Annotated in this window: 54 protein-coding genes (1 of these 54 only partly in view); 30 read left to right on the top strand and 24 right to left on the bottom strand. The window is 65.9% G+C overall.

Features of this window, described 5'->3' with window-relative positions; genetic code table 11:
* Positions 1-50, top strand: partial view of a 2-dehydropantoate 2-reductase gene (panE, locus tag ACWKWX_RS28960; RefSeq protein ID WP_473003470.1) — the final stretch only. Its footprint begins 886 nt before the window's first position; the window shows 50 of its 936 coding nt (coding positions 887-936); its start codon lies beyond the left edge, outside the window; its stop codon occupies positions 48-50.
* Between the two features lie 37 nt (positions 51-87).
* Positions 88-666 (top strand): TetR/AcrR family transcriptional regulator, encoded by a 579-nt coding sequence (locus tag ACWKWX_RS28955; protein WP_483829547.1) that lies wholly within the window; start codon positions 88-90, stop codon positions 664-666.
* 66 nt (positions 667-732) lie between these two features.
* On the opposite strand, the gene ACWKWX_RS28950 is transcribed toward ACWKWX_RS28955, so the two are convergent.
* The gene (locus ACWKWX_RS28950; protein ID WP_483829546.1) at positions 733-1,500 is read right to left on the bottom strand and encodes an AraC family transcriptional regulator; all 768 of its coding nucleotides are present in this window, start codon (positions 1,498-1,500) and stop codon (positions 733-735) included.
* Between the two features lie 82 nt (positions 1,501-1,582).
* Here ACWKWX_RS28950 and ACWKWX_RS28945 point away from each other — a divergent pair, with 82 nt between their 5' ends.
* On the top strand, positions 1,583-2,476 hold the full coding sequence (locus tag ACWKWX_RS28945; RefSeq protein WP_483829545.1) for an ATP-binding protein: 894 nt from the start codon (positions 1,583-1,585) through the stop codon (positions 2,474-2,476).
* Here ACWKWX_RS28945 and ptrR read toward each other — a convergent pair.
* Positions 2,446-3,324 carry a putrescine utilization regulator PtrR gene (ptrR, locus tag ACWKWX_RS28940; protein WP_416425525.1) on the bottom strand — a complete coding sequence of 293 codons (879 nt, stop codon included), beginning with the start codon at positions 3,322-3,324 and terminating at the stop codon, positions 2,446-2,448. The genes ACWKWX_RS28945 and ptrR overlap by 31 nt on opposite strands.
* A 102-nt stretch (positions 3,325-3,426) precedes the next feature.
* Between ptrR and ACWKWX_RS28935 the strand changes: the two genes are divergently transcribed.
* Complete coding sequence (locus tag ACWKWX_RS28935) at positions 3,427-4,818, top strand: aldehyde dehydrogenase family protein (RefSeq protein ID WP_483829544.1); 1,392 nt, start codon at positions 3,427-3,429, stop codon at positions 4,816-4,818.
* A gap of 92 nt (positions 4,819-4,910) precedes the next feature.
* Positions 4,911-5,213 carry a hypothetical protein gene (locus tag ACWKWX_RS28930; protein WP_416425527.1) on the top strand — a complete coding sequence of 101 codons (303 nt, stop codon included), beginning with the start codon at positions 4,911-4,913 and terminating at the stop codon, positions 5,211-5,213.
* A 113-nt stretch (positions 5,214-5,326) separates the two neighbouring features.
* Here the strand turns inward: ACWKWX_RS28930 and ACWKWX_RS28925 are convergent, their stop codons facing one another.
* The 3 genes from ACWKWX_RS28925 to ACWKWX_RS28915 all read right to left on the bottom strand — a co-directional run bounded on the left by ACWKWX_RS28925 (position 5,327) and on the right by ACWKWX_RS28915 (position 8,333).
* Complete coding sequence (locus tag ACWKWX_RS28925; protein ID WP_483829543.1) at positions 5,327-5,869, bottom strand: GGDEF domain-containing protein; 543 nt, start codon at positions 5,867-5,869, stop codon at positions 5,327-5,329.
* Between the two features lie 154 nt (positions 5,870-6,023).
* Positions 6,024-7,142, bottom strand: coding sequence for an L-dopachrome tautomerase-related protein (locus ACWKWX_RS28920; protein WP_483829542.1), 1,119 nt, complete (start codon positions 7,140-7,142; stop codon positions 6,024-6,026).
* Between the two features lie 30 nt (positions 7,143-7,172).
* On the bottom strand, positions 7,173-8,333 hold the full coding sequence (locus tag ACWKWX_RS28915; RefSeq protein ID WP_483829541.1) for an SMP-30/gluconolactonase/LRE family protein: 1,161 nt from the start codon (positions 8,331-8,333) through the stop codon (positions 7,173-7,175).
* A 191-nt stretch (positions 8,334-8,524) separates the two neighbouring features.
* Between ACWKWX_RS28915 and ACWKWX_RS28910 the strand changes: the two genes are divergently transcribed.
* A complete protein-coding gene (locus ACWKWX_RS28910; RefSeq protein ID WP_416425531.1) occupies positions 8,525-9,049 on the top strand; it encodes a GlcG/HbpS family heme-binding protein in 525 nt (174 codons plus the stop codon).
* Between the two features lie 254 nt (positions 9,050-9,303).
* Here ACWKWX_RS28910 and ACWKWX_RS28905 read toward each other — a convergent pair whose 3' ends face one another.
* On the bottom strand, positions 9,304-9,510 hold the full coding sequence (locus tag ACWKWX_RS28905; RefSeq protein WP_416425532.1) for a hypothetical protein: 207 nt from the start codon (positions 9,508-9,510) through the stop codon (positions 9,304-9,306).
* Positions 9,511-9,737: 227 nt separating this feature from the next.
* Here ACWKWX_RS28905 and ACWKWX_RS28900 point away from each other — a divergent pair, with 227 nt between their 5' ends.
* Genes ACWKWX_RS28900 through ACWKWX_RS28890 form a run of 3 tightly spaced genes read left to right on the top strand, consistent with a single transcriptional unit; the run spans position 9,738 to position 13,373 of the window.
* Positions 9,738-10,745, top strand: a complete 1,008-nt coding sequence (locus tag ACWKWX_RS28900) for an iron ABC transporter substrate-binding protein (RefSeq protein ID WP_483829540.1) — start codon at positions 9,738-9,740, stop codon at positions 10,743-10,745.
* Between the two features lie 49 nt (positions 10,746-10,794).
* Positions 10,795-12,336: an ABC transporter permease gene (locus ACWKWX_RS28895; protein ID WP_483829539.1), complete on the top strand. Its 1,542-nt coding sequence runs from the start codon at positions 10,795-10,797 to the stop codon at positions 12,334-12,336.
* Complete coding sequence (locus ACWKWX_RS28890) at positions 12,333-13,373, top strand: ABC transporter ATP-binding protein (RefSeq protein ID WP_483829538.1); 1,041 nt, start codon at positions 12,333-12,335, stop codon at positions 13,371-13,373. The genes ACWKWX_RS28895 and ACWKWX_RS28890 overlap by 4 nt, the downstream gene beginning before the upstream one ends.
* 501 nt (positions 13,374-13,874) lie before the next feature.
* On the opposite strand, the gene ACWKWX_RS28885 is transcribed toward ACWKWX_RS28890, so the two are convergent.
* Positions 13,875-14,231, bottom strand: coding sequence for a hypothetical protein (locus tag ACWKWX_RS28885; protein WP_483829537.1), 357 nt, complete (start codon positions 14,229-14,231; stop codon positions 13,875-13,877).
* 178 nt (positions 14,232-14,409) lie between these two features.
* Between ACWKWX_RS28885 and ACWKWX_RS28880 the strand changes: the two genes are divergently transcribed.
* Complete coding sequence (locus ACWKWX_RS28880) at positions 14,410-16,224, top strand: monovalent cation:proton antiporter-2 (CPA2) family protein (protein WP_483829536.1); 1,815 nt, start codon at positions 14,410-14,412, stop codon at positions 16,222-16,224.
* Between the two features lie 110 nt (positions 16,225-16,334).
* Positions 16,335-16,901, top strand: a complete 567-nt coding sequence (locus ACWKWX_RS28875) for a DUF4337 domain-containing protein (protein WP_416425536.1) — start codon at positions 16,335-16,337, stop codon at positions 16,899-16,901.
* A 319-nt stretch (positions 16,902-17,220) separates the two neighbouring features.
* Here ACWKWX_RS28875 and ACWKWX_RS28870 read toward each other — a convergent pair whose 3' ends face one another.
* Entirely contained in the window at positions 17,221-18,360 is a 1,140-nt protein-coding gene (locus ACWKWX_RS28870; RefSeq protein WP_416425537.1) for an N-acetylmuramoyl-L-alanine amidase, read from the bottom strand.
* Between the two features lie 175 nt (positions 18,361-18,535).
* On the opposite strand from ACWKWX_RS28870, the gene ACWKWX_RS28865 reads away from it, so the two are divergent.
* The 3 genes from ACWKWX_RS28865 (at position 18,536) to ACWKWX_RS28855 (ending at position 21,941) form a co-directional block, all read left to right on the top strand.
* Positions 18,536-19,213 carry a response regulator transcription factor gene (locus tag ACWKWX_RS28865; protein ID WP_416425538.1) on the top strand — a complete coding sequence of 226 codons (678 nt, stop codon included), beginning with the start codon at positions 18,536-18,538 and terminating at the stop codon, positions 19,211-19,213.
* Positions 19,191-20,564: a sensor histidine kinase gene (locus tag ACWKWX_RS28860; protein ID WP_483829535.1), complete on the top strand. Its 1,374-nt coding sequence runs from the start codon at positions 19,191-19,193 to the stop codon at positions 20,562-20,564. The genes ACWKWX_RS28865 and ACWKWX_RS28860 overlap by 23 nt, the downstream gene beginning before the upstream one ends.
* Positions 20,565-20,765: 201 nt before the next feature.
* Positions 20,766-21,941, top strand: a complete 1,176-nt coding sequence (locus ACWKWX_RS28855; protein WP_483829534.1) for a D-alanyl-D-alanine carboxypeptidase family protein — start codon at positions 20,766-20,768, stop codon at positions 21,939-21,941.
* A 376-nt stretch (positions 21,942-22,317) separates the two neighbouring features.
* Here ACWKWX_RS28855 and ACWKWX_RS28850 read toward each other — a convergent pair whose 3' ends face one another.
* The 6 genes from ACWKWX_RS28850 to ACWKWX_RS28825 form a co-directional block, all read right to left on the bottom strand.
* Entirely contained in the window at positions 22,318-23,673 is a 1,356-nt protein-coding gene (locus tag ACWKWX_RS28850; protein WP_483829533.1) for an MATE family efflux transporter, read from the bottom strand.
* A 62-nt stretch (positions 23,674-23,735) separates the two neighbouring features.
* Positions 23,736-24,191: a DUF5625 family protein gene (locus ACWKWX_RS28845; RefSeq protein ID WP_473003494.1), complete on the bottom strand. Its 456-nt coding sequence runs from the start codon at positions 24,189-24,191 to the stop codon at positions 23,736-23,738.
* Positions 24,192-24,348: 157 nt separating this feature from the next.
* The gene (locus ACWKWX_RS28840) at positions 24,349-25,182 is read right to left on the bottom strand and encodes a sugar phosphate isomerase/epimerase family protein (protein ID WP_483829532.1); all 834 of its coding nucleotides are present in this window, start codon (positions 25,180-25,182) and stop codon (positions 24,349-24,351) included.
* 2 nt (positions 25,183-25,184) lie between these two features.
* Positions 25,185-26,417, bottom strand: coding sequence for an NAD(P)/FAD-dependent oxidoreductase (locus ACWKWX_RS28835; RefSeq protein ID WP_483829531.1), 1,233 nt, complete (start codon positions 26,415-26,417; stop codon positions 25,185-25,187).
* Positions 26,414-26,734, bottom strand: coding sequence for a MocE family 2Fe-2S type ferredoxin (locus tag ACWKWX_RS28830; protein ID WP_416425545.1), 321 nt, complete (start codon positions 26,732-26,734; stop codon positions 26,414-26,416). Before ACWKWX_RS28830 ends, ACWKWX_RS28835 begins: the two co-directional genes overlap by 4 nt.
* Positions 26,731-27,822, bottom strand: coding sequence for a fatty acid desaturase family protein (locus ACWKWX_RS28825; protein WP_483829530.1), 1,092 nt, complete (start codon positions 27,820-27,822; stop codon positions 26,731-26,733). The genes ACWKWX_RS28830 and ACWKWX_RS28825 overlap by 4 nt, the downstream gene beginning before the upstream one ends.
* Positions 27,823-27,991: 169 nt before the next feature.
* On the opposite strand from ACWKWX_RS28825, the gene ACWKWX_RS28820 reads away from it, so the two are divergent.
* Entirely contained in the window at positions 27,992-29,035 is a 1,044-nt protein-coding gene (locus ACWKWX_RS28820) for a LacI family DNA-binding transcriptional regulator (protein ID WP_416425547.1), read from the top strand.
* A gap of 90 nt (positions 29,036-29,125) precedes the next feature.
* Here the strand turns inward: ACWKWX_RS28820 and ACWKWX_RS28815 are convergent, their stop codons facing one another.
* From ACWKWX_RS28815 to ACWKWX_RS28805, 3 genes are all read right to left on the bottom strand, one after another.
* Positions 29,126-30,319 (bottom strand): amino acid aminotransferase, encoded by a 1,194-nt coding sequence (locus tag ACWKWX_RS28815; RefSeq protein ID WP_483829529.1) that lies wholly within the window; start codon positions 30,317-30,319, stop codon positions 29,126-29,128.
* Positions 30,320-30,346: 27 nt separating this feature from the next.
* Entirely contained in the window at positions 30,347-30,958 is a 612-nt protein-coding gene (locus ACWKWX_RS28810; RefSeq protein ID WP_416425549.1) for a YitT family protein, read from the bottom strand.
* Positions 30,959-31,155: 197 nt separating this feature from the next.
* Positions 31,156-31,614 (bottom strand): Lrp/AsnC family transcriptional regulator, encoded by a 459-nt coding sequence (locus ACWKWX_RS28805; protein ID WP_416425550.1) that lies wholly within the window; start codon positions 31,612-31,614, stop codon positions 31,156-31,158.
* Positions 31,615-31,745: 131 nt separating this feature from the next.
* On the opposite strand from ACWKWX_RS28805, the gene ACWKWX_RS28800 reads away from it, so the two are divergent.
* The 3 genes from ACWKWX_RS28800 (at position 31,746) to ACWKWX_RS28790 (ending at position 35,163) form a co-directional block, all read left to right on the top strand.
* A complete protein-coding gene (locus ACWKWX_RS28800; protein ID WP_483829528.1) occupies positions 31,746-33,119 on the top strand; it encodes an amino acid permease in 1,374 nt (457 codons plus the stop codon).
* A gap of 135 nt (positions 33,120-33,254) precedes the next feature.
* Positions 33,255-34,220, top strand: coding sequence for a 5'-nucleotidase (locus tag ACWKWX_RS28795; RefSeq protein WP_473003507.1), 966 nt, complete (start codon positions 33,255-33,257; stop codon positions 34,218-34,220).
* Between the two features lie 70 nt (positions 34,221-34,290).
* Positions 34,291-35,163, top strand: coding sequence for an undecaprenyl-diphosphate phosphatase (locus tag ACWKWX_RS28790; RefSeq protein WP_483829527.1), 873 nt, complete (start codon positions 34,291-34,293; stop codon positions 35,161-35,163).
* Between the two features lie 56 nt (positions 35,164-35,219).
* Here the strand turns inward: ACWKWX_RS28790 and ACWKWX_RS28785 are convergent, their stop codons facing one another.
* The 4 genes from ACWKWX_RS28785 to ACWKWX_RS28770 are packed head-to-tail and all read right to left on the bottom strand — an operon-like array spanning position 35,220 to position 39,417.
* Positions 35,220-36,332, bottom strand: coding sequence for an acetoin dehydrogenase dihydrolipoyllysine-residue acetyltransferase subunit (locus ACWKWX_RS28785; protein WP_483829526.1), 1,113 nt, complete (start codon positions 36,330-36,332; stop codon positions 35,220-35,222).
* The gene (locus ACWKWX_RS28780) at positions 36,332-37,348 is read right to left on the bottom strand and encodes an alpha-ketoacid dehydrogenase subunit beta (RefSeq protein WP_416425555.1); all 1,017 of its coding nucleotides are present in this window, start codon (positions 37,346-37,348) and stop codon (positions 36,332-36,334) included. Before ACWKWX_RS28780 ends, ACWKWX_RS28785 begins: the two co-directional genes overlap by 1 nt.
* Positions 37,349-37,368: 20 nt before the next feature.
* Entirely contained in the window at positions 37,369-38,346 is a 978-nt protein-coding gene (locus ACWKWX_RS28775; RefSeq protein WP_416425556.1) for a thiamine pyrophosphate-dependent dehydrogenase E1 component subunit alpha, read from the bottom strand.
* A gap of 3 nt (positions 38,347-38,349) precedes the next feature.
* Positions 38,350-39,417: an ATP-NAD kinase family protein gene (locus ACWKWX_RS28770; protein ID WP_483829525.1), complete on the bottom strand. Its 1,068-nt coding sequence runs from the start codon at positions 39,415-39,417 to the stop codon at positions 38,350-38,352.
* A 281-nt stretch (positions 39,418-39,698) separates the two neighbouring features.
* On the opposite strand from ACWKWX_RS28770, the gene ACWKWX_RS28765 reads away from it, so the two are divergent.
* The 7 genes from ACWKWX_RS28765 to ACWKWX_RS28735 all read left to right on the top strand — a co-directional run bounded on the left by ACWKWX_RS28765 (position 39,699) and on the right by ACWKWX_RS28735 (position 48,563).
* The gene (locus ACWKWX_RS28765; protein ID WP_483829524.1) at positions 39,699-41,573 is read left to right on the top strand and encodes a sigma-54-dependent Fis family transcriptional regulator; all 1,875 of its coding nucleotides are present in this window, start codon (positions 39,699-39,701) and stop codon (positions 41,571-41,573) included.
* A 367-nt stretch (positions 41,574-41,940) separates the two neighbouring features.
* Positions 41,941-42,348, top strand: coding sequence for an ExbD/TolR family protein (locus ACWKWX_RS28760; protein ID WP_416425559.1), 408 nt, complete (start codon positions 41,941-41,943; stop codon positions 42,346-42,348).
* A gap of 3 nt (positions 42,349-42,351) precedes the next feature.
* Positions 42,352-43,089, top strand: coding sequence for an energy transducer TonB family protein (locus ACWKWX_RS28755; RefSeq protein ID WP_483829523.1), 738 nt, complete (start codon positions 42,352-42,354; stop codon positions 43,087-43,089).
* A gap of 41 nt (positions 43,090-43,130) precedes the next feature.
* Complete coding sequence (locus tag ACWKWX_RS28750; protein WP_416425561.1) at positions 43,131-45,362, top strand: TonB-dependent receptor family protein; 2,232 nt, start codon at positions 43,131-43,133, stop codon at positions 45,360-45,362.
* Between the two features lie 51 nt (positions 45,363-45,413).
* Positions 45,414-46,061, top strand: coding sequence for a MotA/TolQ/ExbB proton channel family protein (locus tag ACWKWX_RS28745; protein WP_483829522.1), 648 nt, complete (start codon positions 45,414-45,416; stop codon positions 46,059-46,061).
* An 18-nt stretch (positions 46,062-46,079) separates the two neighbouring features.
* A complete protein-coding gene (locus tag ACWKWX_RS28740) occupies positions 46,080-47,780 on the top strand; it encodes a bifunctional metallophosphatase/5'-nucleotidase (RefSeq protein ID WP_416425563.1) in 1,701 nt (566 codons plus the stop codon).
* Between the two features lie 162 nt (positions 47,781-47,942).
* Complete coding sequence (locus tag ACWKWX_RS28735; RefSeq protein WP_416425564.1) at positions 47,943-48,563, top strand: TetR/AcrR family transcriptional regulator; 621 nt, start codon at positions 47,943-47,945, stop codon at positions 48,561-48,563.
* Positions 48,564-48,645: 82 nt separating this feature from the next.
* Here the strand turns inward: ACWKWX_RS28735 and ACWKWX_RS28730 are convergent, their stop codons facing one another.
* Positions 48,646-49,776 carry an SMP-30/gluconolactonase/LRE family protein gene (locus ACWKWX_RS28730; protein WP_483829521.1) on the bottom strand — a complete coding sequence of 377 codons (1,131 nt, stop codon included), beginning with the start codon at positions 49,774-49,776 and terminating at the stop codon, positions 48,646-48,648.
* A gap of 204 nt (positions 49,777-49,980) precedes the next feature.
* On the opposite strand from ACWKWX_RS28730, the gene ACWKWX_RS28725 reads away from it, so the two are divergent.
* The 5 genes from ACWKWX_RS28725 to ACWKWX_RS28705 all read left to right on the top strand — a co-directional run bounded on the left by ACWKWX_RS28725 (position 49,981) and on the right by ACWKWX_RS28705 (position 53,481).
* On the top strand, positions 49,981-51,507 hold the full coding sequence (locus ACWKWX_RS28725; RefSeq protein ID WP_483829554.1) for a nucleobase:cation symporter-2 family protein: 1,527 nt from the start codon (positions 49,981-49,983) through the stop codon (positions 51,505-51,507).
* A 159-nt stretch (positions 51,508-51,666) separates the two neighbouring features.
* A complete protein-coding gene (locus tag ACWKWX_RS28720; RefSeq protein ID WP_483829520.1) occupies positions 51,667-52,098 on the top strand; it encodes a hypothetical protein in 432 nt (143 codons plus the stop codon).
* Positions 52,099-52,155: 57 nt separating this feature from the next.
* Positions 52,156-52,338 (top strand): hypothetical protein, encoded by a 183-nt coding sequence (locus ACWKWX_RS28715; protein ID WP_483829519.1) that lies wholly within the window; start codon positions 52,156-52,158, stop codon positions 52,336-52,338.
* 584 nt (positions 52,339-52,922) lie between these two features.
* Positions 52,923-53,201: a DUF3077 domain-containing protein gene (locus tag ACWKWX_RS28710; protein ID WP_483829518.1), complete on the top strand. Its 279-nt coding sequence runs from the start codon at positions 52,923-52,925 to the stop codon at positions 53,199-53,201.
* A gap of 88 nt (positions 53,202-53,289) precedes the next feature.
* Positions 53,290-53,481 carry a hypothetical protein gene (locus ACWKWX_RS28705; RefSeq protein WP_483829517.1) on the top strand — a complete coding sequence of 64 codons (192 nt, stop codon included), beginning with the start codon at positions 53,290-53,292 and terminating at the stop codon, positions 53,479-53,481.
* Positions 53,482-53,882: 401 nt separating this feature from the next.
* Here the strand turns inward: ACWKWX_RS28705 and ACWKWX_RS28700 are convergent, their stop codons facing one another.
* Positions 53,883-54,542: a hypothetical protein gene (locus ACWKWX_RS28700; protein WP_483829516.1), complete on the bottom strand. Its 660-nt coding sequence runs from the start codon at positions 54,540-54,542 to the stop codon at positions 53,883-53,885.
* 141 nt (positions 54,543-54,683) lie between these two features.
* A complete protein-coding gene (locus ACWKWX_RS28695) occupies positions 54,684-55,082 on the bottom strand; it encodes a hypothetical protein (protein ID WP_483829515.1) in 399 nt (132 codons plus the stop codon).
* Between the last annotated feature and the right edge of the window lie 469 nt (positions 55,083-55,551).

Below are 55,551 nucleotides of genomic sequence, written 5' to 3'. Positions count from 1 at the left end.
CCTACACGCACCTGCTGGCCTACGCGGCGCGCCGCGCCCGCGAACAATGACCTGCCCCTTATCTGTTCAAGCAACGCCGAGATCATCATGCCCCGCGTATCCCGCCAACAAACCGAACGCAACCGTGAAATCATCCTGCAGGTGGCCACCCGCCTGTTCCGCGAGCGCGGCCTCAAGGGCCTGAGCGTGGCCGACGTGATGAGCGCCGCCGGCCTCACCCACGGTGGCTTCTATGGCCATTTCGAGTCCAAGGAAGCCCTCGCCGCCCAAGCCTGCCGCCAGGCCTTCGAACAGTCGGTGCAACGCTGGGCCGAGCGCACCGAACCGACCCGCGACCGCAAGGGCGCGCGCCGGGTGCTGATCGACCATTACCTGGCCGACAGCAACCGCGACGCCCCCGGCGACGGCTGCCCCACCGTCGGCTTTGCCGGCGATGTGTGCCGCGAGCCCGAGGGCAGCCCCCTGCGCCAGGCCTACACCGACGGCGTCGGCGCGCTGCTGGACGACTATGAAGCGGTGATGGGCCAGGAACAGCCCGAGCAACGTCGCCACACGGCGTTGATGGAGTTCACCCTGATGGTCGGCGCCATCACCCTGGCGCGGGCGACCGAGGGGCATCCGTTGTCGGACGAAATCCTCGAAGCGGCGCGCGATTACCTGGCTTGAATCGGGGCGCCTGGGACGCTGCCTGGCGGCCGCTGCTGCAACGGCATCCGGCATCACCCGCTACCGTCACCACTCACTGGGAGACAGGCCGAACTGCCGGCGGAACATGGCGCTGAAAGCGCTGGGGGTGTTGTAGCCGACCTCCAGCGCCACTTCCAGCACGCTGTGGCCCAGGGCCAGGCGCTGCAGGGCGGTCAGCAGCCGCGCCTGCTGGCGCCATTTGCCGAAGGTCATGCCGGTGTCGCGCACGAACCAGCGCTGCAAGGTCTTGGGGTTCACGCCGAGCTGCCCGGCCCAGTCGTTGAGTTCCAATTCCAGGCCCTGGCCCTGCAGAATCTGCTCGCTCACCGGCTGCAACGCCGGGTGCCGCAGGTGCGGCAGGTGCAGCGGCAACGGCTGCTGCTGGTTCAGCTCATCGAGCATCAGCGCCATGACCCGGCCATCGCGGCTATCCGCGGCCGGCGGGGTGCGGATGGCCACCGCCGCCAGGATCAGCTCGCGCAGCAGCGCCGGCACCCCCAGCACGCAGCAACTGCCCGGCAGGTGCGCGGGCACCTGCGCAGGCTCGATGTACAGGGTGCGCACCCGCACCGCACCAACCATGCGCGTCCAGTGCGCCACCCCCGGCGGTATCCACAACCCGCGGTCGCTGGGCACCAGCCAATGGCCCTCGGCGGTGCCCACCACCAGCACGCCTTGGGTGGCGTAGAGCAGCTGCGCGTTGTGGTGGCGATGGGTGGCCACCCAGTGGCCGTCGTCGAAGTCCAGGGCCACGGCAGCCACGCCGCGCGCGTCCGTCGGTTCGCCGTGGTCGACAATGTCCGTTTTACGCATGCAGGCGCCCTTTTATCGTTAGACGCACACTTTGCCCTATCCCTAAGCTTGTGCCCAGCCATCCCTGCACTGTGATACCACCATGTCCATGACCGTTGACAGCTCTGCCCTGCTCGCCCAACTCGAACGCATCGCCAACAGCCTGGAGCGCGCCTTTCCGCCCGACCAGGCGCTGGTGTTCGACAGCAACGCCATCGCCTTCCAATGGCACTACCGGCGCGTGCGCGGCGTGGAACAGCCGGTGCTGGCGGCGGTCAAGCAGCCCAGCCTGATCCGTTTCGACGCGCTGCAGAACATCGACCGACAAAAGCGCCTGATCGAACAGAACACCCGCCAGTTCGTTGAAGGCCGCCCGGCCAACAACGTGCTGCTGACCGGCGCCCGTGGCACCGGCAAGTCATCGCTGGTCAAGGCCTGCCTGGAGCGCTTCCACGGCCAGGGGCTGCGCCTGATCGAGGTGGACAAGGCGCACATCGGCGACCTGCCGCAGATCCTCGACTTCACCACCGGGCGCCCCGAGCGCTTCATCCTGTTCTGCGACGACCTGTCCTTCGAGGAAGGCGACATCGGCTACAAGAGCCTGAAGACCGTGCTCGACGGCTCGGTGGCTGGCCAGGCGGCCAACACGCTGATCTACGCCACCTCCAACCGCCGCCACCTGATGGCCGAGCGCGCCAGCGACAACCTCAACTGGAAACGCGGCGAAAACGGTGACCTGCACCCTGGCGAGGAGTCGGAAGAAAAGATCTCGCTGTCGGAGCGCTTCGGCCTGTGGATCTCGTTCTACCCCTTCTCCCAGGACGAGTTCCTTGGCGCGGTGAACGAATGGCTGGCGGCCTGCGGGGTGCCCGCGGACGCCTTTGCCCAGGCCCACGTCGAAGCCCTGCGCTGGGCCACCCAGCGCGGCTCGCGCTCAGGGCGCATCGCCGCGCAGTTTGCTCGCGACTACGCCGGGCGCGTGGCCGCCGAGGCCTGACTCTCCAGCATCTCCTGCATGCCCAGCAAATTGGGCGAACGCGTGCCGCGGCGCCAGGTCAGCCAGGTCTGGCGCCAGCTGTATTCACCGCCCAGGGGCCAGGCGCTGACGTTGCTGCTGCCCGGCATGCTTTCCAGCATGCTGCGCGGCACCATGGCCAGCCCGGCGCCGGCGCTGACGCAGGCGAGCATGCCGTGGTAACTCTCCATCTCGAAAATGCGCCCCGGCGTGGCGCCGTCGGCGATGAACCAGCTCTCCAGGTGCCGCCGGTACGAACAGTTGGCGCGGAAGGCGTACACCGTCTCGCCACTGACATCCAGGGCGCGGGTCACCGGCGCATGGCCCTTGGCGGTGACCAGCAGCATTTCTTCCTCGAACACCGAAATGCCGTCGAGCAGCGGGTGCAGCGGGCCGTCGACGAACGCGGCAGCGAAACGCCCGGCCAGCACGCCGTCGATCATGTCGCCTGAGGGCCCGGTGGACAGGTCCAGCTCCACCTTGGGGTAGCGCTGGTGGTAGGCCGCCAGCAAGGGCGGGATGCGCACCGCCGCCGTGCTTTCCAGCGAGCCCAGGGTAAACACGCCCTGGGGCTCGCCGCTGGACACGGCCAGCCTGGCCTCGTCCACCAGGTCGAGAATGCGCCGGGTGTAGTCAAGGAAGCTGTGGCCGTTGGCCGACAGCCGCAGGCGCAGTTTCTCGCGGATGAACAGGTCCACGCCCAACTCGCTTTCCAGCTGCTTGATGCGCGTGGTCAGGTTCGACGGCACCCGGTGCACCTTGGCGGCAGCGGCAGTGATGCTGCCTTCCTCGGCGACGGCCTTGAACAGTTCGAGCTGGGTCAGGTCCATGATGCTTTCTCGTTTCGTGAGCATTTCACTTATTATTATTCATTATTCATGAAGCGATCAAGGGCATAAGGTAACGCTCATCTACTGCCTTGGAGGTTTGCCATGAATGCCCCCGCCGTTATCGACTACGCCGTTTCCCTGAACCCGGCCACCGGTGAAGAACTGGCGCGCTACCCGTTCCAGACCGCTGCCCAGCTGGACCAGGCCCTGGCCCGCAGCGCCGACGCCTACCGCCAGTGGCGCCAGGTATCGGTGGCCGACCGCGCCGCCGTGCTGGTCAACGTCGCCACTGCCCTGCGCAACAACAGCGAGGCCCTGGCCCGCAGCATGACCCTGGAAATGGGCAAGCCGATTCTGCAGGCCCGCGCCGAAGTGGAAAAATGCGCCGGCCTGTGCGAGTGGTACGCCGGCCACGGCCCGGAACTGCTGGCGCCTGAGCCGACCCAGGTACCGGGCGACAAGGCCTTTATCGAATACCGCCCGATTGGCCCGATCCTGGCCGTGATGCCGTGGAACTTCCCCATCTGGCAGGTGCTGCGTGGCGCCGTGCCGATCCTGCTGGCGGGCAACACCTACGTGCTCAAGCACGCGCCGAACGTGATGGGCAGCGCGCTGCTGCTGGCCCAGGCCCTGCGCGAGGGCGGCGTGCCGGAAGGTGCGTTCGAAGTGCTGAACGTGGGCAACGACGGCGTCTCCAGCGCCATCAATGACCCGCGCATCGCCGCCGTGACTGTCACCGGCAGCGTGCGCGCCGGCGCCGCCATCGCCTCCCAGGCCGGTGCCGCACTGAAGAAATGCGTGCTGGAGCTGGGCGGCTCCGACCCGTTCATCGTGCTGGCCGACGCCGACCTCGACGAGGCCGTGAAGGCCGCCGCAATCGGCCGCTTCCAGAACGTGGGCCAGGTGTGCATCGCCGCCAAGCGCTTCATCATCGAAGACAGCGTGCTGCCGGTCTTTACCGAGAAACTGGTGGCCGCGGTCAAGGCCATGCAGGTCGGCGACCCGCTGGTGGAAGGCAACTACATCGGCCCCATGGCCCGCTACGACCTGCGCGACGAGCTGGACGGCCAGGTGCAACAGACCCTGGCCGAAGGCGCCACCCTGCTGCTGGGCGGCCACAAGGTGGAAGGCGTGGGTAACTACTACGCGCCGACCATCCTGGGCGACGTGACGCCGGACATGACCTCGTTCAAGCAGGAGCTGTTCGGCCCGGTGGCCTCGATCATTGCCTGCCGCGACGCCACCCATGCGGTTGAGTTGGCCAACGACAGCGAGTTCGGCCTGGCCGGCAGCGTCTGGACCGCCGACGTCGCGCTGGCCAAGCGCCTGGCCGCAGCGCTGGACACCGGCGGCGTGTTCATCAACGGCTACTGCGCCTCCGACCCCCGCGTGGCCATTGGCGGCGTGAAGAAAAGCGGTTTCGGCCGCGAGCTGTCGCACTTCGGCCTGCGCGAGTTCTGCAACGCCCAGACCGTGTGGGTCGACCGCCGGTAAGATGAAATATCGCCGTCGGTCGCAACATTGGATCGACGGCGCCCCGCCCCCTGCCTAAGCTGGTGAAACGTCCTTATCGAGGGAGCGCCACCATGTTCAGGAAAACCTTGCTTACCCTGGCGGTCGCCAGCCTGCTGTCCGCCACCTCGGCGGTGGCCCTGGCGGCGTCCGACATTTCCATCAACAACGGCACCGATGCCTCGCCGTCCAGCCCTGGCGCCGACCCGCGTACGCAAGGCGCCGACCCTGGCCGCAGCGGCGGCACCGACAACGGTGGCGGTGGCTACAGCGGCAAGCAGGACACCTCCGGCGGCGCTGGCACCAGTGATGACGATGACGACGATGATGATGGTGGCGACAGCGGCGGCGACAGCGCTTCGGCCCCGCCTAACTGATCGCGTCTTTTTGTGGGAGCTGGCTTGCCAGCGAGCTTTAGGGCCTCAACAGCTCGCTGGCAAGCCAGCTCCCACACGTCCACGTGGATCTGTAGAAACGGATTCCCCCATCTTCAGGCGCGCATCGCACCGCTGTAGGACTGGCCGAAATGCCGCGTTGCCACGCGATCGCCGCCCGCCCGGGCGGCTTCGTCGCACAACTGCGCCACCGCATTGAAGAACGCCGAATGCCCCGCCTCGCTGCGGGGTATCAGCGTGCCTGCGCCAATGCTGGCGGTCAGTGGGTGTTGGGCCTGGGCTGCGCGAATGGCCTGGTGGCAGCGCTCGGCCACCACCTGGGCGCCGTCTGCCGGGGTTTCCGGCAGCACCAGCATGAACGCATCGGCTGAGCAGCGCCCGGCGCTGTCGCGGGCCCGCCGGGCGATGGCGTCGAGCAATTGGCCTAAGTGGCCCAGGTGCATCTCGCCCTGCTCGCGGCCCTGCTGGCGGCAGAACGCCGGGAACTGGTCGACGGTCACCACGATCAACGACAAGGGTTGCCGCAACCGCAGGGCCTGGGCCCACTCGGTTGCCAGCAGCGTCGCCACCGCCCCCGTAGGGCCGTCCTGGGCAGCGTCGCTGGCGACGCCCATCAGCCGTTCTCTGTGCAAGCTCACCGTCGGCTCCTTGAGGGACGTGCATTGACGAAAACGCCGGGCGGCGATGTTCGCCCCCGACGTGGCGAATACCTTATCGCCTGCGCTTTCGCACTGTCCAGCATAGAGCCTGCCTGGCGGGTAGCCAGTGAGTAACAGGCCCGGTACGCAGTTTTTACATTGCCGTCTTGAACCGCAGGATGTTGTACGGCGCGGTGCGCAGGTCCTTGCCGCCGTGCAGCCCCGGCACCCGCTGCCACTGCCCCACGGTGACGTACAGGTAGCCGCCCTGCCAGTACAGGCCATCCGGCCAGATCAACCGCGGGTCGCGGCCCACCAGCGCAAATTGCCCGGCGTTGTCGCGGCTGATGATGGAGTAGCGCGAGGCGTCGCCGAAGTACAGCGTGCCCTTGGCGTCCACGGCGATGCCGCCGTTGGAGGCAACCTGGCCCTCGAAGTGAATGTCCTTGACCAGCGCGTCCTCAGGGCGGTTGAAGTCGCTGAGCGCGGCGGTGTCGATGCTGTAGTAGTTGGGGTTGGTGGGAATGGTCCAGTACAGCTTCTTGTGGTCCGGCGACAGCTCGATGCCGTTGACCCCGCCCTGGGGCATGGTCGGGTGGTCGAGGCTGTAGGCGTGGGGCTGGCCTTCGACGTAGGTCATGTAGCCGGGCGCCGGCGAGGTCTGCGGCAGGTTGTGGAACAGCTCGCGCATCTTGCCCGTGGCGATGTCCACCACGATCAGCGAACAATCCGAGGGGCTGGAAAAACCATTGTTGGAGATGTACACCGTGCCCTGGGCGCCGTGGTCGGGGTCGATGCGCAGGTCGTTGAGCTGCACGCTGTCGCGCAGGAACGGCTTGTGGAAGACGATGGTCTTGAGCACCTTGCGGCTGGTGATGTCGATGCCCACAAGCTTCGCCGAGCCGTCGGGGATGCCGTCGATGCCCGGGCGCTTGCCCTCGTCCAGCACCCACAGGGTATTGCCGGCCAGCGTCAGCCCCAGGGGCGACACCAGCCAGTCGGTGAGCGGCTTGCCGGTGTCGGTGGTGGTGGCAAGGTCGGGGAACGGCACCTGCTTGCCCTTCACCAGTTCCACCACCGAGGGGAATGTGTGGTTGCTGCCGGCCCGGGGCAGCGTCAGGAAGGTGCGGCCGCCGGGGGTGACGACAATGCCGCTGGCCTCGGTGTTCCGCAGGGCGGCCACCAACTCGCCCTGTGGCGCCGGGGCGGGCTGGGCGTTAGCGACAGAGGCGACTGCCAGCAGCGCCAGGGTCATGGGTTTTATCGCGTTCATTGCGGGGGGTGCCTCCATGTCAGTGAGCAATCATTGCGGCTGCGCGTCGTACACCGGCGTGCCGTCGATGGGCGTGCGAATCAGCAGGTAGGGCGGCTTGCGGGTGTCGCTGTGCTGGCCCAGGCGGTCCCACTGGCCCAAGGTCACGTAGACCTGGTTGCCGGCCACGAAGATGCCGTCCGGCCACACCAGCCGCGGGTCGCGCAGCACCACGTCGAAGTGACCGTCGGGCCAGCGGCGCAGGATCTGCCGGTGTTCGGAGTCGGTCAGGTAAATACGGTTCTGGGCGTCGGTGGCGATGCCGTCGGTCATGACCTTCTCGCCCTCGTCACGAATCTGCGCGGCGAGCTGCTTGTCGCTGTAGTCGAAATTGGCCAGGGCGCCGGTGGGAATGCTCCACAGGTGGCGGCTGGTCAGCGGCGAGTAATACAGGCGGGTGCTGTCGGCGCTGAGGGTGATGCTGTCGACGCCGCCGTGGGGGAAGGCGCTGGCCTTGCCCTGGTAGCGCATGGGCACGCCGTCCAGCTGGGTGACGAAGTCCTGTTGCGGCAGCACCGACGGGTCTTTGCTGAGCACCCGGCGCTGATGCCCGGTGGCCAGGTCGACGACGACAATGGCCGGGGCTTCGCCAAACGACGAGTCGGCCACATAGGCGGTGCCTTGGGCGCCATGGGTGAGATCGATGCGCAGGTCGTTCATGTGGCTGTCCTGGCGCAGGGCGTCCTTGAGCACTACCGAGGCGAACACCTTGTTGGTCTGCGGGTCGATGCCCACCACCTTGGCGGCGCCGGGCTTGATGCCGTCGATACCGCCACGCTTGCCGTCGTCGATCAGCCACAGGCGGCCCTGGGTGTCGGTGGTCATGCCGTGCACGGAGATCAGTTTCTGCGAGTCGCTGCGGTCGGACGGCAGGCTGGTGGCCGCGTCGGGATACGGCACCAGTTTGCCGCCCACCAGCTCGCCCAGGGTCATGCCGGTGTGGTTGATGGCGTGGCGCGGGAAGCCGACGAAGGTGCGCCCCGACGGCGTGACGACGATGCCGGACGGGCCCAGGCCCTGGAACGCAGCCACCTCGTCCAGGGAGCCGATGGGGATATCGCTGCGGTCGACGGTTTCGGCCAGTGCCAGGGCAGGCAGGGCACTGCCCAGCAGCAGCCCCGCGGTTAACAACAGGCTTGCGGACGTTTTCACACATCATCTCCGGATTTGACTGAAACCGGTTTCAGGCCGATGCTGAAAAAAACCCGAGCAACAGCATCGGGCCTGGTCATAGCGTCTGAAACCCGATCTCAGTGAAGGTTCCAGCCGCCAGGCCAGTATTGGGAACTGCTTTCGCCACGGCGAGTGAAAGGATTTTCATCAACCTCGAAAAGGAAACTGCCATGCCCACCTCTCCCCTGCTGCGCAGCGGCGCCACCCTGGCGCTGACACTGGCCGCGCTGTGCGCCCAGGCCGCTCCCAGCCACTTGGTCAGCAGCCAGAAACTGCCCTGGCAAGTGGCCCAGCAACTGGCCGCCGAGGCCGTGCAGACCTGCGCCGCCAAGGGCTGGTCGGTGACCGCCACGGTGGTCGACCCGTCCGGCCACGCCCAAGCGGTGATCAAGGGCGATACCGTGCCGCTGCAGTCGTTGTCGGTGTCCTACCGCAAGGCGTACACCGCCTTCTCCTACGGCCAGGCGTTCGACAAGGACACCATCAGCGAACTGCTGGCCGCCAAGCTCGACGGGCCGGCCAACGGCGCGTTGAACACCGTGCCGCAGGTGCTGTTCATTCCGGGTGGGGTGACCTTGCGCAAGGCCGATCGCCAGGTGCTGGGTGGGCTTGGCGTGTCCGGCGCACCAGGCGGCGACAAGGACGAAGGCTGCGCCCTGGCGGCGGTAAAAAAATTCCAGCCACAGTTCGAATAACCCGTAGCAGGCATTGTGGGAGCTGGCTTGCCAGCGAGCTGTTGAGGCCCCAAAACCTCGCTGGCAAGCCAGCTCCCACAGAAACAGCCGCTGCTACAGGGATCAAGAAAAGCCGCCGTAATGAAAGTATTTTCACCTTGGCGGCTTTTCACATCGCCTTCACAAAGCAAGGTGCACAGTACACCCACTCCTTTGTGATGATTCATTTAGCCCGCCTCGTTGCGGGCTTTCTTTTGCCTGGGCAAAAGTGCCGGTCAGCGCGCGCCGCCGCCCGGGCCACCGCCATTGCCACCTGGGCCACCGCCGCCACCAGGCCCGCCGCCGCCAGGGCCACTCATGCCCGGGCCGCCACCGCCGCCGCCATGACCACCGCCGCCTCCATGGGGATCAAAAATCCAGCAGCCGCCCAGGCTCGACATCAGCGCGGCGACCAGCATCAGCTTGGCAAGGTATCTGTGCATAGCATTTCTCCGGGTTGCGAACGGGAACGCCGTCCTTGTCAGTTGTGACCGGCGTTACCGCACTTTGCTCGCAGGATTTGGCAACAAACTCGATACATTTACGAAACGCCAGCATCGCCTTGACGATTTTTTGTCATTCGCCGCACTACCGTCCGGCACGAATAGTCATGCAAATGATTCGTATTGAATTATCCTTTTTCACACAAGAACAACACTGGAGCGCGGTCATGAAGTCGTCCCTACCCCTGCTGAAAACCACGGTATTGGTCTGCGCCCTGTTCGGTGCCAGCCACGCCCTGGCGCAAGACTCGGACCTGGTGGTGTACAACGCCCAACACGAGACCCTGACCAAGGCCTGGGTCGCCGGCTTCACCCAGGACACCGGCATCAAGGTCACCCTGCGTAACGGCGATGACACCGAGATGGCCAACCAACTGGTGCAGGAAGGCGCGGCCTCGCCCGCCGACGTGTTCCTGACCGAGAACTCGCCGGCCATGATGCTGGTGCAGCACGCCGGCCTGTTCGCCCCCGTGGCGCCTACCACCCTGGAACAGGTGGGCGCGCCCTACCGTCCGGCCCAGGGCAAGTGGGTGGCCATTGCCGCGCGCTCCACGGTGTTCGTCTACAACAAGGACAAGCTCAAGGCCGACCAACTACCCGCCTCGCTGATGGACCTGGCCACCCCGGCCTGGAAGGGCCGCTGGGCCGCCTCGCCGGCCGGCGCCGACTTCCAGGCCATCGTCGCCGCGGTGCTGGCGCTCAAGGGCGAAGCCGCCACCCTCGACTGGCTCAAGGGCATGAAGGCCAACGCCACCGCCTACCGCGGCAACAGCGCGGTGCTCAAGGCAGTGAATGCCGGGCAGGCGGAAGGTGGGGTGATCTACCACTACTACAGCTTCGTCGACCAGGCCAAGACCGGCGAGAACAGCAAGAACACCGAACTGCACTACTTCAAGCACCAGGACCCGGGTGCGTTCGTCAGCCAGTCGGGCGGCGGCGTGCTGGCGTCCAGCAAGCACCAGGAGCAGGCCCAGGCGCTGCTCAAGTGGATCACCGGCCCCAAGGGCCAGGCCATCCTGAAGGACGGCAAGTCGTTCGAGTACGCGGTAGGCCAGGGTGCGGCGTCCAACCCGAAACTGGTGCCGCTGGCGCAGTTGGACGCGCCGGTGGTGGACGTTTCCAAGCTCGACAGCAAGAAGGCCGTCGAGCTGATGAACCAGGCCGGGCTGCTGTAAATTGCTGCCATCTTCAGGCTTGACCAAGGCCGCCGTACCGGCGGCCAGCTTGCCCCTGCGCCGCCGCCAGCGGCGGCGCAACGCCTGGCTGGTGGGCGCCGCCCTTGGCCTGTCGCTGCTGGCGCTGCTGCCCCTGGGCTTCATCGTCGGCGTGGCCGTGCAACAAGGCTGGCAGAACATTGCCGCCCTGGTGCTGCGCCCGCGCATGGCGCAGTTGCTGCTCAACACCCTGGCGCTGACCCTGCTGACCTTGCCGCTGTGCGTGCTGCTGGGTGTGTCCCTGGCCTGGCTCACCGAACGCACGCGGCTACCCGGGCGGCGGCTGTGGGCATTGCTGGCCACCGCGCCCCTGGCCATCCCGGCGTTCGTGCACAGCTACGCCTGGGTCAGTGTGGCGCCCGGTTTGCACGGTTTACCGGCGGCGGTGCTGATCTCGGTGATCGCCTATTTCCCCTTCCTGTACCTGCCCGTGGCCGCCACCCTGCGCCGCCTGGACCCGGCCCTTGAAGACGTCGGCCAGTCCCTGGGGCTCAAACCCTGGGCAGTGTTCTTTCGCGTGGTGCTGCCGCAACTGCGCCTGGCCATCAGCGGCGGCACGTTGCTGGTAGGCCTGCACCTGCTGGCCGAGTTCGGGCTGTACGCCCTGATTCGTTTCGACACCTTCACCACCGCCATCTACGACCAGTTCCAGTCCTCGTTCAACGGCCCGGCCGCCAACATGATGGCCGGCGTGCTGGCGCTGTGCTGCCTGTTGCTGCTGACGGTCGAGGCCGCCAGCCGTGGTCATGCCCGCTATGCGCGGGTGGGCTCCGGCAGCCCGCGCGTGCTGCCCGGCTGGCACCTGAACCGGCGCGACACCGCGCTGGGCCTGGGCCTGATGCTGGCGACCTGCGCGCTGACCCTGGGCGTGCCGCTACTGACCCTGGGCCGCTGGCTGCTGGCCGGCGGCCTGGAGGTGTGGCGCAACGACGAACTGTGGACCGCCTTGTGGCAGACCCTGCTACTGGCCAGCGCCGGCGCCCTGCTGACCACCCTGGCGGCGATACCGGCGGCGTGGCTGTCGGTGCGCGCACCCAGCCGCCTGCAACGGCTGCTGGAAGGCGGCAACTACCTGTCCAGCTCGCTGCCGGGCATTGTCGTCGCCCTGGCACTGGTGACCCTGACCATTCACCTGGCACCGCCGCTGTACCAGACCCTGTTCACCGTGCTGCTGGCCTACGTGCTGATGTTCCTGCCACGGGCCCTGGTCAGCCTGCGCGCCGGCATCGCCCAGGCGCCGGTGGAGCTGGAGAACATCGCCCGCAGCCTCGGCCGTTCACCGGGCCAGGCGTTGTGGCGCGTCACCCTGCGCCTGGCCGCACCGGGCGCAGCGGCGGGTGCGGCGCTGGTGTTCCTGGCCATCTGCAACGAGCTCACCGCCACCCTGCTGCTGGCGCCCAGCGGCACGCGCACCCTGGCCACCGGCTTCTGGGCCATGAGCAGCGAGATCGACTACGCCGCTGCGGCGCCCTATGCGCTGATCATGATTGTGCTGTCGCTGCCGCTGACCGCCCTCCTCTATCAACAATCAAAACGGACCGCCGGCCGATGAGCGCCCTCGAACTGCACCACCTGCACAAGCGTTTCGGCGCCTTCACCGCCCTCGACGACGTCAGCCTCAGCGTCCCCAGCGGCAGCCGCACCGCCATTGTCGGGCCATCCGGCTCGGGCAAGACCACCCTGTTGCGGCTGATCGCCGGCTTCGAATTCCCCGACCAGGGCAGCATCGCCTTGGGCGGCCAGCCGCTGGCCGACGGCGGCCGCGAAGTGCCCGCGCACCAACGCCAGATCGGCTACGTCCCCCAGGACGGCGCGCTGTTCCCGCACCTGGACGTGGCCGCCAACATCGGCTTCGGCCTGCCCGGCAGCGCCGCCGCCAAGCGCGCCCAGGTCGAGGCGCTGCTGGAGCGCGTGGCCCTGGACCGGCGCCTGTTGCACAGCTGGCCCCACGAGCTGTCCGGCGGTCAGCAGCAGCGGGTGGCCCTGGCCCGCGCCCTGGCCCAGCGCCCGCGGCTGATGCTGCTGGACGAACCCTTCTCGGCGCTGGACACCGGCCTGCGCGCCTCCATGCGCAAGGCCGTGGCGCAACTGCTGAGCGAGGCCGGCATCACCACCGTGCTGGTCACCCACGACCAGGGCGAAGCGCTGTCGTTCGCCGACCAGCTGGCCGTGATGCGCCAGGGCCGCCTGGTACAGGCCGGCCCACCGCTGGAACTCTACCGCCACCCCACCGACGCCCAGACCGCGCTGTTCCTCGGCGACGCCGTGCTGCTCCCCGCCCAACTCGCCCACGGCCACGCCACCTGCGCGCTAGGCAGCCTGCCAGTGCGTGACCCCAGTTTGCACGGCAGCGCCCAGGTCATGCTGCGGCCGGAGCAACTGCACCTGTGCGACGAAGCGCCTGGCGCGGTGCGCGGGGTGGTCAGCGAGACCGACTTCATCGGCAACAGCTGGACGTTGACGGTGCAGTTGGATTCAGCCCAGGCAACCCCATTGCGGCTGCGCAGCGCCGGGGTGGAGGTGCCGGGGGTAGGCAGCCGGGTTTATGTGCGGGCGCAGGGGGTGGCGCATGTGGTGGGGCAGAGTTAAGGGCTAGACCAGGCAGCGAGGTGCTATCGAGCCCTGCGTCATACGCTGGGAGGCTGCGTAGTGACGGGTCTGGAATGGCAGGACATATTGCATTTGTCGGCAGATATCCTCTTCCAGTCCCCAGGCGTGTGCCTTCGGATCAAGCTCGTAGCGAGCAACGCGCCTTGCCGCGTTTGCGCAAGGGCATCTCGGTTTAAGCGAAGCGCCTGACGCGACAATCCCCCTCAACGTCGCGGCACGCTCCTCACCCATACAAGAGAACCGACTTAACACGTCTAGCAGGTAGAGAGCTTGTCGCTGACATTGCAGATCCCCCAATACCTGGTTAATGCTTTGGTTTATACCCGAAACTGAAACGTCGGCACCGTACCATAACGCCCTCGCCAAGTTGCAAAGGTCTGCGGGAGGGACTTTCCCAGGAGGTATCCGAGCCAAGGCTGCCAGCTGCGGAAACACAGAGTCCCGTGGAATCTGCAACATTGTTAGTTATCCTCGCTCAATTCACTGATGGCTGGTTTCCTTCGGTTGCAGGATAGGCAACGGCACCCCCACCCGCGCCGACATGAATTCGGCCTCTTCCTTGGTCATCACGGCCTTGAACCCTTTGCCTACCAGGTCATGCACGTAAAACTTGTTGTACTTGAAGCAATACACCAGGTTGATGATGCCCATGGTGGGAATGGCGAAGACGAACATGATCAGCGCGTGCTTCCAATCGCCCCTGAATAGCGCCGGGAAAAAGCCGAAGAAAAAGGTCGTCCAGGAAAATCCTACCGGAGCCTCCTTGTACTGCCCTGTGGTTTCGTTTTTGAGCTTTATGGTGGTCATTGCATGCATCTTTGCTGAAGAAAGGTCCATGGTACTGACCCTGAGCGGGGCAAGATGCAGGGCTCATCTCGAGGTACCGCCCGACCGATCTGACAAAGATGTAGTCCTCGTCCTACAGATGATCCCCAGCTATCGCGAGGCAAATACGTACGATTTGGTACACAACCGGTAAACTACCCCCTCGCCTCACCATCCCAGGAGTAACCCAATGCCCCAAGAAGGGAGCCTGCTTCAAGCCGCCGTGGTCTTTCTGTTCGCCGCCGTCATCACCGTGCCGCTGGCCAAGCGCCTGCAACTGGGCGCGGTGCTGGGGTATCTGTTCGCGGGGGTGATCATCGGCCCGCAGGTGCTGGGCCTGATCGGCAACCCGCAGAGCGTCTCGCATATTTCAGAGCTGGGCGTGGTACTGCTGTTGTTCATCATCGGCCTGGAACTGTCGCCGCGGCGGCTGTGGGTGATGCGCAAGTCGGTGTTCGGCGTGGGCCTGGCCCAGGTGCTGCTGACCGGTGCGGTGATTGGCGGCGTGGCGATGCTGGGCTTTGGCCAGCCGCTGCCCACGGCGGTGGTGCTGGGGCTGGGCCTGGCGCTGTCGTCCACGGCGTTCGGGCTGCAGAGCCTGGCGGAAAGCAAGCAGCTGAACAGCCCCCACGGGCGGCTGGCATTTGCCATTTTGCTGTTCCAGGACATCGCCGCCATTCCGTTGATCGCCCTGGTGCCACTGCTGGCCACCGGCGACCATGACACGGCGCCAGGCGATAGCCTCAACCATGGCCTGCGGGTGCTGGGCAGCATCGCCGTGGTGGTGATCGGCGGGCGCTACCTGCTGCGCCCGGTGTTCCGCGCCGTGGCCCGCACCGGCCTGCCGGAGGTGTCCACCGCCACCGCGCTGCTGGTGGTGATCGGCACGGCGTGGCTGATGGACCTGGCCGGCGTGTCCATGGCCCTGGGCGCGTTCCTGGCTGGCCTGCTGCTGGCGGATTCGGAATACCGCCATGAGTTGGAATCGCAGATCGAGCCCTTCAAGGGCCTGCTGCTGGGGCTGTTCTTCATCAGCGTGGGCATGGGCGCCAACCTGCAGTTGCTGCTGGATGCGCCCGCCACGGTGCTGGGCCTGATGCTGCTGTTGATCGCCATCAAGCTGCCGCTGCTGCTGTTCATCGGTCGCCTGGCCGGGGGCCTGAGCAAGCTCGGCGCGGTGCGCCTGGGCGTGGTGCTGGCGGCCGGCGGCGAGTTTGCCTTCGTGGTGTTCAAGATCGGCAAGGACGAGGGCCTGTTCGACCAGCACCTGTTCGACACCCTGCTGCTGACCATCACCCTGTCGATGGCGGTGACGCCGCTGTTGCTGCTGGCCTGCGCGCGCTATATCAAGGCGCAGCCCAAGCCGGTCAAGCCGGTGCCCGAGCACCTCAAGGCCATCGACGCCGACGCGCCGCGCGTGGTCATCGCCGGCATGGGCCGCATGGGCCAGATCGTCTCGCGTATCCTGCGCGCGCAGAACGTCTCGTTCGTGGCCCTGGACACCTCGGTGGACACCATCGAGCTGACCCGCAGCTTCGGCAACGTGCCGGTGTTCTACGGCGACCCGCTGCGCCCCGAGATCCTCAGCGCGGCCAAGGTGGGCGAGGCCGAGTACTTCATCATCGCCACCGATGACCCCGAGACCAACATCAAGACCGCCGAGCTTGTGCACCGCCTGTACCCGCACATCAAGATCATCGCCCGGGCCCGCAACCGCCAGCACGTGCACCGGCTGGTGGACGCCGGTGCCGTGGCCATCCGCGAAACCTACTACTCGAGCCTGGAGATGAGCCGCCGCACGCTGGTGGGCCTGGGCCTGACCCAGGAGCAGGCCGACTGGCGGATCCAGCGCTTCAAGCAGCACGACGAACAGGTGCTGGCCGCCCAGTACCTGGTGCGCGACGACGCGGCCAAGGTGATGCAGACCGCCCAGGAAGCGCGGGGCGAATTGGCGACCCTGTTCGAGTCCGACAGCGGCGAGCAGGACCGCGCGCACCTGCCGTAACGCGGGCCGCATGAAACTTGCGGGGTGCGGCCTTTGGGCCGCTAGGCGGGCGCAGGGTTTTACCCTATATTCGCGCCCGCGTTTCCACCCCCCAAGGCAGCCCGAGCACCATGTCCGAGTCGTTCGAAGTCCCCTCCCCCCATGAAGAACACGTCGAGCACGCCCACCACCGTGGCGACAGCTTCGCCAGCAAGATCGCGGTGATGACGGCAGTCATGGCCACCATCGGCGCGCTGCTCAGCTACCAGGCCGGCTCCACCGAGAGCGAGGCGGCGATGAACAAGAACAACGCCGCCATCAAGAAGACCGAAGCCGCCAACCAGTGGAACTACTACCAGGCCAAGTCCAGCCGCCAGAACCTCGCCGACCTGGCCAGCCACATCCCGGGCATGGACGTGGCCCACTACCAGGCCGAGGTCGCGCGCTACAAGCAGCAGAAGGAAGAGGCGCGGCAGAAGGCCGAGGCCATGGAGAAGGAAGCGGCCGAGTGGGACGTGAAGTCCGAGACCATCCTGCACCAGCACCACCGCTGGGCCCAGGCGATGATGGCGATCCAGATCGCGATCTCGCTGGCGGCCATGACCTTGCTCACGCGCAAGGAATGGCTGGAGAAAATGTCCCTGGGTGCCGCCGCCCTGAGCCTGGTGCTGGGTGGGCTGGCCTGGTTCCACATCTGATCAACAACCCGTAGCAGCGGCCACAGGCCGCGTCATGGGCTTTGCGGTGAGCCTGATGCACCGCGCATGCAAGACGCAGCCTGCGGCAGCTGCTACGCGGATGCGCATACCGCTTAGATTGCGTCGCCTGCATCGCGGCCAAGGCCGGCTCCTACCACGAACGCGGTAGGAGCCGACTTTAGTCGCGATGCAGACGACGCCATTTCAAGACAGTTGCTGTTACGTCGTCGGGATACACACTGTGGGAGCTGGCTTGCCAGCGAGCTGTTGGGGCCATACAAAGCTCGCTGGCAAGCCAGCTCCCACAAGACAGTTGCTGCTACGCGACGTGCACCGGGTATTTGCGGAAATAATCGCCAATCGACGCATGCAGCGCCTGCGCCAGTTCCACCTGGTGGCGGTGGTCGATCAGCCGCCCGCAGTCGTAGGGGTTGCTCATGAAGCCATGCTCCACCAGGATCGACGGGATGTCCGGCGACTTCAGCACTGCGAAGCCGGCCTGTTCCACGCGCTGCTGGTGGATGTTGGTGACCTGCTTGAAGTGCCCCAGCACCGTGCGGCCCAGGTCGAGGCTGGAGGCGATGGTGGCGTTCATCGACATGTCCACCAGCACCTTGGAGACCATGGGGTCGTCGTTGCTCAGGCTTTTGTCGAACACCCCGGCGTAGGCGTCGGAGCTGTTCTCGCTTTCTGCGATGTAGCGGGCCATGGCCGAGGTGGCGCCGTGGGACGACAGCACGTACACCGAGGCGCCGCGCGCCGAGCGTGACGGGGCCGCGTCGGCGTGCAGCGACACCAGCATGTCGGCGCGGCGCTGGTGGGCCAGCAGCACGCGCTGGTGCAGCGGCACGAAGAAATCGCTGTCGCGGCTCATGGTCGGGGTGAAGCGCGGGTCCTTGGCCAGCTGCTGGTGCAACAGGCTGGCGATGCCCAGCACCACGGTCTTCTCGTAATGCCTGGTGCCGCTGACGGCGCCGGGGTCCTTGCCGCCGTGGCCGGCGTCGATAGCGATGATCGCCGGGCGCTGGCGCGGCACGTGGCGCGCCAGCGCGGCAGCGGCCTTGCCCACCGGCAAATCCACCACCAGGCGCTGATGCCCACCGGCCAGCGGCACCAGCCGCGCCTGGGCGTGGGCAGGTTGATGCATGTCCAGCACCAGGCGCATGCCAGTCTTGGTCGGGCCGCTGCGCAGGCCCTGCACCGGCGTGCCGGCGAAGTTCAACGCCGCCGGCGGCAGGTGCGCGGCCACCCCGTGCAGGTCGATCACCACGCGGTCAGGCGCGCTGAGGGTAAACACCTGGTACTGCACCTTGCCGGCCAGGTCCAGCACCAGGCTGGTCACGCCGCCATGCTGGCTGACCTGGCAATGGCTGACACCCGGCAACGGCGCGGCCAGCAGCCAGGCGGGCGACATCAGGGACACGGCGCTGATCAGGCCGAGAAAATTGCGACGGTTCACGGCAGCGGACAACCTCGGTTCACGGGGGTAGCCCATTAAACTCCTGCGCGTGCAAGCAACTGAATTAAGTCGATTAAATTAAAATTTAATAGAGCCCGACGCGCGGTCTCCCTAGGGTAGCCAAGCCTTTACAATGGCCACCCCGAAAAATCGCGGAGCAACAGAGGATTCCCCCATGAGCAGCGCCCTGGTCATCGAAGACGACGAAGTGACCGCCCACGTCATCATGACCGAACTGAGCCTGCACGGCTTTACCGTGGAATGGTGCGCCAACGGCCGCGAAGGCCTGGCCCGGGCGATTGCCGGCGGCCACGACGCCATCACCCTGGACCGCATGCTGCCTGACTTCGACGGCCTGACCATCGTCAGCACCCTGCGCAGCCTGGACATTCACACGCCGGTGCTGATGATCAGCGCCCTGTCGGACGTGGACGAGCGCGTGCGCGGCCTGCGCTCGGGCGGCGACGACTACCTGACCAAGCCGTTCTCGCCGGTGGAAATGGTCGCGCGCCTGGAGGTGCTGTTGCGCCGCCCGGCGAACGGCGCCAGCCACCCGCGCCTGCAGGTCGGCGACCTGTGCCTGGACCTGGTGGAGCACCGCCTCAACCGCGGCGACGAGCACATCGCCCTGCTGCCCACCGAGTTCAAGATTCTCAACTACCTGATGCGCAACGCCGGCCAGCTGGTGACGCGGACCATGCTGTTCCAGGAGGTGTGGGGCTACCACTTCGATCCCGGCACCAACATCATCGACGTGCACCTGGGCCGCCTGCGCAAGAAAATCGAGGGCGAGCACTCGCCCATTATCCAGACCGTCAGGGGTACCGGCTATGTCCTCGCGCCCCGCGCTTGAACCCTGGGGCTCGTCCAGCAGCCGCCTGATCGGCTTCTACGCGCTGTTCTTCGTGGCCTGGGGCGCGCTGTTCACCGGCGTGCTGTACTGGCAGATCTCGCAGTACCTGGGCAGCATCGCCGAGCGCACGCTGATGCAGCGCGCGCACTACTACGCCAAGGTTGACGATGACAACCTGCTGGGCGAACTGGCCGCCAGCGAGGCCTACTCCACCCCCAACATCGACGCCTACGGCCTGTTCGACGCCCAGGGCCAACACCTGGCCGGCGACCTGCTGAAACTGCGCGCCAGCCTGCCCGACGACGGCCAGGTGCACTACCTGCAGAAAGGCCTGAGCGTGGCCCAGGCCAGCGAGGAACCGCGCAGCAGCTACGCGCTGCTGGTGCACCGCGGCGACGGGCGCATGCTGGTGCTGGCCCGCGACGGCGGCTCGGTGTCGGCGGTGGGCGGGATCATCCAGCAGGCCCTGGCCTGGGGGCTGTCGCTGACGCTGATCCCCGGCCTGATCGGCTGGCGCCTGCTGCGCCGGCGCCCGCTCAAGCGCGTGCAGGGCTTGCAGCGCAGCACTGAAAGCGTGGTCTCGGGCAACCTCGCCGACCGCCTGCCGCTGTCGCCCCGGCGCGACGAACTGGACATGCTGGCCAGCGCGGTGAACACCATGCTCGACCACATCGAGCAGCTGATGCTGGAAGTGAAAGGCGTGTGCGACGGCATCGCCCATGACCTGCGCACGCCGCTGACGCGCCTGCGTGCGCGCCTGCACCAGCTGGACCAGATGCCGCTGGACGCGCCCCAGCGCGCCACCCTGGAACAGGCGCTGGCCGAAAGCGAGTCGATCATGGTGCGCTTCCAGGGCCTGCTGCGCGTGGCCGAGCTGGAGGACACGCGCCGGCGCGGCGCCTTCCAGCCCTACTCGCCGGTGGAGTTGCTGCAGCAGGCCCACGAGTTCTACGAGCCCCTGGCCCTGGAGCGCCAGCAGACCCTGACCCTGGACATCCAGGGCCCGCTGCCGACGCTGATGGGCGACGTGGCGCTGCTGTTCGAGGCGCTGGTGAACCTGCTGGACAACGCCATCAAATTCACCCCGGTGGGCGGCGCCATCGTGTTGCGCGCACGTTGCCAGGGCCGGCAGATGACCCTGGACATCCTCGACACCGGCCCCGGCATCGCCCCCGTGGAACGCAGCCAGGTCATCCGCCGCCTCTACCGCGGGCCCAGCGCCGACGCGCAGCCGGGGCATGGCCTGGGGCTGTCGCTGGTGGCGGCGATCGTGCGGCTGCATGGCTACACCTTGCACATCGGCAGCGCGGAAGGCGGCGGCGCGCAGGTCAGCATTCATTGTGCGACCTGACGCGGCCTGCGGCCGCTGCTACGGGTGCGCGTGTACCTTGTCGATCGCGATGCAAACGGCGCCCCTCCCCGTAGCAGCTGCCGAAGGCTGCGTCCGCGCTCAACCCCCCTTTCATTAAGTTTACTTAACCCAGGTTAAGTTGAGCCCCCAGGCACCCACCGCCACAGTCTCGGCCCCCTTCCCCACCGAGGCCCCGCCGCCGTGAAACGCCTGCTCCTGCGCACCCTGATCGTGCTGATCCTGCTCACCTGCCCCTACGCCGTGTTCGCCCAGCCCGCACCCGCCGCGCCGCTGGTGCCGCGCCCGCCGAGCCTGGACGCCAAGGCCTGGGTGCTGATGGACGCGCGCACCGGCACCCTGATTGCCGAGCACGCCGGCGATGAACGCCTGCCGCCCGCCAGCCTGACCAAGCTGATGACCGCCTACCTGGCCACCCGCGAAATGCAGGCCGGGCGGCTGAAGCCCGAAGACCTGGTGCAGATCAGCGAAAACGCCTGGCGCACCGGCGGCTCGCGGATGTTCCTCGACCCCGGCAGCCAGGTCAGCGCCCACGACCTGCTGCGCGGCATCATCATCGATTCGGGCAACGACGCCAGCGTCGCCGTGGCCGAGCACATCGCCGGCAGCACCGACAGCTTCGTGCCGCTGATGAACGCCGCCGCGGCCAAGCTGGGCATGCACAACAGCCACTTCGCCAACCCCACCGGCCTGCCGCTGCCCGACCACTATTCCTCGGCCCACGACATGGCCATCCTGGCGCGGGCGATCATTGACGACGAATCCGGCTATTACGAGCTGTACGCGCACAAATACCTGACCTGGAACGGCATCCGCCAGGCCAACCGCAACCTGCTGCTGTGGCGCGACCCCAGCTACGACGGCCTGAAGACCGGCCACACCGAAGCCGCCGGCTACTGCATGGTGACCTCGGCGGTGCGCAACGGCCGCCGCCTGATCAGCGTGGTGTTCGGCGCCCCCAGCGAACGGGCGCGGGCCGAGGCCAGCGCCAAACTCATGGGCTACGGCTTCCGCTTCTTCGACACCCAGACCTACGCCACCGCTGGCCAGCCGCTGGCGACCCCGAAGGTATGGCTGGGCAGCCAGGCCAGCGTCAGCGTAGGCCTGGCAAAGGACGTGGTGCTGACCTTGCCGGTCAACCAGCAGCGCCATACGCGCACCCAACTCGACCTGCATGAACCACTGAAGGCGCCTTTGGCGGCCGGCAGCCCGGTGGGCGCGCTCAGCCTGTACGACGGCGACCTGCTGCTCAGCAGCCAACCGCTGGTGGCCCTGCAGGCCGTGCCTGCCGGCAGCTGGCTGGGGCAATGCTGGGATCGCTTGCAGCTGTGGATAAGAGGCCTGATCGCCAGCGCTTGAGGCGTCGGAAATACGACAAGATTCGTAACGTAAATGCGCCATTAAATCCGCGTGAAACAGGTGCTTACAGCTTGACCCCAGTGCCGCTGCGTGCCTTCGAAGCGTTCACCCACCCGATTGATCATTTCTTGGCCAGTGCCGCCAACCTCCTGTGCTGACTGGCTTTGGCAAAGTTATCCACAGAGATACCCACGATTTTCGGGGACAAGTGCCGGAGGGGAGTTTTTGCCAGGGTGGGCGTGTCAACCCCCAATACGCTGTTGGGCCTCGGACGCAGCCTGCGGCAGCTGCTACATCCTGTGGGAGCTGGCTTGCCAGCGAGCTGTCAGGGCCATAAAAGCTCGCTGGCAAGCCAGCTCCCACAAAACAGTTGCTGCTACACCAACCGCTCGATCGTGCGGTGCTGCCACACGCCCTTGTAGTACGCGACCTGCAGCGCCAGCATCGCCAGGTAGGTCACCGGGAACGCCATCCACACCCCTTCCAGGCCAAAGTGCGCGTTCAGCAGCCAGGCCGCCGGCAGCTCCACCCCCAGGATGCAGAAGATCGAGATCAGCACCGGCACCAGCACCGTGCCGCTGGCGCGCATGATGCCGCCCACCAGGGCCTGGAAGCCGAACACCAGCATGCTCCAGAGCATGATGTGCAGCAGGTGCTCGGCCTGGGCCAGGGTGCTGGCGTCGGTGATGAACAGGCCCAGCAGCCAGTGCGACAGCAGGTAACCCAGCACCACCAGGCCGCCGGTGAGCCACAGGTTGATCAGCAGGCCGGTGCGCAGGATCGGGCCCATGCGCTCCAGGCGGCCGGCGCCGATGGCTTGGGCGCCGAGAATGGACGCGGTGATGGCGATGGACAGCGCCGGGAACTGCACGTAGTTGACGATCTGCGTGACCGCGCCGTAGGCCGCCGTGGCCTTGGAGCCGTAGCCGTTGACCAGCGACAGGATGACCAACTCCGACAGCGAGATGACCACCATCTGCAAGCCCGTGGGCAAGCCAATGCGCAGTACCTTGGCGAGAATCCAGCGGTCCAGGCGCAGGGCCTTGAAAAACGCCCGGTCCGGCGCCAGCACGTGGCCCTGGCGGTTCAGGCGCCAGGCCAGCAGGGCGATGGCGGCAACGTTGCCGGCCAGGCCCGCCAGCGCCGCGCTCTGGATACCCATCTGCGGCAGGCCCAGCCAGCCGCGGATCAGCGCCGGGGTCAGGGTCAGGCCCACCGCGGTGGACACCAGCAGCGCCAGCAGTGGCGACAGCGTATCGCTGACCCCGCGCAGCAGCTGGGTGAACAGCACGAACACCAGCAGCACCGGCATGATCCACATCATCACTCGCGCATAGGCGACGGCGTCATCCAGCACGTCCACTGGCGTGCCCAGGCCTTGCAGCGCCTGGCGCGCGAAGACGCTGCCGAACACCGCCGCCACCAGGCCGATCAGCGCACCCAGCAGCAGCGTGGCACCGGCGATCTGCTTGACCATGTGCGGCTCGCGCGCCCCCCAGGCCTGGCCGATCAGCACCCCGGCGCCCGCGCCCAGGCCAATCACCAGGGCAATGAAGAAGAACACGATGGGGAACATCCCCGACACCGCCGCCAGCGCCTGGGTACCGAGCATCTGGCCGATGTAGATGCTGTTGAGGGTACCGGACATGGACTGCAGGAAATTGGACAGGACCATGGGGGCCAGGAAGGCCAGGTAGGTCTTCCACAACGGGCGTTGGACTGGGGTTGGCATGCGGTTCTCGGGCAGGTGATGAGGCACCGGGGCATTCTAGCGCAAACCCCGTGGCCGCAGGTTCAGTAGGCCCTGACCACGCTGACCCCGGCACGATAATCGTCGATCGGCTCGGCACTGCCGCGCCGCTCGATGGTGATCTGGTAGTGCCCCGGCCGCAACCGCACCTCGCTCAACTCGGCATGCAACACGCCGCTGCCCCACGACGACACGGTGGGGTGGCTGATGCGCCGGTCCTGCACCACCACGGCGGCGTCGATGTCGTAGATGCGCAGGAACACGTTGAACGGCGCGCCCTGCTCGTGGAGCTGGCCGGCAGGGTCCTGCCAGGCGCCGCCCACGCCTTGCCACAGCGCCTTGCGGGCGGCGGCATCGGTGGCGGGGTAGAAGTAATCGATGCGGACGGAATAGCTGTCATCCTCGACGATGCGCACCGCCAGGCCGGTGACTGCGCCGGAGCTTTTCAGGCTCAGCGGCGCGGCTTCGGCGGCCTGCACCAGGGTGCTGCAGCGGGCCATGCAAAGGAGACACAGGGTGAACGGCAAACCTTTCAAAACCAGACCTTGGATGCGTGCATGTGTATCGAAGCTTAAACGATTTTTCAGGGCTTGCCCGCGACCGCGGCGCCTGGGACGCGGCCTGCGGCCGCTGCTACGGACTATGTAAGCCTGTACGTCAGCGACAGGCCTGACACCACAGGTCGCGAATCAGCTGCTTGAGGTACAGCGCCTCCTGCCAGCGGTCGGTCAGCTCCAGGCCATGGGCGTCGGTGATGGCGTAGGGCGGCGGCCCCAGTTCGCAGGTGAACGACAGGCTGGCCCGGTCGGTGCCCGGGCGCGCCAGCCAGTCGCGCATCCCCCACTGCCACCACCCCAGGAAGCGCTGCACCCAGGCCTGGTGCTGGGGAAACGCCAGCCCCACCTGCACCTGTTCGCTGCTGGCCACGCGGCCATGGAAGCCCCAGCTGCGGCGCAGCACCTGATGGATTGCCTCGTCGTCCTCGGCGCAAGCCGCTTCGGGCAGCTCGCGGCCCACCACGTAATGAGACAGGTCAGCCAGCAGTTTGAGTTCCGGCAGCTCCGCCAGCAACTGCAGTGTGAACGGCAAGTCATTGGTGACCCGGTAGCGATGGGTCTCCACCAGCACCGGGAAATCCACCTGTTCGATCAGCCGCTGCCAGCCTTGGAGCAGCGGCAGCACCTGCCCCAGCGACCCGGCACGCACGTCGGCCTGCACCGTCAGGTGATGGCAGCCATGCTGGCTGGCCACGTCTAGCGCTGCCGCCAAGTCGTCAACGGTGCGCGGGAACACCTGCCCTTCGATGGCCAGGCCCAGGCTGCCCGCCACCTGGCTCAGGCGCCTGGCCTGGGCGGGCTGCCAGTAATGATCAGTGACGCCGTCGAACCCGGCGGCGGCGATCTGCTCCAACTGCGCCTCCAGGGGCAGGGTCGCCCGCCCCTGATGGTCGAGCATGGCCCACAACGATTGAAACACCAGCAGACGTGACATGGTCAGTTCCTCAGCAAGGTTTTCAGGGCCACGCCGGGGTCGGCCAACTGGCTGGCGGCCAGGGGCTGGCCGGCCGTGATCAGGCGTTCGCACAGCTTGATGTCCTTGGCCACGCTGTTGCCCACGCCCCAGCCGCAGGCGCCTTGCAGGCGTTGCTGGTTGTCGAGGTAGAACAGCAGGAAGCCACCGGCCAGAGCCCGCCGCGCCGACGCAGGGCCGTCGCCCAGCTGGCCGACGGTCTGCAACCCATGGTCGTACTGATCGGACCAGAAACCCGGCACCTGCTGGAACGGCAAGCCGGCGCCCAGCAGGTTGAGCGCGGCATGGCGGCCCTGGGCCTCGGCGTTGCGCCAGGTCTCCTGGCGCTGGTACGGCCCTTCGGGATGCAGGCGAAACTCGCAGACATCGCCAGCCACGAACACGTCCGGCGCACTGGCGCGCAGGCAGGCGTCGACGCGAATGCCCTGCCCCACCGCCAGTCCCGCCGCCTGCGCCAGGCCGACGTTGGGCTGCATGCCGATGCCCACCACCACGCTGTCGCAGAGGATGCGCGAGCCATCGTCCAGACGCACGCAAGTCACCTCACGGGCGCCTTCGAATGCCTCGATGCGCGCGTTCAGTCGCACGTCCACGCCCTGCTCGCGGTGCAGCGTCAACAGCGCCATGGATACCTCCGCCGGCAACACGCGCCCAGCCAGCCGCGGGCCGGCCTCCAGCAGCGTCACTGCGCAGCCCAGGGCCCGGGCGCTGGCCGCCACCTCCAGGCCGATGAAGCCACCGCCGACCACCACCAGCCGCACGCCGCCGCGCAAACTGGCGCGCAGGGCCAGGGCTTCGTCATGGGTGCGCAGGTAGCGCACGTTCGTCCAGCCAGTGGCCATTCCCGGGAGGCGCCGGGCGCTGCCGCCGGTGGCCAGCAGCAGGCCGCTGTAGGGCAGCCGGCGGCCATCGTTCAACTGCACCTGCCGCGTGCCGACGTCGAGGTGCTGCACGCCCTGGCCGGCGACATGTTCGATGCCCAGCCGCGCCAACTCATCGGCGCCGCTCAAGGAGTAGCCGCCCAGCTCGGCGGTCCCCTGCAGCACGCCCTTGGACAACGGCGGCCGCTCGTACGGCGCGTGAGCCTCATCGCCGATCAACAGCAGCTCGCCGTCATAGCCCTGCTCGCGCAGGGTCAGCGCCGCGCGGCCACCGGCATGGCCGGCGCCGACGATGATCAGTGGCGCGGCGTTCATGGCTGCACCGCCAGCAGCACGCGGCCGCCTTCGACGCGCACCGGGTAGGTCTTGAGGTTGACGCACACCGGCGCGCCCAGGGCCTTGCCGGTGCGGTAGTCAAAGCGGCCGTTGTGCTTGGGGCACTCGATCACATGGTCCAGCACCAGGCCGTCGGCCAGGTGAATGGCTTCGTGGGTGCAGCGGCCGTCGGTGGCGAAGAACTCACTGGCGGCCGAGCGGTACACCGCGTAGCTGTGCTGCTGGTGGTCGAAGCGCATGACGTCTTCGGCGTCGATGTCGTCGATGGCGCACACATCAATCCATTGTTCGCTCATGCTGGGCACTCCTGGCGTTCGGCGCTGGCAGCGGGCACGGGGCGGCGCACATGCCAGGTGGGGTCGCGGCGCTGGCGCCACAGGGTCGGCAGAATCTCGCGGTAGGCCGCCAGCAGGTTGCGGTACGGCGGCGGGCAGTCGTGGCGGATGGCTTCATGCAGCTGCGGCAGCGCGTGGTACGGCACCATCGGGAACATGTGGTGCTCCAGGTGGTAGTTCATGTTCAGGTACAGGAAGCGCAGCAGCGGGCCCATGTAGATGGTGCGGCAGTTGTAGCGATGGTCCAGCACATCTTCGGCCAGGCCCACGTGCTGGGACACGCCGAACACATAGTTGAGCCAGCCGCCGTACAGCGTCGGCAGGCCGATGAGCATCAGCGGCAGCCAGCTGTGCCACAGCAGCGCGGCGGCCAGGGTGCAGGCCAGGATCGTCAGCCAGATGCGCGCGGTCCACACCACCTTCGGCCATTCGGAGGCGGGAATGAAGGTCTGTTCCTGGGCGTCCAGGCTGCCACCGGCATGCCGCAGCATGGCGCCCAGGGTCTTGTAGACGTGGGGCAGGCTGAACAGGCTCAGGGCCATCTTGAAGAAGCTGGGCGGGCGCGGCTCGACGATCTCCGGGTCGCGGCCGACGATGATGGTGTCGGTGTGGTGCCGGGCATGGCTCCAGCGCCACACCTGGGGTTCGAACAGGATCATGAAGCTGGCCAGGTGGTAGACCGTGTCGTTCAGCCAGCGGGTGCGGAACGCCGTGCCGTGCCCGGCCTCGTGCCAGCGGGCGTTGGCGGCGCTGCCGTAGAGCACGCCGTAGGCGAAGAAAAACGGCACGCAGGCCCAGCTGCCCCACAACCAGCAGCCAGCGGCGCCGGTCACCAGCAGCGCCAGCAGCCACAGGCCGGTGTCGCGCAGGGCCGGGCCGTTGCGGCGCTGCATAAGCGCCTTGAGCTGTTTGCGCGCAATGGGTGACTGGTACCAGGTGGCCGAGGCCAGGCCCAGGTCCACCGCGCGTTGGGCGTCATGGCCGGTCAAACGGTAATCGCGGCGCGCGGCAGGCGCACGGCGGGCATAGGCTGCACTGGGGTCGCTCATCTTGTTGTTCTCCGCAGGCGTATGAGTGGGCGGCCCGAATGGCGCGCTTGCGGAAAATATAGGGAGGCCCCCCTGCCCCCTCAATGCCTTGAAGACATTCACTCTCAAGCTATCATCGCAAGGCATGGACGCTTGATAGTTTTCTCTCAAGGCATGCACAAGGGCCGTCATGACCAATAACAAACGCCCCACCATCGCCACCGTCGCGGCCCAGGCCGGGCTCAGCGTGGCCACCGTCGACCGGGTGCTGAACGCCCGCGCACCGGTCACCCGCGACACCGCCGAGCGGGTGTTCCACGCCGCCGAGGCGGTGGGTTACTTCGCCGCCCGGCTGATTGGCCAGCGCTTGCACGAGCGGCGCCCCACCTACCGTTTCGGCATTCTGCTGCTGGCCACCGCCCAGGCGTTCTACGGGCAACTGGCGGCAGCCATCGAACACAGCGCCCGCCGCCACGCCAGCGCCAACCTCAGCTGCCAGTTCGAGTACGTGGTGGACCGCAGCCCGGCGGCCATCATCGAGCAGATCGAGCAACTAGCGGTGCAATGCGATGCCCTGGCGGTGGTAAGTTTCACCGACCCGCGCATCAACGCCTGCATCGAGCAGATACGTGCGGCCGGGGTGCCGGTGGTGGCCTTGCTGTCAGACGTCGATATCCAGGGGCAGATGCCGTACGTGGGCCAGGACAACCGCCAGGTGGGCCGCACCATGGGTTGGCTGCTGGCGCACCTGTGCGGCGCGGCGCAGGGCAGCGTGGCGGTGCTGTTGGGGGGTTATCGGTTCCTGGGGCACCAGGCGCGGGTCGACGCCCTGCGTGCGTACCTGAACGAGCACGCGCCGGGGCTGCGCCTGCTGGACGCGGTAATCAACCTGGATGACGACCGCCTGACCGAGGAGGCAAGCCTGGAGCTGCTGGCCCGCCACCCGGACCTGCGTGGGCTGTGCGTGGTGGGCGGCGGTGGCGACGGCGTGATCAGCGCGCTGCGCCTGCGGCCGCCGGGGCCGGGGTTGTGCAGCATAGTCCCGGAGTCCACCGCGCTGTCGCGCCAGGCCCTGGCGGATGGCGTGCTGAGCCTGGTGATCGACTCCCAGGTGCAGGCCATCGCCGGGGCCTTGATCGAGGTGCTGCTGGGCTTGCAGGCGCAACCGGCGTTCGACGCGGCCACCCAGCGGGTGTTCGTGCCGTTGCAGATCATTACCCGCGAAAACCTGTAGCAGCAACTGTGTTGTGGGAGCTGGCTTGCCAGCGAGCTTTTATGGCCCCAACAGCTCGCTGGCAAGCCAGCTCCCACAGGCCGCGTTCGGTCAGCCCAGGTGGGCGATGGCCTGGGCCACGGCGGCGACGTTGTGTTCGTTGAGCCCGGCCAGGCACAGGCGGCCGCTGTCCACCAGGTAGATGCCCGAATCTTCACGCAGGCGGCGTACCTGTTCGGCGCTCAGGCCGGTGTAGCTGAACATGCCCTGCTGGCGCAGCAGGTAGTCATGGCGGCCGTCCGGGCATTCGTCGCGCAGCAGCGACGCCAGCTGGGTGCGCATGGCCTTGATGCGCACGCGCATCTGCTCCACTTCGGTCAACCACTGGGCGCGCAGTTGCGCGTCGCCCAGCACGCCGGCCACCAGGCGCGCGCCATGGCTGGGCGGGCTGGAATAGTTGCGGCGCACCGTGGCCTTCAACTGGCCCTGGACGTTGGCGGCGGTGGCAGCATCGGCGCACACCACCGACAGCCCGCCGACGCGCTCGCCGTACAGCGAGAAAATCTTCGAGAACGAGTTGCTCACCACCAGCGTCAGGCCGGCGTCGGCCATGGCACGAATGGCGTAGGCGTCCTGCTGCATGCCCTCGCCCAGGCCCTGGTAGGCGGTGTCGAGGAAGGCGATCAACTGGCGCTCGGCAAGAATCTTCACCACTTCATCCCACTGCCCCGGGGTCAGGTCGGCGCCCGTGGGGTTGTGGCAGCATGGGTGCAGCAGCACGATGCTGCGCGCCGGCAGCTCGGCCAGGGTTGCACACATGGCGGCGAAATCGACGCCACCGGTGGCGGCGTCGAAGTACGGGTAGGTGTTGACGGTGAAACCCGCGCCGCCGAACAGCGCGTGGTGGTTTTCCCAGGTGGGGTTGCTCACCCACACCTGGGCGTCCGGGAACCACTGGCGCAGGAAGTCGGCACCGACCTTCAGCGCACCTGAGCCGCCCACGGTCTGGATGGTCGCCACGCGACCCTCGGCCAGCACCGCGGCCTGTTCGCCGAACAGCAGGTGCTGCACCTGCTGGCAGTAGTCGGCCAGGCCGTCCATGGGCAGGTACAGCGACGGCCCCTGCTCGCTGGCCAGCCAGCGGCGCTGGGCCTCGGCCACCGACGGCAACTGCGGGATGCGGCCCTGGGCGTCGTAATACAGGCCGATGCTGAGGTTGACCTTGTTGGCACGCGGGTCGGCCTGGTAGGCCTCCATCAGCGACAGGATGGGGTCACCGGCGTAGGGACGGACGTGTTCAAGCATGTTGAGCTCCAAGCAGAAAATGACAGGTCAGGCCAGGTAGCGACCGGCGCGATGGTTGAGGGCCACGATCAGGTTGAGCACCACCACGCCCACCACCGACACCGCCAGCACTACTGGCGATACCGTGGTCAGCGACAGCGACAGCACCAGCACGTCGGTGCCCATCTGCAGCCAGCCGGCACGCCAGCCCAGGCGCTGCTGCAGGTACAGCGCCAGAATGTTGAAACCGCCAAGGCTGGCACGGTGGCGGAACAGGATCAAGAAGCCCGTGCCGAGAATGATGTTACCCATCACTGCCGCGTACAGCGGTTGGATCTGCGCCAGGGCGATCAGCCCGTGCAGGTGGTCGGAGAACACCGACACCAGGCCGATGCACAGGAAGGTCTTGAGGCTGAACGCCCAGCCCATGCGCCGCACGGCCAGATAGAAAAACGGCAGGTTGAGCAGGAAGTAACTCAGGCCGAACGCATAGCCGAACGCGTAATGCAGCAGCAGCGCCACGCCGGCCATGCCGCCGGTCATGATGCCGCCCGTGCGCAACAGCAGCAGGCCGAAGGAGATCATCACCGTGCCCACCAGCAGGGCCAGGCAATCCTCGACTCGGCTATGGGGGCACGCAGGGGCGGTGGCTGTATTCATGCTGCACTCGACTGAAAAAATTCATGGGGGGCTGGCGGGCCGCAAAGCACACCATGACCGAATCGAGCGCGAAATTAGCAAAAAACAAAATTAATGTGTATTTAAAAATCGCCTCATGCACACATCACGCATATACATCACATCTAATGCACTAAGCAGGTGCAGAAAAACGCCCTGAAGCCCATTTGCGGTGCGCTTTACAGCGCCGCAATCCCCGCTTCCTTGATGCGCTGCAACACCACCGCCGTCTTCATGTGGCCGATGCTGCCGCTGTCGGCCAGGCGCCCCATCAACGCGTTCAATTCACCCAGGTCGGCCACTGCCACCTTCAGCGTGTAGTCGGCGTCTCCCGTGGTCTTGTAGGTGTCGATGATCGCGCTTTCATCCTGCACGAACGCTTCGAACGCCTGGGACTGCGCCGGGCTGTGGCTGACCAGGCGCACCTCGACCATGGCCACCATCTGCGTGTTCATGGCCTGGGGCGCCAGCCGCGCGTGGTAGCCCAGGATCAACCCGGCCTGTTCCAGGCTGATGCGCCTGCGCGAACACTGGGACGCCGACAGCCCCACCAGCTCGCTGAGGTCCTGGTTGGTCAGGCGGCCATTGCCTTGCAGAAGGGTCAGGATCTTCAGGTCGAAATCGTCGATGGCGGACATGCCGGGCTCCGTTGCGCATGGGGTGGCCGGGCAGGTTACCAGCAACTGGCACCTGATTTGCAAACGAGCCTTGCCAAGACGTCACGCAGGGCATCGGCCAATGCCCGCCTCCCATTGATCAGGACATCGCCATGAGTCAAGCACCCACCCCTGCGTTGCACCGGGGTTTGAAAAACCGCCACATCCAGCTGATCGCCCTGGGCGGCTCGATCGGCACCGGGCTGTTCCTGGGCATCGCCCAGACCATCAACATGGCCGGCCCCGCCGCCATCCTGGGCTATGCCATCGCCGGCGTGGTGGCCTTCATGATCATGCGCCAGCTGGGCGAGATGGTGGTGGAGGAACCGGTCAGCGGCACCTTCAGCCACTTCGCCCACCGCTACTGGAGCCCGTTCGCCGGCTTCATGTCGGGCTGGAACTACTGGGTGCTGTACGTGCTGGTGGGCATGGCCGAGTTGACCGCCGTGGGCCTGTACGTGCAGTACTGGTGGCCGGCGATTCCCACCTGGGCGTCGGCGGCGGTGTGCTTCGTGCTGATCAACCTGGTCAACCTTACCCACGTGAAATGCTACGGCGAGGTGGAGTTCTGGTTCGCACTGATCAAGGTGGTGGCGGTGGTCAGCATGATCGCCTTCGGCGGCTGGCTGCTGGCTACCGGCACCGGCGGCCCGCAGGCCGGGGTCAGCAACCTGTGGGCCCAGGGCGGCTTCCTGCCCCACGGTTGGACGGGGCTGGCCATGGCCATGGCGGTGATCATGTTTTCCTTCGGCGGCCTGGAACTGGTGGGCATCACCGCCGCCGAGGCCGACGACCCGCAGCGCAGCATTCCCAAGGCCACCAACCAGGTGATCTGGCGCATCCTGCTGTTCTACATCGGTGCCCTGGCGGTGCTGCTGTCGCTGTACCCGTGGCAGCACGTGGTGACTGGGGGCTGCCCCTTCGTGCTGATTTTCCATGCGCTGGACAGCAACGTCATCGCCTCGGTGCTCAACGCCGTGGTGCTCACCGCCGCGCTGTCGGTGTACAACAGCTGCGTGTTCAGCAACAGCCGCATGCTGTTCGGCCTGGCGCGCCAGGGCAATGCCCCGGCCGCGGTGCTGCGCACCAACCGCCGGGGCGTGCCGGTGGTGGCGCTGGGGGTGTCGGCGCTGGCCACCGGCGCCTGCGTGGTGATCAACTACCTGATGCCGGGTGACGCATTCGGCCTGCTGATGGCCCTGGTGGTGTCGGCGCTGGTGCTGAACTGGGTGGTGATCAGCGTCACCCACCTGAAATTCAAGCGCCAGCGCCTGCGCGAGGGCCTCGCCAGCCTGTACCCCAGCTGGGGCTACCCACTGAGCAACTGCCTGACCCTGGCGTTCCTGGCCGGCGTGGTGGTGGTGATGTGGCTGACCCCGGGCATGCGCCTGTCGGTGTATTTGATGCCGGTGTGGCTGGCGGTGCTGGCGGTGGCGTATCGATTCCGTGCAGTGAACGCGCATTCGGCGGCGCCGCAAGTCGCGTAGCCGCTGCCGAAGGCAGCGCTGGGCCTGGAGTGCGCTGAAAATATCCAGTGGCAACAAGGGCCAGCGCAGCCTGCGGCAGCGGCTACAGGGCGCAAGCAGGATACACTGTGGTTTTTCATCGAATGGATGCCCCCCATGCCCTACGCCCTGGACCACCGCCTCGTCATCGGCGTCGCCTCGAGCGCGGTGTTCGACCTGTCCGAATCCGATGCGGTGTTCAAGCGCCAGGGCGAGCAGCAGTACCGCAGGTTCCAGGAAGAACACCTGGACACGCCACTGCCCAAGGGCATCGCCTTCTCGTTCATCCGCCGCCTGCTGTCGCTCAACGACCTCAGCGACGACCCGCACAACGACCCGCTGGTGGAAGTGGTACTGCTGTCGCGCAACGACCCCGACACCGGCCTGCGGGTGATGCGCAGCATCGAGCACTACGGCCTGGGCATCACCCGGGCCATCTTCATGCAGGGCCGCTCGCCCTACGAGTTCATCCCGGCGCTGAACATCGCCCTGTTCCTGTCTGCCAACCAGCAGGACGTGGAGGCCGCCATCAAGGCCAACTTCCCCGCCGGCCAGGTGCTGGATTCGACCCTGGTGGACGACGAACAGGACAATTCCCTGCGCATTGCCTTCGACTTCGACGGCGTGCTGGCCGGCGACGAGTCGGAACAGGTGATGCAGCGCGAGGGCCTGGGCCGCTTCCATGACCACGAGGTGAAGAACGTGATGCAGCCCCACAACCCGGGGCCGCTGAAGGAGTTCCTGGTGCGCATGGGCCGCATCCAGACCGCCGAGGAACAGCGCAAGCAGCTCGACCCCACTTACGAGAACCGTTTTCGCGTGTCCATCGTCACCGCGCGCAACGCGCCGTCCCACGAGCGGGCGCTGAACACCCTGAAAAGCTGGGGGGTGATGGCCAACGACGCGTTTTTCCTCGGCGGCATCGAGAAAGGCAAGGTGCTGGGGGTGCTGCGCCCGCATATTTTCTTCGACGACCAGCCGGCCCACCTACGTTCGGCCAGCACCGTGGTGCCCTCGGTGCACATCCCGTTCGGGGTGATCAACCACGGGCCACTGGATGAAATTGTGCAGCAGCCTGAATAGCGCGGTTTACGCGTCACACTTCCCAGCTACGCTCTTTGCTCAAGACTCACTTTTCTGCAAGGACCTCGCCTTGGCAACTCTATGTTCCAGCGGCCTCGACACCGGCTTCGCTTCACTCGACTACCTGCAAATCGGCATTCTGGGCGTGATCCAGGGCATTTCCGAACTGCTGCCCATCTCCTCCACCGCGCACATGCGCATCGTCCCCGCCCTGCTGGGCTGGCCCGACCCCGGCTCGGCGTTCTCGGCGGCCATGCAGCTGGCGGCCCTGGCAGCCGTGGTCAGCTACTTCTGGCGTGACGTGCAGCAGGTGGTCAGCGGCAGCATTGGCGCGGTGCGCCGGGACGACTACGACGACCCGTGGTTCAAGCTGGCGGTGGCGATCATCCTGGCGACCATCCCCATCGTGATTTTCGGCGTGGCGCTGTCGCCGCTGCTCAACACCTGCAACTCGCCGCTGCGTGGGCTGATGGTGATTGGCGTGTCGTGCCTGGTGATGGCGGTGCTGCTGGCCGGCGCCGAATTGAGCTGCCGGCACCGCCGCGACATGGACCAGATGCGCCTGCGCGACGCCCTGATCGTTGGCCTGGCCCAGGTGGGCGCGTTAATTCCGGGGGTTTCGCGCTCGGGCTCGACCTTGACTGCGGCCTTGTTTCTCAACTTCAAGCGTGAGGAAGCTGCGCGCTTTTCGTTCCTGCTGGGCCTGCCGGCCATTGCCCTGGCGGGGTTGAAGGAATTGTGGGTGCTGCTGCATGCGGGCATTGGCACCGAAGCCTGGGGGCACCTGGTGTTCGGGCTGGTGATTGCCAGCATCTCGGCGTTCTTTGCCATCTGGGGGTTGATGAAGTTCCTGGAGCGCTTCAGCACCTGGCCGTTCATCATCTACCGGGCGGTGTTGGGGGTGTTCCTGATTGTGGCGGTGAGCAGCGGCCTGCTGGCCTGAGTTCGCGCGCGGCCCCGGCCTCGCGGCCGGTGCTACAGGGCACCGGCCGCGCGGGCTCATGAACGCCCGACAAACCCCTCGATCAAGCGGTTGACCTGCTCGGCCGCCTCCATCTGCACCATGTGCCCCTGCCCTGGCAACACCTCTACCTGCGCCTTCAGGCCCTCGGCGTGGGCCGCCGGGATGATCGCGTCGTCACTGCCCCAGATCACCAGCGCCGGCACCTCGCCCTCCTGCAGCACCGCACGCAAGTCATGGCCCTGGCGGCCGCCGGCGAACAGCTGGCCGAGCAGGCTGCGCAAGGCTGCCTCCACGCCTTCCAGGCGCTTGTACTTGAGCATGTCTTCAAGCATCTGCCGGTTCACCAGTTCGGCGTTGGCGAACAGTTGCACCAGCTGCGGCTTGAGGGCATTGCGGTTGCTGGCGTCGACGAAGCCTTGCAGGTAGCTGCCGTTGATTTCGGCGCCCAGCCCGGCGCTGCCGATCAGCGCCAGCGAGCGCACCCGTTGGGGCGCCAGGCGCGCGGTATTCAGGGCCACGGCGCCGCCCATGGAGTGGCCCACCAGGTGCGCGGCCGGGATGGCCAGGTGGTCGAGCAAGGCCAGCAGCGCCGCGCTCAACTCGTCCAGGCCGCCACCGGCCAGTTGCTTGCCGGACTCGCCGTGGCCCGGCAGGTCCAGGGCTATCACCCGGCGCCCCGCCGCCAGCGCCTCGTGGTTGAACAGCCAGTTGTTGAGGTCGCCGCCAAAGCCGTGCACCAGCACCAGCGGCACGCCGCCCTCGCCGCGCTCGAAATAGCGAATTATTCGGCCATCGAGCTCGACCTTCCGCGGCGCCGGGCCGCTGTCTTCGTCGCCGCCGGCGCCGGGCACGAAGCTGGCCTGGAACTGTGCGATCACCGCGTCGATCTCGGCGTCGCTGGCCTCGCCGTCGACGACGATGGCCAGCAGCGCGCCCACGGCCAGGGTTTCGTCCTGGCGGGCGATGCAGCGGCGCAGCACGCCGGCGAACGGCGCCTCGACGCTGCTGGAGATCTTGTCGGTCTCCACGTCCAGCACCTCGTCGCCCTTGCTGATCGGCTGGCCCTCCTCCTTGAGCCAGGCGTCCACCCGGCCCTCGGTCATCGACAGGCCCCACTTGGGCATGGTCAGGGTATGGATCTGGGTCATCAACGCTTGCTCCACTCGATCAGCTTGAGCACGGCGGTCTCGATCTTCGCCGCGTCGGGAATGTACAGGTCTTCCAGGGCATCGGAGAACGGCACGGGGGTGTGCGGCGCGGTGACCATTTCAATCGGTGCCTTCAGCGCGCCGAAAGCTTGCTGCGCCACCAGCGCGGCGATGTCGGTGGCCACCGAGCAGCGCGGGTTGGCCTCGTCGATCACCACCAGCCGTCCGGTCTTTGCCACGCTTTCGAGAATGCTGTCCTCGTCCAGCGGGCTGGTGGTGCGCAGGTCGAGCACCTCGCAGTCGATGCCGCGCCCGGCCAGGCTGCGCGCCGCGTCCAGCGCGGTGTTCACCGTGCGGCCGTAGGACACCAGGGTGACGTCCTTGCCGTCGCGCAGGAAATTGGCCTCGCCGAAGGGGATGGTGTACAGCTCTTCGGGCACGTCGCCCTGCAGGCTGTAGAGCAACTTGTGCTCGCAGAAGATCACCGGGTCGTTGTCGCGGATCGCCTGTATCAGCAGGCCCTTGGCCTCGTAGGGCGACGAGGGGCACACCACTTTCAGGCCGGGGATGTGGGTCCACAGCGAGGTGAGCATCTGCGAGTGCTGGGCCGCCGCGCGCAGGCCGGCGCCGACCATGGTGCGGATCACCAGCGGCGTGCTGGCCTTGCCGCCGAACATGTAGCGGAACTTGGCGGCCTGGTTCAGCAGCTGGTCCAGGCAGCAGCCGGCGAAGTCGACGAACATCAATTCGCACACCGGGCGCACGCCGCAGGTCGCCGCACCGACCGCCGCGCCGACGTAGCCGATTTCCGACAGCGGCGTGTCCAGCACCCGACCGGGGAACTGGTCGTACAGGCCCTTGGTAACGCCGAGCACGCCGCCCCAGGCGTCGTTGGCACCCGGCGCACCGGCGCCGCCGGCGACGTCTTCGCCCATGATGAACACGCTGGGGTCGCGGCGCATTTCCTGGGCCAGGGCTTCGTTGATGGCCTGCTGGTAACTGATTTTTCTCGCCATGATGGTGATCTCTCTTGTTCTTAGGGGTAGGCGACGTAGACGTCGGTCAACAGGTCGGCGGCGGTTGGCTTGGGATCGGCCTTGGCCTTGCGCACGGCGTTGTCGATCAGTTGGTCGACCTCGCGGTCGATCTGCTCCAACTGGCTGGCCTGCAACTGGCCGGCGCGGGTGGTGCGCTCGCGGAACTGCATCAGGCAGTCGCTGCGTTCACGGAAGTTTTTCACCTCGTCGGGCGCGCGATAGGTCTGGGCGTCGCCCTCGAAATGACCGTAGTAGCGGGTCAGCTTGACCTCGATCAGCGACGGCCCTTCGCCGGCGCGGGCACGCTCGATGGCGGCGCCGGCGGCTTCGTGCACGGCGAAGAAATCGAAGCCGTCGACGGTGACGCCGGGCATGCCGAAGCCGGCAGCGCGGTCGGCGATGTGGTCGCAGGCCACCGACCAGTTCGACGCGGTGGCCTCGGCGTAGCCGTTGTTCTCGGCGACGAAAATGCACGGCAGGTTCCACACCGAGGCCATGTTCATGGCCTCGAACACCGCGCCTTCGTTGGAGCCGCCGTCGCCGAAGAAGGCCACGCCGACGCCGTCGGTGCCCTTGAGCTTGGCCGCCAGGGCCGCGCCCACGGCCAAGGGGGCGCCAGCACCGACGATGCCGTTGGCGCCGAGCATGCCTTTCTCCATGTCGGCGATGTGCATGGAGCCGCCCTTGCCCTGGCACACCCCGGTCTTCTTGCCGTAGATCTCGGCCATCATGCCGTACACCTCCACGCCCTTGGCGATGCAGTGACCGTGGCCGCGGTGGGTGGAGGCGATGAAGTCGGTGTCGCCCAGGTGGGCCATGACGCCAGCAGCAGAGGCTTCTTCGCCGGCGTACAGGTGCACGAAGCCGGGGATTTCGCCGGTGGCGAACTCCACGTGCAGGCGTTCTTCGAACACGCGGATGGTGCGCATCACCCGGTAGGCGTGCAGCAGTTGGTCAGCGCTCAGCGGTGTCGACATTTTTTATTCTCCAAGGGTGTCTGGGTGCGTGAGGTTCAGCGGGTGGCTGCGGTCGATGGCCAGCAGGCGCTGCCGCGCCGCGCAGGCCAGGACCGCGGGGACGTCGATGCTCAGCGGGCCGCCGGCATCGAGGGTGACCGTGGGCCGGTCGTGGGCGTTGAATTCGATTTCGCGTTCGCCGTCCAGGGCCAGGGTGCCGCTGGCCAGGCACAGCGGCTGCGGCACCCCGGGTTGCAGGTAGCCGGCCTCCAGCACCCCGCAGCCCTGCAGCAGGCCGGGGGCCAGGGGCGCCAGCAGCGTCTCGGCCGCCTGCGCGCCCAGGCGCATCCAGGCGCCGTGGGCGGCCTGGCGGCTGACCGGCAGCCACAGCCCGCACAGCGCCGAAAGGCCAATGGCCTGGGGCTCGGCGAAGGTGACGAAGACCTCGGCAAGGTCTTCGGCGCGGCTGATGGCGCGGGCACCGATGAACGGCAGGCCCGACACGGCCACGTCCACCAGTGCGGTCTCGCACAGGCCGCGCGCCGGTTCGCGCACCAGCAGGCGCTTGTTGCGCCGCAAAGCCACGGCGGCTGGCACCCGACCGCTGGCGAACAGGCCACCCGCCAGGCCGGCGCTGGTGGCTTCGCGCAGTTCGGGGAAGGCGTTGTTGGTGCCAGTGGACAGCGCCAGCAGCGGGATGTCGCCGACCTCGGCGGCCACCGCCTTGTGGGTGCCGTCGCCGCCCAGCACGGCGACCAACGCGACTTCGCGCCCGGCCATCCAGCGCGCGGCCTGGCGGGTGTCGTCGACGCTCTGGCGCAGGGGCCGGTCGAGGAACTCCAGGGTCGGCCAGTGGCCTTCACGGGCCTGGCGGCCGTGGCTATTTTTCTGCACGGCGGCGGCGATGCCGGTCATGTCGGTGGGCATCAGCACCCGCTCGATGCCGGTGGCCCCGAAGGCGGCCAGCAGGCGCTGGATCACCGAGACCTTGTCGGTGCTGGAGAACAGCCCGGCGTTGGCCGTCAGGCGGCGCACGTCGCGGCCCGAGGCAGGGTTGGCGATGATGCCTACGGTCAGGGGCCGACGGCTCATGGGTGACCTCGTTGTTATTGTGGTTTGCCAAGGCCAGAGCAAGGCCGGTGCCAGGTGTCGGCTGCATGGCTGAAATGCCCGTTCCAGGGCCTCTGCGCCTGCTTGGCAAGCTACTATTCAACGGCCCGTTTGAGACGCGCGGTCGCAACCTGCACGGTGCCCCGGGGAGACGCTGAGACGTGGCGTCTCACCGCCTGCGCCGGCGGCCTGCCCCTTGTCGACGCCTGCGGATAGGGGCTTAATGCCCAAACAACTACAAGAAGCTCTACCCGGAGGCCCTGATGCTTTCCGCACATTCGAAGGCGCACGTGGAGTGCGTCAGCCGCGTGCTCAAGCACGCCGCGCACCTGCCGCAGCTGCCCGTGCCCGACCTGATCCTGGACTCGTGGCGGCGTTCGATGGACCAGCACCATCTGGACCCCGGCTCCCTGCAGGGGCCGCGCATCCTGTCGCACAACGTGCTGCGCGAATGCCGCGAGCGCGCCGAGCTGTTCCTGCGCATCGCCAGCGAAGAAGTGGCGCGCCTGCATGGCCGGGTGCGCGACGCCGACTATTGCGTGCTGCTGACCGACGCCCAGGGCCAGACCATCGACTACCGGGTGGAAAGCGCCATCCGCAACGACTGCCGCAAGGCCGGGCTGTACCTGGGCACCTGCTGGTCGGAGGGCGAGGAAGGCACCTGCGGGGTGGCCGCCGTGCTCACCAGCGGCGCGCCGGTGACGGTGCACAAGCGCGACCATTTTCGCGCCGCCTTCATCGGCCTGACCTGCTCCGCCGCCCCGGTGTTCGACCCACAAGGCCAACTGCTGGGGGTGCTGGACGTGTCGGCCGTGCGCTCTCCCGACGAGCGCCGTTCCCAGCACCTGATCCGGCAGATGGTGGTGCAGAGCGCCCGCGAGATCGAACAGGCATTTTTCATGAACAGCGCCCAGGGCTACTGGGTGCTGCGCGCCCACCGCAGCCCCGGCTACGTCGACAGCCAGCCCGACTACCTGTTCGCCTGGGACGACGACGGTTGCCTGCAGGCGCTGAACCCGGCGGCCCGTCACTACCTGTTGCAACGCCACGGCGAGGTGCCGGGGCACATCAGCCAGGTGTTCGACCAGGACCTGCTGCACGGCGCCCGCGACCAGGCGCTGTGCCAGCTGCATGACCTGCACGGCCGCCTCAGCGGTCCGCGCCGCGCCGCCACGCCTGCCCGCCGCCCTGCCCTGGCGCCCGCCGAACTGGACCCGCGCATCGAGGAAAGCCTGCGCTTGGCCGTGCGGGTGAAGGACCGCAACCTGCCGGTGCTGATCCAGGGCGAGACCGGCTCGGGCAAGGAGGTGTTCGCCCGCCAGTTGCACCAGGCCAGCCAGCGCCGGGCGCGGCCGTTCGTGGCGCTGAACTGCGCGGCCATTCCGGAAAGCCTGATCGAGAGCGAGCTGTTCGGCTACAGCGCCGGCGCCTTCACCGGCGCCTCCAGCAAGGGCATGCAGGGCCTGCTGCAACAGGCCGACGGCGGCACGCTGTTCCTCGACGAGATCGGCGACATGCCCCTGGCCCTGCAAACGCGCCTGTTGCGGGTGCTGGCCGAAGGCGAAGTGGCGCCCCTGGGCGCGGCGCGGCGCCAGGCCGTGGACATCCAGGTAATTTGTGCCAGCCACCGCGACCTGGAGGCCATGGTGGCAGCCGGCGCGTTCCGCGAGGACCTGTATTTCCGCCTCGGTGGCGCGCGCTTCCAGCTGCCACCGCTGCGCGAGCGCAGCGACCGGCTGACGCTGATCAACCGCCTGCTCAAGGAAGAGGCCGCAGGCGGCGACGCCCCGCTGCAGCTCAGCGACGCAGCGCTGGAACTGCTGCTGGGCTACCGCTGGCCGGGCAACGTGCGCCAGCTGCGGCATGTGCTGCGCTACGCCTGCGCGGTGTGCGACGGCGCGGTGATCCAGCTGGCGCATTTGCCCGACGGCCTGCAAGGCGACGCCAGGGCTGCCGCGCCGGACGAGCCCGCCGGCTGCCCGGAACGCCAGGCCCTGCTCGACGCTCTGGTGCGCCACCGCTGGAAGCCGGCCCCCGCGGCCCAGGCCCTCGGCATCTCCCGCGCCACCCTGTACCGCAGGGTGCACCAGCACGGCATCGAAATGCCCGGCAGAAGCCCAGCAACACCGCCCCCGTAGCAGCGGCCACAGGCCGCGTCCCGCCCCCGCAGTACATCAGGCACCCAACGAAGCAGAAACGGTTCACCCATCCTGACACCCGCGACCAACTTCCCAGCAACCCCGCCAAAAAGCGCACCATCGTCCCATAAAACCACAATAAACGCCGATCAAGCAGCCAATGCACAACAGTCTGCATCCATCGTGTTTTCAAAATATTTCGTGAAAAAATCGTTCACGCTGCAATGAAACTTAAACATCCCCTCCCTATCTTGCATCCTGCCGCTGGCGTCAGGTTCTAAACAACCCCTGCCCAGACGCCGCGCCACCACAGAACCTGAGCGACTGCCCAGGTTTCAAAGGACCACTGTGAAAAGGGTGTAGAGCCATGCGTACCTGGGAAGAACCAAAGAAAAAACGCCTGCACATCGAAATCGTGCCGATGATCGACGTGATGATGTTCCTGCTGGTGTTCTTCGTGCTGATCAGCCTCAACGTGATCCCGGCGCTGGGCATCAAGACCCAGCTGCCCGGCGCCAGCCACGCCCAGCAACTCAAGCCGCAGAACAAGGCGATCATCACCCTGGGCCTGGACCAGCGCCTGCAACTGGACGGCAAGGACATCGGCGAAGAGGCCCTGGTCAGCCAGCTCAAGCCACTGCAGCAGTCCAGCGACAAGCTGGTGATCATCCTCAACAGCGACCAGGGCGTGGAAGTGGCCCGGCTGGTGGCGGTGATGGACCTGCTGAAAAGCAACGGCTTCGCCTCCGTGTCCATCGCTACCCGGAAGCACTGAGCCATGTGGATGCTATTCAAGTCGCGCAAGGCCCTGGCCTGCCTGCCAGCCCTGTGCCTGCTGGCGGCGGCGATCCACAGCGCGTTGCACAGCGAGCTGAAGATCACCCCCAAGTATGACGACAGCACCGTGGAGGTGGCGCTGGTTGAACCCGAGGCGCCGCCACCGCCACCCGAGCCCGTGGCGCAGGCCGAGCCGCCACCACCGCCGGAGGAAGAAGCGCCCGAGGCCATCGAACAGGCGCCACCGCCCAAGCCCAAGCCGCCGGTGGTGAAACCGCAGCCACCCAAGCCTCGTCCGCAGGTGGCCAAGGTGGCGCCGGCGAAACCGGCGCCGGCAACGCCTACCCCGCCCACCCCCGCCGCAGCGCCTGCGCCGGTGGCCCCGGTGGTCGCCGCCCGGCCCGCCTCGCCACCGCCGCCGCCCAACCCTGCGGACGCGGAGAACCGCTACATCGCCCGGCTGCTGGCCGAGCTGGAAAAGTACAAGCAATACCCCACCGGCCGCGAAGCGTCGCTGCAGCGCCCCCAGGGCAATGTGGTGGTGTGGCTGGAGGTGGACCGCAGCGGCAAGGTGCTGGACTCGGGCATCGAGAAACGCGCCACCAACATGCTGCTCAACCGCGCCGCGCAAACCAGCCTGCGCCGCCTGGAACAGGTGGTGCCGTTCCCGGACACGGCGTTCTCGGGCAAGGACAAATACCGCTTCAGCGCAACGCTTGTTTACAACCTGGACAACTAAAAAAACCTCGACTGCAACACTGACCTCCTTAGGGGAACACCTTGAAACTCAATCAGTTATTCATGACGCTACTGGCCGTGGGGGCTGGCGGCTGGACGCTCGCCGCCCTGGCGGACGACTCGATGAACATTGGTGACGTGACCGTGACCGGGCAAAGCCTGGGTGGCGGCCACATGGTGCAGGAGGACAGCGCCAAGGCGCGTTCCACCGTGACCAAGGAAGCCATGGACCAGATGTCCAGCACCGCCAACGCCCTGGACAAGCTCAAGTACACCCCCGGCATCAACGTTTCCAGCACTGACGCCACGGGCCTGGTGGGGACCAGCCTGACCATGCGCGGGATGAACGCCGACCAGATCGGTATCTCCGCCGACGGCATCCCGATCAACGACTCGGGCAGCTACGCCATCTACCCCAACCTGCTGGGCGACCCGGAAAACATCGGCGAAGTGTTCGCCACCCAGGGTTCATCCGAGGCCGATGGCCCGCACATCGGCTCCAGCGGCGGCAACATTGGCCTGGTGACCCTGCGCCCGGAGAAAGACTTCGGCGTGTTCGTCAAGCAGTCGGTGGGCACCAACAACCTGCGCAAGAGTTTTGCGCGGCTCAACACCGGCGACCTCAACGGCTTCCGCACCTGGGTGTCGGCCTCGCACACCGAGGGTGACAAGTGGCGCGGCGGTGGCGGCGTGCGCGCAGACAAGGTGGAATGGAACACCCTGTTCGACGACGGCAGCGGCAACTCCACCAACCTGATCGTCAAGTACAACCGCCAGGAAGGCTACAACTACAACACCCTGAGCAAGGCCCAGTTCGAGGCCGACCCACGGGCCGACTACCCGACCTCGCCGGTGTACAAGAACGGCAAGCTGTCGAGCTACTACAAACTCAACCGCAACAACTTCGAGAACTTCAACGCCTCGCTGACCCAACGCTTCCAGCTGCGCGACAACCTCTCGCTGTCGGTGGCGCCGTATTACTCCTGGGGCGCGGGCGGCAGTTTCTCGGGCAGCGCCTCGACCCTGTCGAGCACCTCGTCCACCGCCGGCAACTACAACCTCGCGGGCCTGGCCTCCAACACCTACTACCGGCCGTCGTGGACCGAGACCTGGCGCTCGGGCGTGACCAGCAAGCTCAAGTGGGACATCAACGACGAGCACAGCGTCGACTTCGGCTACTGGTACGAACTGGCCCGCCAACGCCAGACCCAGCCGTTCATCAGCATCAATGCCGACGGCACGCCGTCCAGCGTGTGGGCTGACTACAACGGCGCCAACCAGGTGACCGACAACAACGGCGTCACCGTGCAGGGCCGCCACTACTACACCGAAACCCCGGCGCAGAAGCTGTGGGCCCAGGACACCTGGTCGCTGGCGCCGGACTGGACCGTGACCGGCGGCCTGGCCTACCAGTACGTGGAGCGCAAGGGCAACCTGATGGCCAGCCTCACCGACGTGCCGGAAAAACGTGACCGCACCTACCACGAGTTCCTGCCCAACTTCAGCCTTCGCTACCAGATCAACGATCGCAACCAGGCGTTCTACAACATCACCCGCAACATGCGCACGCCGCCCAACTACGTGCTCTACGACACCGCCGACTCCATGTACCTGGCCCCCGAGCTGAGCTGGAACCAGGAGCTGGGCTGGCGCTACACCACCAAGGACACCGCCCTGAGCGCCACCTTGTTCCACATCGCCTACAAGGACCGCGAGGTGTCCACCACCAACGCCGACGGCGAATACGAGATGCTCAACGTCGGCACCGTGGTCAACCAGGGCCTGGAGCTGGAGTGGAGCGGCCTGCTGCCGCACAACTTCAACTACTACACCTCGTACACCTACACCGACTCAACCCAGAAGGACGACGTGACGTACAAGGGCGTCGACCTGCCCACCACCGGCAAGCAGCTGGCGAACGTGCCGAAGAACATGTTCAACGCCAGCATCGGCTACGACGACAAGCACTACTACGGCAACGTCGCCGGCAAGTACGTAGGCAGCTACTACGGCGACCTGACCGACGACCAGAAGATCAGCGGCCGCACCGTGTTCGACCTCAACGCCGGCGTGTACCTGCCCGTGGACAAGAAAGTGGTCAAGTCGGCCACCCTGCGCTTCTCGGTGCTGAACGTGTTCGACAAGCACTACCTGGCCTCGGCCAGCACCGTGGCCTTCAACGCCCAGGCCCACAACGGCCTGAGCGCCAGCACGCCGTACTACAACGTCGGCGAAGAGCGCACCGCCATGGTGTCCCTGGAAGTCGGCTTCTGACCCCCGCGGCCGGCGCCCGGGCGCCGGCCATTTAGATAAGGATGCGTATCGATGAACATGAACCTGCTGCACGACCTGACGTTCTATGTGATGTACGGCGCCGCCGCCCTGGCCGCCTTCGTGGTGGTGGAACGCTGCATTTTCTTCAGCTACTCCCTGGGCCGCGCGCGCAAACTGGTGCCGGCGCTGAACCCGCGCGTGCGCGCCGTCGCCGACCTGCCGGCCGAGCTGACCGGCCGCGACAGCCTGCCCTTGCAGCTGCTGGAGCAACTGTATGAAGGCCGCCGCCACCTGCATTCGCACCAGGAGCTGGAAGACCTGGGCCAGGCCATCTACATCGAACTGCGCGGCAAGCTCTCGCGCAGCCTGTGGATTCTGGAAGCGGTAGTGGCCGGCGCGCCGCTGCTGGGCCTGCTGGGGACCATCATGGGCATCATCGACACCTTCAAGGCGCTGGCCGAGGCCGGCGTGTCGGACCCGGGCGAAGTGTCGCGCGGCATCGGCACCGCGCTGTACGCCACTGCCCTGGGCATCTCCATCGCGCTGGTGGGCCTGGTGTTCAACAGCCACCTGCAGGACCGCCAGGAGCAGATCGCCGACCACCTGAAAATGCTACTGTTGCGCGCAGGCCTGGGCACCCGCTACGCGCCCAGCACCGACACCAGCGCCGCTGCCGCCACCCAGCACCGTACCGCCTGACCTGGACAAGGAGTGCCCATGCCCGCCCTACCGTTCGCCCCGCGCCGCGCCAGCCTGCTGGCCGCCGCACTGCTGCTGGGCGCCTGCACCCAGGCCGCCAGCCCGACCAAGCCGGTCACGGTCAACATCGCCGCGGTCAATGACTTCCACGGCAACCTGCTGCCCACGCCCCTGAGCTACCCCATGCCCAGCGCGCCGGGCGGCAAGGTGACGATGAAGGCCGGCGGCATCAACGCCCTCAGCGGCGTGGTTGCCCAGTTGCGCCAGCAAGACCCGCACCTGCTGCTGATTGGCGGTGGCGACATGATCGGCGGCAGCCCGCCGATTTCGTCGATGTGGGCCGACGAGCCGACCCTGGACGCCCTCAACCTGCTGGGCCTGGACCTCAGCGTGGTGGGCAACCATGAACTGGACCAGGGCAGCGCCGAGCTGCTGCGCCAGGTGCACGGCGGCTGTGACTCTCCGCGCCCGGACAAGGCCTGCCAGTTCGACAAGGCCTACCGTGGCGCGCGCTTCCCCTACATCGCCGCCAACCTGATCGACCAGGCCAGCGGCAAGCCGCTGTTCGCGCCGTATCAGATCGAGCAGGTGAACGGCGTGAAGGTCGCCTTCGTCGGCGCGGTGCTGCGCGACGTGGCCTCGGTGGTCACCGCCAAGGGCATGCAAGGCCTGGGCACCGTGGATGAAGCCGACGCCATCAACGCGCAGCTGCCGGCCCTGCACCAGCAGGGCGTGGACGCGGTGGTGGCGGTGATCCACCAGGGCGGCGAGACGTCCGAACACTTCGACCAGGCCGACTGCAGCCACCTGCAGGGCGACATCGTCGAGGTGGCCAAGCGCCTGGCCCCGGAGATCAAGGTGGTGCTGACCGCCCACACCCACCAGGGCTACCTGTGCCGGGTGGGCGACAAGCTGGTGACCCAGGGCGCCTCCTACGGCCGCCTGCTGACCTACCTGACCCTGACCATCGACCCCGACAAGCACCAGCTGCTCAATGCCAGCGCGCGCAACATCGTCGTCGACCCCAAGCGCTACACCGCCACGCCGGAAATCGCCGCGCTGGAAGCCCGCGTCGAGCAACGCAGCCAGGCGCTGCTGGGCAAACCGGTGGCGCGTATCGCCGGTAACGAGCTGACGCGTAACCTGAGCCCGGCCGGTGAATCCAGCCTGGGCGACGTGATCGCCGACGGCCAACTGGCCGCCACCCGCGGCCTTGGCGCGCAGGTGGCGTTCACCAACCCCGGCGGCATGCGCAGCGACCTGATCCTGGAGCCTGGGCAGAGCGCGCTGAACTTCGGCCAGGTGGCCAGCGCGCAGCCGTTCAACAACACCCTGAACGTGCTCACCCTCACCGGCACGCAGCTGCAGGCCCTGCTGGAACAGCAATGGCAGGACGGCGACAAGGCCTTCCGGCCGCTGCAGCCCTCCGCTACCCTGCGCTACCGCTGGGATGCCACCCGCCCCGCTGGCCAGCGCGTGGTGCCCGGCAGCCTGACCGTGGACGGCCAGCCGGTGCAGGCCAGCCAGGCCTACCGCGTCACCGTGAACTCGTTCATGGCCGAGGGCGGCGACAACTTCAGCGTGCTGGCCCACGCCGAAAAACGCCTGGACACCGGCCTCAACGACCTGGACGCGCTGATCGCCTACCTGCAAGCCCAGGACCGCGCCGGCACCCCCGCCGGTGCCGAGGCCCCGCCGCGCATCCAGCGTATCCGCTGAGTTCACCTTCCCGTAGCCGCTGCCGCCAGGCTGCGCTGGCCCTCGTGTGCACTGAGCATTTTCAGCGTACGCAATGGCCAGCGCAGCCTGCGGCAGCGGCTACGCGGCGCGGTGTATTACCCGCTAGAATAAAAAACCACCGCGTTTTCAATCAGGCAAGCGATGACCAACCCGAAAATCAAGATTCGCCAAAAAAACGTCGAGAAAATCCTCCTCGCTGCTGAAAAGGTCTTCGCGCAAAAAGGCTATGCCGGCACCGCCATGGCCGACATCGCCCAGGAAGCCGACCTGCCGCGCACCAACCTCAACTATTACTTCTCCACCAAGGAAGACCTGTACCGCGAGGTGCTGATCAACCTGCTGGGCAGCTGGCAGCAGGAAGGCGCCTGCTTCGAGCACTTCGACGACCCGCGCGTGGTGCTCACCAGCTACATCCTGGAAAAGATGACCCACTCGCGCCTGCGCCCGTACGGTTCGAAGCTGTGGACCAACGAGATGATGCACGGCGCGCCGATCTTCCGGGACAAGCTCGACGAACACCTGGCCATCGACGCCAAGCTCAAGGAAGCCAAGATTCGCCAGTGGGTCGAGGAAAAACGCATCCGCCCGGTGAGCCCCTCGGCGCTGCTGTACATGATCTGGGCGTCCACCCAGCACTACGCCGACTTCGACCACCAGGTGGCCGCGCTCAACGGCCACCAGCCGCTGTCGGATGCGCAGTTTGCCGAGGCGGTGCAGACCATTACCACGGTGATATTGCGCGGGATCGGGCTGGAGCCTTGAGCACAGGCGCTACCGTGTGGGAGCCGGCTTGCCGGCGAGCTTTTCGAGCGCAAAAACTCGCTGGCAAGCCAGCTCCCACAGGTCAGGCGTGATCAAGCGGTGACGGCTGGGCGTCGATGCGGATCTTGTACAGGTGCACCGGGTATTCCACCGTCGACGGCTTGCCGCCGGTGGTGGCCGGGGTACGGTTGATCTGCGCGGCCGGCAGGTACAGGTAGCCGTCCTGAATCCATAACGCATCCACCCACACCAGGCGCGGGTCGGCCACCACCGTGGTCACGGTCTTGTCCGGGGCGATGCGCTTGACGCTGCGGGTGTTCACGTCCGAAGCGTAGATGTTTCCCGCCGCGTCGATGGCCGTGCCCCCGGTGCTCCACGTGTCCAGCCAGTGCTCGGCATGGGCCTCGACAGTCTTGGCGGGGATTTTCGGATCATCCAGGTATTGGGTGGCGATGCGCGCCAGCGGCCCCGGAATGGCCTGGTAGTACAGGTACTGGCCGTCCGGAGAGACCTCGAGCTGGTCCAGCCCTACCCGCTTCTCCTGACCGTTGGGAATGAACAGCTTCTGGCCATCGGCATACATCGGCAGATGGTCGACGGACCAGGCGTGGCCCTCCAGTAGCGTACGCGCCTTGCCGCTGTCCAGGTCCAGCACCACCAGGCGCTCGGCACCGGGGTCGGTCAGGTAGGCCAAGCGCGAGCGGAAGCGCACGTCATCGAAATAGCTGTTGTCCTTCTGGATGGCGCTGTCGAAGCTGTACACCTTGTCAACCTGGTTGGTGGCAAGGTCGATGCGCACCAGCTTGCCGGCGCCCGGCACCGCATGGGCGCCGGTGTTGATGCCGGTGTTGCCGGCGTCCACGGCCCACAGCTTGCCATCGGGCCCCACGCGCAGGGCGTTGACGTGGAGAAAATGCTTGCCCGGCTCGGCCGCGTTCCAGCGGTTCCACTGGGCATCGGGGAAAGGCTGTAGTTGGCCGTCCTTGCCGATCTCGGCCAACGACATGCCAGGGCCTTCGGACTGGGTCAGCGACACAAAGGTGCGGCCATCGGCGGTCACCGCCGCGCCGTTCCAGATATGCGGCGAGGTCGCCACCTCGATCAGGCGGCTGTCCTGCTGGGTGGGCAGCGTGGGTGGCAGCGCGTCGGCGGCAGTCGCCAACCACGGGCAGGTCAGGGCGAGGGCAAATAGCAGGGGCTTGCTGAAGGGCATGGGCATTTCTCCGGCTTATTGTTTGTCCTGAGTATTGCCGCCGGTGATAGTTCGAATCCATTTGCGAATTTTCACGCATCGATGCCTGCAAGGAATGAATCGTGCCAGCCATCGACCGACCCAAATATTGTATACAATTTTATGGACACAATGACGAAACATTGAATACAGTATAAAAACAACAAAAACCAGGGAACCACCATGATGATCGAGTCCCCGCCTGCCGCTGTGCGTCCTGAAGATGAGAACCTCGGCCCGTTCGCCAACGCGGCGTATGGCCTGCAACACGTGTTGACCATGTATGGCGGCATCGTTGCCGTGCCGTTGATCATCGGCCAGGCCGCCGGCCTGTCGCCGGCGGAGATCGGCCTGCTGGTGGCCGCCTCGCTGTTCGCCGGCGGCCTGGCCACGCTGCTGCAAACCCTGGGCATCCCCTTCTTCGGCTGCCAGCTGCCGCTGGTGCAGGGCGTGTCGTTCTCCGGCGTGGCCACCATGGTGGCCATCGTTGGCAGCCAGGAAGGCGGTGGCGTGGCCTCGATTCTCGGCGCGGTGATGGCGGCCTCCTTGATCGGCCTGCTGATCACCCCGGTGTTCTCGCGCATCACCCGCTTCTTCCCGCCACTGGTCACCGGTATCGTCATCACCACCATCGGCCTGACCCTGATGCCGGTGGCGGCGCGCTGGGCCATGGGCGGCAACAGCCGCGCGGAAAACTTCGGCAGCATGGCCAACATCGGCCTCGCCGCCATGACCCTGGTGCTGGTGCTGTGCCTGAGCAAGGTCGGCAGCGCCACCATCTCGCGCCTGTCGATACTGCTGGCCATGGTCATCGGCACGGTGATCGCCAGCCTGCTGGGCATGGCGGACTTTTCCGACGTCAGCCAGGGCCCGATCTTCGGCCTGCCCAGCCCTTTCCACTTCGGCCTGCCGACCTTTCACCTGGCGGCGATCATCTCCATGTGCATCGTCATCATGGTGACCCTGGTGGAAACCTCCGCCGACATCCTCGCCGTGGGCGAAATCATCAACACCAAGGTCGACGCCAAGCGCCTGGGCAACGGCCTGCGCGCCGACATGCTGTCCAGCCTGCTGGCACCGATCTTCGGCTCGTTCACCCAAAGCGCCTTCGCCCAGAACGTCGGCCTGGTGGCCGTCACCGGGGTTAAAAGCCGCTACGTCGTGGCCACCGGCGGTGTATTCCTGGTGATCCTCGGCCTACTGCCCATCATGGGCCGGATCATCGCCGCCGTGCCCACCTCGGTGCTCGGCGGCGCCGGCATCGTGCTGTTCGGCACCGTGGCCGCCAGCGGCATCCGCACCCTGTCGAAGGTCAACTACCGCAACAACATGAACCTGATCATCGTCGCCACCTCCATCGGCTTCGGCATGATCCCCATCGCCGCGCCCAACTTCTACGACCACTTCCCCACCTGGTTCGCCACCATCTTCCACTCCGGCATCAGCTCGTCGGCGATCATGGCCATCGTCCTCAACCTGACGTACAACCACTTCACCGCAGGCAACTCCGACCAGCAATCGGTGTTCGTCGCCGGCACCGAGCGCAGCCTGCAGTACCGCGACGTCGCCGCCCTGCGCGACGGCGACTACTTCAGCGGCGGCAAGCTGTACGACGCCGAGCACAACGAAATCCCGCTGCTGGGCGACGCCTCCACCCACCACGCCGCGGCACCCCATCACGGCAGCGTGTCCGCCGTGTCGGAACATTCCTGAGCCTTGTAGGAAGCGTCCGTCGGACGCTTCTGATTCTCTCCCGACACCTTGTAGCCGGCTTCCACCGCGCCTAACCTGCCCTCTCCCAGCGGCCCTCCAGCCTTGATGAAGCCGGCTCATCACGGCTGGAACTGCATTGATTCATCAACGGAGCAGGACATGAAATTCACACGGGTAGCGGCCATCGCAGTGATCGCCGCGTCGGTTACCTTGGGCGGGTGCGCCAGCATCTTCGGTGACAGCGAATCAAAGGTCGGCGTGTACGCCGTACCGCAAACCACCACCTTCAGCATCAAGGACAGCGCCAACCGCGTCGTGCAAACAGGTACCACACCCTCCCAGGTGCTACTGAAATCCAGCCGCGGCTACTTCCAGAAAGAAACCTACACCGTGGTGTTCCACCGCGAGGGGCAGGCGGATGACGTGCATGTGTTGACCCCCTCGGTGAGTGGCTGGTATTGGGGGAACCTGTTGTTGGGCGGGTTGATCGGGATGCTGATTGTCGATCCGCTGACAGGGGCGATGTATACGTTGCCGGAGGATGTGACGGCGCGGCCGTTGGTGATGGTGGATCAGGTGGAGGCGGCGTGAATGCATTGCAGGCGAGACAGTGATCCCGACGGCAGAATTCCAGCCCTTGAAAGCGGCATGACTGAGGTGAAGGTGTCGCTGGGAAAAATCGAAGTTCGCCTGGACCATATCGAGCAAAACATGGTGACCAGGGGGCAACTGTCGATCTACGCCATGGTGGCAACGCTGGCGGTGTTTGGCGGTGGGTGGTGGATCATCCAACAGTATCTGGCGCCGATTCTCAAGGCGTTGCCCAAGTGATCCGCGCCGTGCCTGCGTGTACGCACATCCAGCATGGACAAAAGATCACTACCATCTCGGATCGTGACGTAGTAATTTGGATCCGACGCTTTTCCTAGTCCGTTTTGCGTCACTGAGCCCCGGGCACTTGTGTTTCGGGGCTTTTTTGTGGGTAACGAAAACCCGACCGCACCGCCGATGCTTCTGACGCGAGTTCACCGAGCAGGTGGATTCATCATTGATTCAAAGCAGTTTATCGACCGCGCTGTCCAGAGCCAATCGGCTAATTCCTGGCACCTTCCAAACAGAAAATCGTGTCGTTTTGCAACATGCTGTAGGACTCCAGGTAGGACGATTCTGATTTGCTCGGGTAAGGTTGTAGCCCCTTGGCTGCGGGAATACCCTCCTCCAGTCGCTGCAAAACAGCGACCGGGTTTGGTAGCCCGGCTACAAGATCGCTCACGCCTCCCTACGGTGGCTGTGCGCAGTGCACACTCGTGTGCGCCGGTTTGTCTTCTTGTCCGGTCTACCAAACTGCGTACAGCCGCCTCCAGTCGTTTGGTAGCGACAGTGGGCCAATTCCGCCCCCTACAAGAGATCCTGCAATGACTGCTGAAGTCCTTCCAGACCTACCCACCACCGCTGAAACCCCGTTTGGGACAACTGACGAGAGCAACATACCTTTTTACACCGTTCGCGCGGGCATTCCCTTTGAGGATGCCTTGGTGCAAATTGCGGTGTTGCTCAAGTGCGCCGGGGAATCTTCGTATGAACTGTGTGATGGTGGTACTCCCCAGAGTGGCCTCGTGTGGTCGACGATTCACCACATTGAAGCTGCGCAGGCGCTGACTGATGCGCTGATCAAGCGGGTGTCGGTGAGGTAGAGGAAACGGAGCCCGGAGTGATTGGCCGGGCTTCTGCCTACAGGGGAGCTTGGGTTGAATGCCGTAAACCTGCTGGGATGAATCAACGTTGACAGACAATGAACGACTTTCACGCCTGGAAAGCACGCTTGAAAATATTGAAAAGACGATGATTAGCAAGGCGGATTTGGCGAAGCTGAAAACCGATATCGCCAAAGGCTTCTTCGCGCAAATCAAATGGATCATCAGTACAGCAGCAGTCGTGGCAATCACCGCCTTTACTGCAGCTAAATACCTGTAGCAGCGGCCGCAAGGCCGCGTCGGCGGTGCGCTATGGGGCGCAGTCCCGAACGGTTGCCATGGGGATAAGCACCCAGCTAGCTTATTAACCGGCAGAAAGCGCTTATCTTCCGATTCTGCCCGCGAAATCTGCCTCGTGATTACGACCTGGATAGGGCTCAATAGGCGCCAGTGTTCCTGCAGATTGCGTGAATTGGTCAAACTACTGAAGGACCATTTCCCTCGTCGCAGAGCTGGCTGTTACGCGGCCGTTGCTAAGAATTACATGTTTTGCCCAGCTGCGCCTTGGTAAGGACGTATAGGATCGCCAGGAGGTGGGCCGCCCCACGTACATTCAATCCATCATATCGCCGAGATAGACGTTAGCATTTAGACCATTTGCATTACTCGTCCAAAACCTTACTACCCAGAAATAAGCTTTGGCCTTAGATAATCCTCGATAACCACCACCGCAGAATTAAATTCTTTACGATAGTCGTCACCCAGCTCGTCCAGCGCATCATACATAACATCCCTTCGACCATCTACAATATCAGAATAAGCTCGTCGATAGTCATCATCAAAATCTGGATCCGTGGCTATCAAGTAGCTTTCAACATAAGAATAGAATTCATGCTGGAGAGAAAATAGGGGTTTAAACAAAGCAGTCAGCTGCTTGCCCCATACTGCCTCGCTATCCAGCAGCGTCCCATGGATGGGCTCTCGAGCTTCAGCAATTCGATTAAATCTTTTCTGATAACCTTTCCGCTTACCAAAATGACTTCGCCTAGAAAAATCCAGCCCTTTGGCTTCGTCCTCCGTCAGTTCAGTTTCAAAACCAAACATAACCGGTGAACGAGCTCGCTCAATGGCTTCACGATATCTAAAAAGCTCAATCAATGCTTTACGCGCCAACTCGTGATCTGAGCTTCCTTTTAGCTGTCGCTTCCAAGTTTTCATGCCTTGACGCCCAAAGTAATAGGCAATGGTAACGGCGGCAGCGCTAACCATAGTCCCTACCATGGAAAAAACATCTTTTGTTAAAGCCCAGTTCGCGTCAGATACTGCCAAACATATGGACATCCCCACCCACCACTCTCAAAACTAGTTAACCAAATACATCCCGAAACCCACGAACAATTACACATGGATGTCAGCTAAGATCTCACCCCATCGTCCCACATATAGAAACTTCGACTAGGCATCGGTAATGGCGACTGCCACCTATCCTCGCAACCATCCGTAGAGAATATCACCATATCCCCAAAGCGCCGTACCTACGATGCTGAGGCCAAAAATCGAAGTCTCGGCGAATTTAAAACGCCCCCGGAATTCCATCAATATTGGAATTCGCGTAGCGTCTCCCCAAAACCCAGGCGTGTGCAGCCGCCCACTGGTGAAAACCACCATTGCTGCCGCTATGAATGAAAAAAGCGTGGTAACAGCCCCACTCCGTTGTACCCATATTGGGCGTGCCTCACCTTGCGGCAGCCATGCGCCGAACGCTGCATAACCAGGAGCTAATATTGCTGCAGCTATCAACAACAACACAATGCAATAACAAACCCAGGTTGTAAATCTAAAACGCTCTGGCGTCTCTGACGCCCCGAATACTTTGAACATACCAACTCCATGCAGCGAACGTTTTGTGAACGAACTATAAATATTACCTCCACAGCAATCGATCTATCCTCCGACCTCGGCGAATGGTCCACCGATACCTAGGATGCTAGAGTCTGCGTGCTCTGAGCGACCAACCTGGCCCCAACCCGTGAAGTTGCGCATTGCCAATCACTCCAGCATCAATCAACTATGCCCGGGCTTACATCAAGTGCGATGAGAGCTAGTGCCGAGCCACGACCTGCGGCTGGCATCGCCCTCCTGCCAGTCCGCGAAGAGGCTTCGAGCAACCCGCAGCACGATTATTGTAGGTACACCGTCTAAGCGTAGTGTCGGGCCTCTAAATCCGGACAGAAGGCGGTGTGGTGGAGAACCTGCCTTTCACAGACAGGCTCATGTAGTGGTCTAATGAAACCGGACACCCATTTAGGCGAGAATGCTCGCCACAGAGAGGTGTCTGATGACCAAGCAA

Source organism: Pseudomonas imperatae, assembly GCF_057128625.1.
The sequence above is the reverse complement of the archived record's forward strand: the minus strand, read 5'-3'. Positions and strand labels throughout refer to the sequence as shown.

Excerpts from the sequence above, each read along its gene's own strand:
- ACWKWX_RS28950 (WP_483829546.1), bottom strand. The coding sequence starts at position 1,500 with ATGCGTAAAACGGACATTGTCGACCACGGCGAACCGACGGACGCGCGC.
- ACWKWX_RS28905 (WP_416425532.1), bottom strand. The coding sequence starts at position 9,510 with ATGCACAGATACCTTGCCAAGCTGATGCTGGTCGCCGCGCTGATGTCG.
- ACWKWX_RS28785 (WP_483829526.1), bottom strand. The coding sequence starts at position 36,332 with ATGACCCAGATCCATACCCTGACCATGCCCAAGTGGGGCCTGTCGATG.
- ACWKWX_RS28805 (WP_416425550.1), bottom strand. The coding sequence starts at position 31,614 with ATGTCCGCCATCGACGATTTCGACCTGAAGATCCTGACCCTTCTGCAA.
- ACWKWX_RS28900 (WP_483829540.1), top strand. The coding sequence starts at position 9,738 with ATGAAGTCGTCCCTACCCCTGCTGAAAACCACGGTATTGGTCTGCGCC.
- ACWKWX_RS28945 (WP_483829545.1), top strand. The coding sequence starts at position 1,583 with ATGTCCATGACCGTTGACAGCTCTGCCCTGCTCGCCCAACTCGAACGC.
- ACWKWX_RS28850 (WP_483829533.1), bottom strand. The coding sequence starts at position 23,673 with ATGCCAACCCCAGTCCAACGCCCGTTGTGGAAGACCTACCTGGCCTTC.
- ACWKWX_RS28885 (WP_483829537.1), bottom strand. The coding sequence starts at position 14,231 with ATGGACCTTTCTTCAGCAAAGATGCATGCAATGACCACCATAAAGCTC.
- ACWKWX_RS28910 (WP_416425531.1), top strand. The coding sequence starts at position 8,525 with ATGCCCACCTCTCCCCTGCTGCGCAGCGGCGCCACCCTGGCGCTGACA.
- ACWKWX_RS28815 (WP_483829529.1), bottom strand. The coding sequence starts at position 30,319 with ATGCTTGAACACGTCCGTCCCTACGCCGGTGACCCCATCCTGTCGCTG.
- ACWKWX_RS28825 (WP_483829530.1), bottom strand. The coding sequence starts at position 27,822 with ATGAGCGACCCCAGTGCAGCCTATGCCCGCCGTGCGCCTGCCGCGCGC.
- ACWKWX_RS28810 (WP_416425549.1), bottom strand. The coding sequence starts at position 30,958 with ATGAATACAGCCACCGCCCCTGCGTGCCCCCATAGCCGAGTCGAGGAT.
- ACWKWX_RS28755 (WP_483829523.1), top strand. The coding sequence starts at position 42,352 with ATGTGGATGCTATTCAAGTCGCGCAAGGCCCTGGCCTGCCTGCCAGCC.
- ACWKWX_RS28865 (WP_416425538.1), top strand. The coding sequence starts at position 18,536 with ATGAGCAGCGCCCTGGTCATCGAAGACGACGAAGTGACCGCCCACGTC.
- ACWKWX_RS28735 (WP_416425564.1), top strand. The coding sequence starts at position 47,943 with ATGACCAACCCGAAAATCAAGATTCGCCAAAAAAACGTCGAGAAAATC.
- ACWKWX_RS28725 (WP_483829554.1), top strand. The coding sequence starts at position 49,981 with ATGATCGAGTCCCCGCCTGCCGCTGTGCGTCCTGAAGATGAGAACCTC.
- ACWKWX_RS28740 (WP_416425563.1), top strand. The coding sequence starts at position 46,080 with ATGCCCGCCCTACCGTTCGCCCCGCGCCGCGCCAGCCTGCTGGCCGCC.
- ACWKWX_RS28780 (WP_416425555.1), bottom strand. The coding sequence starts at position 37,348 with ATGGCGAGAAAAATCAGTTACCAGCAGGCCATCAACGAAGCCCTGGCC.
- ACWKWX_RS28795 (WP_473003507.1), top strand. The coding sequence starts at position 33,255 with ATGCCCTACGCCCTGGACCACCGCCTCGTCATCGGCGTCGCCTCGAGC.
- ACWKWX_RS28920 (WP_483829542.1), bottom strand. The coding sequence starts at position 7,142 with ATGAACGCGATAAAACCCATGACCCTGGCGCTGCTGGCAGTCGCCTCT.
- ACWKWX_RS28800 (WP_483829528.1), top strand. The coding sequence starts at position 31,746 with ATGAGTCAAGCACCCACCCCTGCGTTGCACCGGGGTTTGAAAAACCGC.
- ACWKWX_RS28840 (WP_483829532.1), bottom strand. The coding sequence starts at position 25,182 with ATGTCACGTCTGCTGGTGTTTCAATCGTTGTGGGCCATGCTCGACCAT.
- ACWKWX_RS28930 (WP_416425527.1), top strand. The coding sequence starts at position 4,911 with ATGTTCAGGAAAACCTTGCTTACCCTGGCGGTCGCCAGCCTGCTGTCC.
- ACWKWX_RS28775 (WP_416425556.1), bottom strand. The coding sequence starts at position 38,346 with ATGTCGACACCGCTGAGCGCTGACCAACTGCTGCACGCCTACCGGGTG.
- ACWKWX_RS28745 (WP_483829522.1), top strand. The coding sequence starts at position 45,414 with ATGAACATGAACCTGCTGCACGACCTGACGTTCTATGTGATGTACGGC.
- ACWKWX_RS28820 (WP_416425547.1), top strand. The coding sequence starts at position 27,992 with ATGACCAATAACAAACGCCCCACCATCGCCACCGTCGCGGCCCAGGCC.
- ACWKWX_RS28730 (WP_483829521.1), bottom strand. The coding sequence starts at position 49,776 with ATGCCCTTCAGCAAGCCCCTGCTATTTGCCCTCGCCCTGACCTGCCCG.
- ACWKWX_RS28765 (WP_483829524.1), top strand. The coding sequence starts at position 39,699 with ATGCTTTCCGCACATTCGAAGGCGCACGTGGAGTGCGTCAGCCGCGTG.
- ACWKWX_RS28770 (WP_483829525.1), bottom strand. The coding sequence starts at position 39,417 with ATGAGCCGTCGGCCCCTGACCGTAGGCATCATCGCCAACCCTGCCTCG.
- ACWKWX_RS28720 (WP_483829520.1), top strand. The coding sequence starts at position 51,667 with ATGAAATTCACACGGGTAGCGGCCATCGCAGTGATCGCCGCGTCGGTT.
- ACWKWX_RS28845 (WP_473003494.1), bottom strand. The coding sequence starts at position 24,191 with ATGGCCCGCTGCAGCACCCTGGTGCAGGCCGCCGAAGCCGCGCCGCTG.
- ACWKWX_RS28695 (WP_483829515.1), bottom strand. The coding sequence starts at position 55,082 with ATGTTCAAAGTATTCGGGGCGTCAGAGACGCCAGAGCGTTTTAGATTT.
- ACWKWX_RS28955 (WP_483829547.1), top strand. The coding sequence starts at position 88 with ATGCCCCGCGTATCCCGCCAACAAACCGAACGCAACCGTGAAATCATC.
- ptrR (WP_416425525.1), bottom strand. The coding sequence starts at position 3,324 with ATGGACCTGACCCAGCTCGAACTGTTCAAGGCCGTCGCCGAGGAAGGC.
- ACWKWX_RS28890 (WP_483829538.1), top strand. The coding sequence starts at position 12,333 with ATGAGCGCCCTCGAACTGCACCACCTGCACAAGCGTTTCGGCGCCTTC.
- ACWKWX_RS28760 (WP_416425559.1), top strand. The coding sequence starts at position 41,941 with ATGCGTACCTGGGAAGAACCAAAGAAAAAACGCCTGCACATCGAAATC.
- ACWKWX_RS28715 (WP_483829519.1), top strand. The coding sequence starts at position 52,156 with ATGACTGAGGTGAAGGTGTCGCTGGGAAAAATCGAAGTTCGCCTGGAC.
- ACWKWX_RS28880 (WP_483829536.1), top strand. The coding sequence starts at position 14,410 with ATGCCCCAAGAAGGGAGCCTGCTTCAAGCCGCCGTGGTCTTTCTGTTC.
- ACWKWX_RS28830 (WP_416425545.1), bottom strand. The coding sequence starts at position 26,734 with ATGAGCGAACAATGGATTGATGTGTGCGCCATCGACGACATCGACGCC.
- ACWKWX_RS28860 (WP_483829535.1), top strand. The coding sequence starts at position 19,191 with ATGTCCTCGCGCCCCGCGCTTGAACCCTGGGGCTCGTCCAGCAGCCGC.
- ACWKWX_RS28835 (WP_483829531.1), bottom strand. The coding sequence starts at position 26,417 with ATGAACGCCGCGCCACTGATCATCGTCGGCGCCGGCCATGCCGGTGGC.
- ACWKWX_RS28710 (WP_483829518.1), top strand. The coding sequence starts at position 52,923 with ATGACTGCTGAAGTCCTTCCAGACCTACCCACCACCGCTGAAACCCCG.
- ACWKWX_RS28875 (WP_416425536.1), top strand. The coding sequence starts at position 16,335 with ATGTCCGAGTCGTTCGAAGTCCCCTCCCCCCATGAAGAACACGTCGAG.
- ACWKWX_RS28700 (WP_483829516.1), bottom strand. The coding sequence starts at position 54,542 with ATGTCCATATGTTTGGCAGTATCTGACGCGAACTGGGCTTTAACAAAA.
- ACWKWX_RS28935 (WP_483829544.1), top strand. The coding sequence starts at position 3,427 with ATGAATGCCCCCGCCGTTATCGACTACGCCGTTTCCCTGAACCCGGCC.